Raw genomic sequence first — 56,105 nt, 5'->3', positions numbered from 1 at the left:
CAGCGGCACGATCTCGTTGAACTCGCGCAGCGTGCTCATCTGCTGCATGAACGGGAACAGCGAGTCTTTATCCGACACGCGATCGAGCTTGTTCGCGATCAGCAACGTCGGCACCTTCGCCGGAATCAGGTCGAGTACCTTCTGGTCGTCGGGGCCGAAGCGGCCTGCTTCGATGACGAACAGGATCGCATCGACCGAGGTCAGCGTCGACGTCACGGCGCGATTCAGCGAGCGGTTCAGCGCGCCGCTGTGCTTGGTCTGGAAACCGGGCGTGTCGACGAAGATGTACTGGGCGTCTTCGAGCGTGTTGATGCCGGTGATGCGATGGCGCGTGGTCTGCGCCTTGCGCGACGTGATGCTGACTTTCTGGCCGACCAGCGCGTTCATCAGCGTGGACTTGCCGACGTTCGGGCGGCCGACGATCGCGACCATGCCGCAACGAAAACCAGTGGGAGTGGGAGCGTTCATATTCGGACTACGGCAGGTTCAGGTCGGCGTGCGCGACGCGCACGCCGATGGCAATCAATGGCCCGCATCGGCGACGCGCGTTTGCACCGCGCCGGCGACGCCGGGTTCGTGTTCGGCAGGTGCGGCCGGGGCCGCCGAGACAACCGACGCGGGCGCGGCGGAAACGCTCGATGAGGTAGTGCCCGGCGCGGCTTCGCGGTTACGCTGACGCTCTGCGCTGCGCGCGTGTGACGGCGCGTCGGCTTTGAGGTCGGGGGTTTTGTCCGCTGTGTGTTTTTCGGCCGGCTTGTCGACAGGTTTCTCGCCTGAGTGCACCGAAACCTTGTCGGCTCTCTCCGCCTTTTCGGACTTCTCGGCGCGCTCCGGCTTGTCATGTCCGCTGTACTCCACATGCGCGGCACGGATGACAGCCAACGGCGCACCGGCGGCGCCCGGCGCTGCACGCTCGGCTGCAGGCCTTTCAACCGCTGACTTTTCCACGGCAGACTTGTCGGCGTGGGCTTCAACCGCAGCAGGCGCCCGCCCTTCACCGCGCGCGCTCTTGCGATCCGGTGTGCGTAAATCCAGTGCGGCCTGCACGCCGGTCACACCCGGCACGATGTCCTGCTCGGCGTTTTTCGCGGCGCGCGCGCTTTTCGAACGCTTCGGCTTCGCAACTACGGCAGGCGCCGCGGCCATTACTTCGTCGAGCGCTTTCTTTGCGGCCGCCTGCTCCGCCGCGCGACGGCTCGCGCCCGAGCCGGACACCTTGACGTCGAGCTTCGGCACCGTGCATTCGACTTCGAATTGCTGATTGTGCGCCGCACCATGGGTGGCGACGACCGTATAGGTAGGCAATGCAATCTTGTGGCCCTGCAGATACTCCTGCAGCAGCGTCTTAGCGTCCTTGCCGAGCGTACGCGGGTCGATATGATCGAGGATTGGCACGTAGAGGCGTTTGATGACCGTCTGCGCAGCGTCGAAGCCGCCGTCGAGAAATATCGCACCGAGCACCGCCTCGAGCGTATCCGCGAGGATGGACGGCCGGCGGAAGCCGCCGCTGCGCAATTCACCCTCGCCGAGGCGCAGGCCCTCCGAGATATTGAGTGCCTGAGCAATCTCGTAAAGGGACTGCTGTTTGACCAGATTGGCACGCACGCGCGACAGATCGCCTTCGTCGAGTTTGCCGAAACGTTGGAACAAAAGCGCAGCCACCGCGCAATTCAGAACGGAGTCGCCGAGAAATTCGAGCCGTTCGTTGTGCGTGGAGCTGTGACTGCGGTGTGTTAAAGCCTGGCGCAGCAATTCCGCATTGCGAAATTCATAGCGCAAACGGCTTTCCAACGGAGATAGAGGCATGGGCAGAGTATAACGCGGGCGCCTGACCCGGCGGAAAGGCGGGGCGCCAGAGGAAAAAGCGTGGCGAAGCGACGTTACCGCGAGTTCTTAAAGTAGCATGACAACACGCCGCGACCGAGATAACCGGTGCCGTTTATTCGCGCGGCGTGTGATCGCTCATGAAGTGATCACGAAGCGATCAATGCACACGACTCACTGGAAGGAGCCGATGCGTCGCAGATCGCTGAAGTTCATCCAGATGAAAAATGCGCGGCCGACGATATTGCGTTCAGGCGCAAAACCCCAGTACCGGCTATCCGCGCTGTTGTCTCGGTTATCGCCCATCATGAAGAAGTTGCCCGGCGGCACTTTGCAGATCACGCCACGTGCGTTGTATTGGCAGTTGTCGCGATAGGGGAAGTCTTCCGCACCAACGATGAACGGCGGCACCGCCGGATTATTCAGAATCGCGTTCTTGCGGCCGTCGATATCTTCCTGGAACTGCTTCGCGTAGCCGAGCCGCTCTTCGTCGAGATAATCGGGCAGCGGCGTTTCTGGCACCGGCTTGCCGTTGACGGTCAACTTCTTGTCCTGATACTCGACCACATCGCCCGGCAGGCCAATCACACGCTTGATGTAGTCGACCGATTCGTCTTTCGGATAACGGAACACCACCACGTCGCCGCGCTGGACCGGACGGCCCTGCGTGATCCTCGTATTGGTGATCGGCAAACGAAGACCGTATTCGAATTTATTGACGAGGATGAAGTCGCCCACCAGCAGCGTCGGCACCATGGAGCCGGATGGGATCTTGAACGGCTCGACCACGAACGAGCGCACGACGAACACCACCAGAATCACCGGAAAAAAACTCGCCGTATATTCGAGCCACCACGGCTGACGCAGCTTGTCGTCACGCAAACGCGCGCGGGTTTGCGCGGCGTTTTCATCGGCGAAACGCTCGCCGATGCGCGCCTGCTGACGATCGAATTCGGCGACTGCGGCTTCTGCCTCGCGGCGCCGTTTCGGCAGGAAAACCAGTTTGTCCGCGACCCATGCGACACCCGTCAAAACGACGAGCACAAAAAGAATCAGCGCGAAATTCATAGGGTTCCGTTATTCAACTTATTTGTCTTCGACACGCAGAATAGCGAGGAAAGCCTCTTGCGGGATTTCAACCGAGCCCACCTGCTTCATTCGCTTCTTGCCTGCCTTCTGCTTTTCAAGCAGCTTCTTCTTACGCGTGATATCACCGCCGTAGCATTTTGCCAGCACGTTCTTACGCAACGCTTTAATGTTTTCGCGCGCGATAATGTTCGAACCGATCGTGGCTTGAACCGCTACGTCGTACATCTGACGCGGAATCAGCTCGCGCATTTTCGCTGCCACTTCGCGGCCGCGATACTGGCTTTGCGAGCGATGGACGATCACCGACAGCGCATCGACCTTGTCGCCGTTGATCAGCATGTCGACCTTCACGACGTCCGACGCGCGGTATTCCTTGAACTCGTAATCCATCGACGCGTAACCCCGCGAAATCGACTTCAGACGATCGAAGAAATCGAGCACGACTTCGCCCATCGGGATTTCGTACGTCAGCTGGACCTGACGACCGTGATACTGCATGTTGATCTGGTTGCCGCGCTTCTGCGTACACAACGTGATCACCGCGCCGACGTAGTCTTGCGGCATGTAGAGGTTCACGGTGACGATCGGCTCGCGCACTTCCTCGATCTTCGATGGCTCCGGCATCTTGGCCGGATTCTCGACCATCAGGGTTGTGCCGTCGCGCTGCAGAACTTCGTAGACCACGGTCGGCGCCGTCGTGATCAGGTCCATGTCGAACTCACGCTCGAGACGTTCCTGCACGATTTCCATGTGCAACAGACCGAGGAAGCCGCAGCGGAACCCGAAACCGAGCGCTTGCGACACTTCCGGCTCGTACTGCAGCGACGCGTCGTTCAGCTTCAGCTTTTCGAGCGAGTCGCGCAGCGCGTCGTACTGGTTCGCTTCGACCGGATAGAGACCCGCGAACACCTGCGGCTTCACCTCCTTGAAGCCCGGCAGCGGCTCGGCCGCCGGCTGGTTCACCAGCGTAACCGTGTCGCCGACCTTCGCCGCCGCGAGTTCCTTGATGCCGGCGATGATGAAGCCCACCTGCCCCGCCGACAGCGATTCGAGATTCTTCGACTTCGGCGTGAACACGCCGATATGTTCCACCGGATACTGCGCGCCGGTTGCCATCAGGCGGATCTTGTCCTTCGGGCGCAGCGTGCCGTTGACGATGCGCGCGAGCATCACGACACCGACGTAGTTGTCGAACCACGAGTCGATGATGAGCGCCTGCAGCGGCGCTTCCGGATCGCCCTTCGGCGGCGGTACTTTCGCGATCAGCGCTTCGAGCACGTCTTCGACGCCGAGGCCGGTCTTCGCGCTGCAATGTGTGGCGTCGGTCGCATCGATGCCGATCACGTCCTCGATCTCGGCGATCGCGTTTTCGGGGTTCGCCGCCGGCAGATCGATCTTGTTCAACACCGGCACCACTTCGACGCCGAGTTCGATGGCCGTGTAGCAGTTGGCGACTGTTTGCGCCTCCACGCCCTGGCTCGCGTCGACGACGAGCAGCGCACCTTCGCACGCGGACAGCGAGCGGCTGACTTCGTACGAGAAGTCGACGTGCCCGGGGGTGTCGATCATGTTCAGGTTGTAGACTCGGCCGTCGCGCGCGCGATACGACAACGCGGCGGTTTGCGCCTTGATGGTAATGCCGCGCTCGCGCTCGAGATCCATCGAGTCGAGCACCTGAGCTTCCATCTCGCGGTCGGACAGACCACCACAAATCTGGATGATGCGATCGGCGAGCGTCGACTTGCCATGGTCGATGTGCGCAATGATCGAGAAGTTACGAATATGATCCATTCAGTGCCGATCAAGCGAAAAGGCGCGCCCGGACAATAGCGGAGCACGCCTTGTAAGTAGGTGAAAAACCTATCTATTTTAGCCGAAAAGCCCCTCGGCCGGCGCATCTTGCATAGCGCGGGCCTCAAGACGGCGTAGAAGATGCGAGAAATTTACCCTGCGCATCGCGGCGAGTCGCGACAATCCGCGCATGGATCGCGCGAATCGCCATGCCGCGCGGATGTAAATCAGGACGCCGCGGCCACACGCGACGCATGCGCCGCCAATGCTGCGCGCACTCGCGCTTCGTCGAGATGGTAGTGGCACAACTCGACGCCATCGCATACCAGCACCGGCACCCACTCGTTGTAACGCGCTTCGAGCAACGGATCGCTGTCGACGTCGATCACCGCCAGTTGCGCACCGAACTCGGCCAGCAACGGCTCGAGCGCGGCGCGCATGTCCTCGCACAGATGGCACCACGCGCGCCCATAGAGCGTGAGCGATGCTGTCTTTGTCATTTCTGCGCGCTGCGCGGACGGATCGGCACAAACTGCGTGTTGTCGCCGCGACGCACCAGCAACGCGACCATCTTCTGCGAATCGAGGTGTGAGGTCAGTTCGTCGAACTGTTTCGCGCTCGTCACATCCATGTCGCCAACCCGCAGGATGATGTCGCCCTTTTGGAGCCCGACACGGGCTGCCGGACCGTCGACCGCGTCGATCTGCACGCCATTCTGAATCTTCAGCGCTTTCTGCTGATCGGCGGGAATGTCGCTGACCGCGATGCCAAGCGCGTTGGTCGCGCGCTGCTTCGGCGCCTGTGGCTTCTTCTGATCCGCTTTCGCGACCTTGTCCGACTGCATTTCCGAGATCGTGATCGGCAGTTCGCGCGTCTGACCCTTGCGCCAGATCGAGATCGACGTCTTCGTGCCCGGCTTCGTATCGCCGACCATGCGCGGCAGGTCCGTGGCGGTGTCGACCGAATGACCGTTGAACTTCAGGATGATGTCGCCCGGCTGCACGCCGGCCTTGTCGGCCGGGCCGCCCGGCTCGACGCTGCTGACGAGCGCGCCCTGCGCCTTCGGCAAGCCGAGCGAATCGGCGACGTCTTTCGTCACTTCACCGATCGCCACCGCGATGCGGCCGCGCACCACCTTGCCCGAACTCTTCAGCTGATCGGCCACCCGCATCGCTTCGTCGATCGGAATCGCGAACGAAATGCCCATGAAACCGCCGGTGCGGCTGTAAATCTGCGAATTGATGCCGATCACTTCGCCTTGCATGTTGATTAGCGGGCCGCCCGAGTTGCCCGGATTGACGGCTACGTCGGTCTGGATGAACGGCAGGTAGTCGCCGGTGTCGCGTCCCTTCGCGCTGACGATACCGGCCGTCACCGTGTTTTCGAGACCGAACGGCGACCCGATCGCGACGACCCATTCGCCGACGCGCACCTTGTTTGAATCGCCGATCGTGATGGTCGGCAGATTCGACGCGTTGATCTTCACGACCGCGACGTCGGTACGGTCGTCGACCCCGATCAGCTTCGCCTTGAATTCGCGCTTGTCGGTCAGCGTCACGTAGATCGTATCCGCGTCGTCGACGACGTGAGCGTTGGTCATCACGTAGCCGTCCGCCGACAGGATGAAGCCCGAGCCCACCCCGCTGTTCTGTTCGGGGTCGGTGTTGTCCTGTGAATCCGGGCTGCCGCCGCTGCCGCCCCCTCCACCGCCACCGCCGTTATCACCACCGCGCGGTGATTGCGGTGACTGCGGCAACGGAATCCCGAAGAAGCGCCGGAAGAACTCCGACATATCGCCGTCGTCCATACCCGGCGGCAGGCCGCCGCGGGAACTACCGTTCGACACGCGCGTTGTCGTGCGAATATTGACGACCGCCGGGCCTACCTTGTCGACGAGGTCAGTGAAGTCGGGCAGATTGGCAGCGGGAGCCGCTGATGCCATATGCGGCACAAGCGGCAAACACGCCGCCACCACTACGGCCGCGAGGAATTTGCGCACCGAGAAAGTCGTCATATCGTAGCAAGCCGAGGGATTTCAGGATTCGGAAGGGTTACTTCGGAGCTTTGTATTCTATGGCAGACGCGAATTGCTGCAATGTGGTTTGGGGCACCTCACCGAGCAGGGTAATCCAGAAGTCACCCTGACGCTTGACCAGGACGTGCGTCGCGCCGCTATCGCCCGTGCCCTCTTTGCGCGTGTTGTTCTCGACCGGCTCGACGAAAACCGAAATCGCCGCGAGGCCGTCGGAAAACACGGCCTGGTCGACCGGGATCGGCGGCTGCCCCGCCTCGCGCGACGCCATCGGACGGCGCAACTGACGGATGATATGAAAACCCCGCACCGACGGATTGATTAGCCAACCCTGCGCGGCCATGTCGACCGGCTCGACTGGCGGACGCACGACCGTCCAGCCCGTGAGATTGCGAATGCCGTTGACGATGCCCGCTTTGTCGACCGGCACGCCGATGCGGACCTGCGAAAACGACAGTTGCTCGAGCACCTGGCCGCTCGGGTCGAGCGTCTGCGCGCGCAGCAGCAGACCGGTCTTGTTGTCGGCCCAAAGCTTGTACGCGAACCGGTACGCGTCTTTCGGATCCAGTTCCATCACCAGACTGTCGACGCCCGCGACGCGGTCATCACCCAGCATCTTCGGCTCGTAGACGGACAGTACCTGCTCGCCGTTCACGGACAGCAGCGCGGGGAATGAATCCTTGTTCTGCCGCTTTTCGAAGACCACGATACGCCGTTCCGGCAGGAACGTGTACATGTCGTCGTTGTGGCGCAGCATTTTGCGCGGCTTGCCGTCGAGGCTTTCGAGCTGCTCGAACTCGCCGTCCGTATGCGTGGAGTAATGCGCAATGTGCGACGTCTGCACGAAATTGCCGCGCTGATAGACGAAGGCGCCCTCGTAGTTCTGCTGTTGGGCGGCCTGATGGATGCGGTCGAGCAGTTCGGCGGCCGTGCGACGGGCGACGACCGGATCGTCTTGAGCGAAGACCCGCGGTGTAGCGGACAACAACACGGCTGCACAGAACAGAAATGCTGGCAACCGCCCCCAGATAGTCGTTTTATTGAACCGCGGAGTCTGCATCAAACTATTGGCCCTGCGTGGAGACTGAGGCAGCGCGAATCACCGGCATCGAGCCTGCCAGCGCCGGTTGCTGCGCGAATTGCTGATGAGCTTCGAGGTATTGATCGAGGCTCGCGTCGCGAATGATGTTGGAGTCTTGCGCGGGCACCGAGGCCATGGCGACACGCTGCACCGGGTCGGCGTGCGATTGTAGCGAAGCGAGCTGGGCACCCGGACCACCCGGCGCGCCCTGCAGCTGCGGCACGACGATCCAGGTCAAGGTAGCGGCCGCGGCAGCGACGGCAAAAGCCGGCACGACTCGCCGGCGCAGCCCGAGCAGGCGGCGCGTGACCGACGCGGACGCGGCGGCTGGCGCCAGCACATGCGGCTCGCTTTCGAGGCGCGCGGCAAAACCGCTGAGAAAGGCGCTGCTCCGTGCGGGGCTGACTGCCAGATCGTCGGAACGTAGCGCGTCGCCGATCAGGTGGTAGCTCGACCAGGCGGCGCGATCATCGCCGTCCAGTTCCGCAAGAAACTTGTCCAGATTCAGATGCTCTTCGCCAAACAATTCACCGTCGACGAAAGCGGACAGACGCTCGCCGCGCGAGCCCGCTTGCGATTGCATCGAGACCGACCCCATGATGCTCCCCATCTTCCAAATACCCCGTAGTGACACCACTAATCCAGATATTGCGCCGCTGCCCCGCCAAGCCTGCCGGACGTTCAAAAACCTCTACCAGCGCTTGCCTTCGGGTGTGTCAAGCAACGGTCGCAATTTTGCCGCAATGGCTTCGCGAGCGCGGAAAATTCGTGATCTGACTGTGCCAATCGGGCAACCCATCATCTCAGCGATTTCCTCGTAGCTCAAACCCTCAATTTCTCGAAGAGTAATGGCGGTGCGCAATTCTTCCGGTAAAACCGCCATCGCAGCATTGACCGTCTCGGCGATCTGCTTGCTCATCAACATCGACTCAGGCGTGTTGATATCCCTTAGTTGGTCAGCGTCGGAGAAAGTTTCAGCTTCTTCAGCATCCGCTTCGGTCGAGGTCGGCGCGCGCCGGCCTTGGGTGGCAAGGTAGTTCTTCGCGGTATTGACCGCAATCCGGTACAACCACGTATAAAACGCCGACTCGCCGCGAAACTGCGGCAACGCGCGATACGCCTTGATAAATGCGTCCTGTGCGACGTCTTCGACTTCGGCGGGGTCCCGCACGAGACGCGAGATCAGCCGGAGAATCTTGCGGTGGTATTTGGAGACCAGAAGCTCGAACGCGGCCTTGTCGCCCTTCTGGACGCGTTCGACCAGCACCTGATCAATTTCTTTTTCGCTCACCTGATAAATCCGTTAACTATAGGGCGCATGGCGGGGGACCATTGTAGCGTCCCCCTCGTGAGGGCACGTTACTACGGTAACAGCGGTTACAGTCGTTACAGTCAGGCGCCGGCCGCACGCCGGCCCAGCACGGAAAGTTCGCGGAAAACATTGGGCGGCAGCGCGTCGGCGGCGAGCAGCAGGGAGCGCGTACGGCCCAGCGGCGCACGCATGAGGCCACGCCTTCGACCACTCTCGGGCGCGAGCGCGAGCACCAACAAACGGCTGCTCCACTGCGCGCAACCGACGACGCGACCTCGCGCGAGCAATTCACCTGCGCGGTTCCAGGCGGAAATCTCACCCATCGCGATATGCAGCGCGGTTGGCTGCGCCGCGTCATGCCTAGCCGCGCACAGTGCAAGGACCGCTGCGACGGCGAGCGTCAACGCAGCGGCCTGCCACGCGCCCAAGCGCGGCGCGAGGCAGGTATAAACGGCTAACGTCGCAATCAGCACGAACGCCCCCGCCGCGGCACGCATTGCGACAGAGCGACGCAACGCAATCCGCTGCGTCGTCCTGCTCAACGTTGCCGGTGCGGGGGAAAGCGCCGGCGAAGCCGGCGTCGCGAACTGATGCGTCACCCGTGATCAGGCGCGCTTGAACACCAGCGTGCCGTTCGTACCGCCGAACCCAAACGAGTTCTTCAGCGCGACGTCGATCTTCATGTCCCGCGCGGTGTTTGCGCAGTAATCGAGATCGCAGGCCGGGTCCTGGTTGAAGATGTTGATGGTCGGAGGCGAGACCTGGTGATGCACGGCGAGCACCGTGAACACCGACTCCAGACCGCCGGCGCCGCCCAGCAGGTGGCCCGTCATCGACTTGGTCGAATTGACGACCATGTCCTTCGAGTGGTCGCCGAACGCCCGCTTGATGCCGGTCGTTTCCGCCAGATCGCCGAGCGGCGTGGACGTGCCGTGCGCGTTCAGGTAGTTCACCTGATCGCCGTTGATGCCCGCGTTCTTCAGCGCTGCGAGCATGCAGCGGCGTGCGCCGTCGCCGTCTTCGAGCGGCGCGGTCATGTGGTACGCATCGCCGCTCATGCCGTAGCCGCCGATTTCCGCGTAGATCTTCGCGCCACGCGCCTTCGCGTGCTCGTATTCTTCGAGCACCATCACGCCCGCGCCTTCGCCGAGCACGAAGCCGTCGCGGTCCTTGTCCCACGGACGGCTAGCGGTTGCCGGATCGTCATTGCGTTGCGACAGCGCGCGCGCCGCCGCAAAGCCGCCGATACCGAGCGGGGACACGGTCGATTCCGCGCCGCCGGCAATCATCACGTCGGCGTCGCCGTATTCGATCAGGCGCGAAGCCTCGCCGATGCAGTGCAGACCGGTCGTGCACGCGGTGACGATCGACAGATTCGGACCCTTGATGCCGAACTTGATCGACAGGTGGCCGGAGATCATGTTGATGATCGAAGCCGGCACGAAGAACGGCGAAATGCGGCGCGGGCCGCGATTGAGCAATTCGGTTTGGGTGATTTCGATCATCGGCAGACCGCCGATGCCCGAACCGACCACCACGCCAATGCGCTCCGAATTCTCGTCGGTGACTTCGAGCCCGCTGTCCTGCATGGCCTGGATGCCCGCGGCCACGCCGTAGTGGATGAACGTATCCATGTGGCGCGCTTCCTTACCGGGGATGTAGTCCTCGATATTGAAGCCCTTCACCTCGCCGGCGAAACGAGTCGAGAAGTTCGACGCATCGAACTTCGTGATATTGGCAATCCCAGACTTGCCGGCGACCAGATTGGCCCAGCCATCGGCAACATTATTGCCAACAGGCGAAATCAGCCCCAGGCCTGTAACAACAACACGACGGCGGCTCACGGTAACCCCTTTTTCATAGATGACAAAAGCAAAAGCCACAGCGCCCACAGGAATCGCCCTGTGTGCCCTGTGGCTGTTTAAGTCGGCAATCGCGCGGAAAGTTGCGCTGTCAACATCGCTGGCTCCTGCGTGGCAAGCGGCGTGGCGTATGGCGTGTCAATGGACACACCCCATAGCGCCGACCCTGCTGGCGCCGGCAAGCGGCACGGCAGGGCGTCATGCGCGACCCGTGCAGAAACGCAGGCGCGAATGACCTTAGGCCTTGACGTTCGCGCGAGCGTAGTCGATCGCTTGCTGAACGGTGGTGATCTTCTCGGCTTCTTCATCCGGAATTTCCATGCCGAATTCGTCTTCGAGGGCCATCACGAGCTCAACGGTGTCGAGCGAGTCGGCGCCCAGATCGTTCACGAACGACGCTTCGTTCTTGATTTCCGCTTCCGCAACGCCCAGTTGTTCCGCGACGATCTTCTTGACGCGCTGTTCGATATTGTCCATTACCCCTCCAAGGGAAAAGAAGTTCAAAAATACAGGTGCGCGCATTTTATCAGGTTTGACCCGGCAAAAAAGCGGCGCTTCGGGTTCCTGTCAACGCATGCGCCTCGTGCTTCTGCGAACGCATCAAGGCGCGGATAGTAACCGAATTTGGTTACTGCATGTACATGCCGCCGTTCACGTGCAGCGTCGTGCCGGTGATGTAGCCCGCTTGCGGCGACGCGAGGAAAGCGACCGCGTGCGCGATGTCTTCCGGGCTGCCGAGACGGCCGAGCGGAATCTGCGTTTTCAGCACGGTCTGCTGCTCTTCGGGCAGCGCCTTGGTCATGTCGGTATCGATGAAGCCAGGCGCCACGCAATTGACCGTGATGCCACGGCTGCCGATCTCGCGCGCGAGCGCGCGCGTCATGCCCGCGACGCCCGCCTTCGCGGCCGCGTAGTTGATCTGGCCAGGGTTGCCGGCCGAGCCGACCACCGACGTGATATTGATGATCCGACCGCCCTTCGCTTTCATCATCGGGCGCAGCACCGCACGCGACAGACGGAACACCGACTTCAGGTTGGTGTCGACCACCGCGTCCCAGTCGTCGTCCTTCATGCGCATCGCCAGTTGATCCTGCGTGATGCCGGCGTTGTTCACCAGCACGTTCAGCGCGCCGAATTCCTTGACCGTGCCGTCGATAAGCGCTTCGGCCGCGGCCGCGTCGTTGACGTCGAGCACCGCGCCGCGGCCGCTCACCCCGGCCGCCTTGAACGCCTCGGTGATCGCCGTCGCGCCGCTTTCGCTGGTCGCGGTGCCGATGACCGTCGCGCCCTGACGCGCGAGTTCCATCGCGATCGCACGGCCGATGCCGCGCGATGCGCCCGTTACGATTGCGATCTGCTTGTCGAGAGTCTTTTCCATCTGTCAGTCCGGATGCCCTTCAAATAGGGCTCATTGATTCTTGTTGATTCGTCTGTCGAGGGAGGCCGCGCCAGCGCGGCACGGCTCTGCCGATACCCGCTCGCGAAAGCGCTCAGCCTGCCGTCACGAGCTTCAGCGTTTCTTCGAGCGATGCCGGATCGAACACCGATGCGCCGCCGAGATTGCCGTCGATGCGCCTGGTCAAACCCGCAAGGACCTTGCCCGGGCCGCATTCGATCACGTGCGTGACGCCCTGCGCGGCCATTGCCTGCACGCATTCGACCCAGCGCACCGCACCAGCCGCCTGGCGCACCAGCGCGTCCTTGATTTTGGCCGGCTCGTTGACCACGGCGACGTCGACGTTGTTGATGACGGGAATCGACGGCACCTGCACGTCGATGCTCGCGAGGTATTCGCGCAATTGATCCGACGCCGGCTTGAGCAGCGACGAGTGGAACGGCGCCGACACCGGCAGCGGCAGCGCGCGCTTCGCACCTTTGGCCTTCGCGAATTCGCAGGCTTTCTCGACCGCGGCCTTGTGGCCCGCGATCACGACTTGCGCCGGCGCATTGAAATTGACCGCTTCGACGACGCCCGCGACCGACGCTTCCGCGCAGACCGCGCGCACCGTGTCGTCGTCGAGGCCGAGAATCGCGGCCATGCCGCCTTCGCCCACCGGCACCGCGGTTTGCATCGCCTGCGCGCGGAAACGCACGAGCGGCACCGCGTCGCGGAAAGCTAGCGCGCCGGCCGCGACGAGCGCCGTGTATTCGCCGAGGCTATGGCCGGCGACGATCGCCGGCGCCGGGCCGCCCGCCTGCTGCCACGCGCGATAGGTAGCGTAGGCCGCGGTCAGCATGACCGGCTGGGTGTTGGTGGTGAGATTGAGATCTTCGGCGGGGCCTTCGGCGATCAGCTTGCCGAGGTCCTGGTTGAGTGCGTCGGAGGCTTCCTGAACCGTCTCACGCACGACTGCGCGACCGGCGAATGCATTGAGCATGCCGACCGCCTGCGAGCCCTGCCCAGGAAAAACGAACGCGAATTTCATATCGTCCCCAAAATCTGTTTAATCGGATGTGGCTGCCGGCCGCGGCTGCCCGATGGCGCGCGGTATTACTCCGGCCGCGCAGGCGCCCCCAGCTACGCCCTGCGATGCGTCGTCGCGCTCAGTAGCGAATGACCGACGCGCCCCACGTGAAGCCGCCGCCGACGCCCTCGATCAGCACGTTCTGGCCGCGCTTGATGCGGCCGTCGCGCACCGCGACGTCGAGTGCAAGCGGAATGGACGCCGCCGACGTATTGCCGTGCTCGCCCACCGTGACGACCATGCGCTCCTGCGGCAGGCCGAGCTTGCGGCAGGTGCTTTGCATGATGCGGATATTGGCCTGATGCGGAATCAGCCAGTCGATCTGCTCGGGCTTCAGATCGGCTTTTTCCAATGCTTCGATGGCGACTTTCTCCAGCACGTTGACGGCAAGCTTGAACACCGCCTGACCGTCCATGTGCAGGAACGCGCTGCCAGCGACCACGCCGCCGTTCACGTTGCCCGGCGTGCATAAAATGTTCGAATGGCTGCCGTCCGCGTGCAGCGCGCTCGAGAGCACGCCCGGTTCGTCGGAGGCTTGCAGGATCACCGCGCCGGCGCCGTCGCCGAACAGCACGCAGGTGGTGCGGTCGTTGAAATCGAGGATGCGCGAGAATGTTTCCGCGCCGACCACGAGAGCCGTGCGATGCTGACCGGTGCGAATCAGACTGTCCACTGTCGCGACCGCGTAAGCGAAGCCTGAGCAGACCGCCTGCACGTCGAACGCGGCGCCCTGATTCTTGATGCCGAGCTTGTTCTGCAGCAGGCAGGCGGTGCTCGGGAACACAAAGTCCGGCGTGGAAGTGGCGACGACGATCAGATCGATGGACTGGGGATCGATGTCCGCCGCTTCGATCGCGCGCTGCGAGGCGATCAACGCGAGGTCGCTGGTCGTGACGTCGGGATCGGCGAAGTGGCGGGCATGGATGCCCGTGCGCGCGACGATCCATTCGTCGCTCGTTTCGACACCTTGCCTGCCGAGACGCTCAGCCAGATCCTGATTGGTGACGCGGTTGGACGGCAGATAGCTGCCGGTGCCCAGCACGCGGGAGTAGATTGTGGATTGAGCCATTATGCCTTCGAGGATTGCGCAGCGTAGGGCTCGGCCGGCTGGCCTGCGATCGGGCTTGCGTGACCCGCACCGCTTGCGTCGCGCGCCGCCTGTTCGAGAGAACCTGCGTTCTCTTCCATCGCTCGCGCAAGGCGCTCCAGCACGCCGTTTTTGACGGCATCATACCCGCGTTTGATAGCCCACTCAAACGCGTAGGCATCGGCGGAACCGTGGCTTTTGATCACGAGACCGCGCAAGCCGAGCAGCGCGGCGCCATTGTATTGCCGATGGTCGACGCGTTTCTTGAAGCGCATCAATACCGGCAGCGCGAGCACCGCCATCACCTTGGTCAGCCACGAACGGCCAAACTCTTCCTTGATGATGTTGGACAGCATCTGCGCGAGACCTTCCGACGTCTTCAGCGCGACATTGCCGACAAAGCCATCGCAGACGATTACGTCGACGGTGCCCTTGTAGATGTCGTCGCCTTCGACATTGCCATGAAAGTTCAGTGTACTCGCACGCAGCAGTTCGCCGGCGCGCTTGATGATGTCGTTGCCCTTGATGACTTCTTCGCCGATGTTGAGCAGGCCGATGGTGGGCCGCTCTTTGCCTTCGAGCGCGGACACGAGCGCGTGCCCCATCTCGGCGAACTGCAGCAGGTGCTGCGGCTCGCAGTCGACGTTGGCGCCCAGGTCGAGCATCATCGTATAGCCGGTGGGATTGGGCAGGGCGAACGCGATGGCCGGGCGTTCGATACCCGACAGCGTTTTCAGCACATAACGCGAGACCGCCATCAGTGCGCCGGTGTTGCCGGCGGAAATACAGGCTTGCGCCTCGCCTTCCTTGACGCGGTTCAGCGCCACGCGCATCGACGAATCTTTTTTCTTGCGCAGCGCGACCTCGACCGGATCGTCCATCGCGACGACCTCGGTAGCAGGCACGACGGTCAGCGCCGGCAGATCCTGAGCCTTGAGCTTCTTCAGCTGCGCACGAATCGCACTTTCAATGCCGACGAGCAGCAACTGCGCATCGGGATGCGAACGAACGAAGTTGACGGCAGCGGGAACGGTCACGGACGGGCCGTGGTCGCCTCCCATGCAATCTATCGTGAGCTTTACTGTCATGGAGTGCGACGAATTTCAGACACAAAAAAGCGGCAGTTGAATGCCGCCTTTTTGCCGAACCGGGAAAATGTCAAGCGAGCCGATCGCTACGCGAAACGCCACAGGGCGCATCGCAGTCAACGATTAGTCGTTCTTCGTCTTGACGACTTTCTTGCCGCGATAGTAGCCGTTCGGGCTGATGTGGTGACGCAGATGCACTTCGCCCGTGCTCGGCTCAACGGCCAGCGGCGCTGCCGTCAGGAAATCGTGCGAACGGTGCATGCCGCGCTTCGACGGCGACTTCTTGTTTTGTTGAACTGCCATGACTAAAACTCCAAAAAATTTTCCGAATTCTAACACAGCCCGATACGGACTTAACCACTGGCCGAATGGCCAATGCGCCAGCATCGCGCCCCCTGCAACTATTCAGTGCTTCTTGCCGCCCGGTTCGTCGCGTTTCAGACTCTCGAGCGCCGCGAACGGATTGCGCCGCTCGCTGGATTGATCCGGCTCGCCGATATCGCCAGCTTCGTGCTGCGCGGCTTCGTCACCCTCCCCTTCGCTGCCGTCCGCACCCGAGACAAGGCTCTCGTGCACTTCAGGACAGACCTCGTGTTTCGGCACGAGCGGCAAGGAAAGCAGCAACTCTTCTTCGATCAAGTCGATGAGATCGAACTGGCGCGAGCCCACGATCACCTCGACTTCATCCTCGTCGAGCGGAAACTCTTCGGCTTCCGCCTCCGTACTGACGATCCGGTAAGTTGCATCGACGTTGAACGCCTGCGAATACGGCGTCAAGCACCGCTGGCATTCGAGCCACGCGGCACCATGAATCGCCAGCCGCAGATAAGGCTGGGGACCTTCGGTGCCGTCGTCCTGCAATTCCGGTTGCGTCGTCCCTTCGGCCTGCCATGTGAACGCGGTGTCGCGATCTGGCGCTTCCGCCGGGACTTCGTTTAACATGCGCGGCAGTTGCGAGACGCGCACGACACCCGCAGCCTGACGCCCACTTCGCGCAAATTCGAACAGATCGAGTTCATGCGGGTCGGACGGACCTGCAGGTTTGCCAGGATGTTGAGTCATGTGCGCTCCTGCGTCGGCAAGCAAGTTGCCGGGGTGATTCGCGAAGGACGATCAGATCCGCCGCGAAGATAATCCGGTGTGCGAGGCAGCCAGTGGCCATTGCGTTCAACCTGCCGAGCTTTCTTCGACCTTCCGGCTGCCGAAAGCCGCTGAACGCGCCGAGACCCTTCAGGCGCAAGCATACCGTGAAAAGCCCAAAATCATATCCGTTTTGTCTTTTCGAGTCAAACACTTAAGCCCGTACGCACACGAGCCTCGCGCGACCCCGTACGACCCGCCTCTTCCGTTGCCCGCAAACCATGTCTGATTCCTCCAAATGCCCGCCACGCCTGATTCTGGCATCGAGTTCGCAGTATCGCCGCGAGTTGCTCGAACGCCTGCGCGTGCCGTTCGACATCGTCGTGCCCGCGATCGACGAAACCCCACTCGCCGGTGAAACACCCGATACCACCGCGCTGCGCCTCGCCGAAGCCAAAGCGCGCGCGGTCGCCAAATGCCTCGCCGCCGCCGAACGCGCGCTCGTGATCGGCTCCGACCAGGTCGCCACCTATGACGGCCTGCAGATCGGCAAACCCGGCACGCACGACAGGGCGCTCGCGCAGTTGCAGGCGATGCGTGGTCGCGAGGTGCTGTTCCATAGCGCACTGTGTCTGTTCGACAGCGCGACGGACAGCGCGCAGACCGTCGATGTGATCACCCGCGTGCGCTTTCGCAACCTGCCGGACGCGGCCCTCGACGCGTATCTGCGCGCCGAAACGCCGTACGACGTGGCCGGCAGCGCCAAATCCGAAGGACTCGGCATCGCGCTGCTGGAGGCGATCCATTCCGACGACCCGACCGCGCTCGTCGGCCTGCCGCTCATCGCGTTGTCGCACATGCTGCTCGCGGCCGACTATCCGCTTCTGGGGGCATGATGACCGGTACGCTCTATCTGATTCCGAACACACTCGGCGAAGGCGACGCAAGCGCACTCGAGCTGGTGCTGCCCGCGCCCGTGCGCGCCCGTGCGGCGTCGCTGCACTATTACATTGGCGAAAACGCGAAAACCACGCGCGCGTTCCTGAAAAAAGTCGGCACCGAACGGCCCATTCAGGAGATCGAGATTCGCGAACTGAACGTCAATACGCCGGGCGGGGAAATTGACAAGCTGCTCGCGCCGCTGCTCTCGGGGACCGACGCAGGCCTCGTCTCCGAGGCTGGCTGCCCGGCAGTCGCGGACCCGGGCGCACTACTCGTGCGACGCGCGCACGAGCGCGGCGTGAAAGTCGTGCCGCTGGTCGGACCGAGTTCGATTCTGCTCGCGCTTATGGCGTCGGGGCTGAACGGCCAGACTTTCGCGTTTCACGGCTACCTGCCCGTCGACGCCGCCGAGCGCGCCAAACGTCTGCGCGATCTCGAGCAACAGTCGCGCAAGAGCAAGCAAACGCAGATCTTCATCGAAACGCCGTACCGGAATCGCGCATTGCTCGATACGTTGCTCGCGACCTGCGCGCCGTCGACGCTCGTTTGTGTGGCGGTCGATCTGACGCTGCCGAGCGAAGTCATCGCAAGCCGGAGCGTTGCGGACTGGAAAAAGAAGTCTGAGATCGACCTGCATAAGCGGCCGGCGATTTTTCTGATTCTGGCGGCCTGAGCGCGAGTACCGGGCAGACAGCGAACACCACGCCGCCCCGAAACGTGCCCGCAAAGACAAAGCCCTCGCAATCGGCCAAAGCCGACCGCGCGGGCTTCTTTTATTACTGCGCGTTCAATGCAGATTCATTTTTGCGCCGAGCGCCATCGCCCGAACCGCGCCGGCGCCGACCGCAGCGCCGAATTTGCGCGCAACGCGGTCCGTAATGCTCTCTTTTACCGTGTAATCGACGATATCCGGCGCTTTGAAGATCTCTCGCGCGACGTAATCCGCATCCCCAAAACCGTCCGCGAGGCCCAATTCGACGCTCTTCTGCCCCGTCCAGAACAGACCCGAGAACATGTCCGGTGTCTCATGCAGACGCTTGCCGCGCCCCTGACGCACCGCATCGATGAACTGCGAGTGGATCTGATCGAGCATAACCTGCGCATGTTCGTCCATCTTCGGCGTTTCAGGCGAGAACGGATCGAAAAACCCCTTGTTCTCACCCGAGGTGTGCAGCCGGCGCTGAATCCCCAGCTTGTCCATCAGACCGGTGAAACCGAAGCTGTCCATCAGGACGCCGATCGAACCGACGATGCTCGCCTTGTCTACATAGATCTTCTCTGCCGCGGCGGCCGCGTAGTAGCCCCCTGATGCGCACATATCGCCAACTACGACATACAGCGGAACAGAGGGATATTTCCCGCGCAATCGCCGAACTTCGCTATTGATAATGCCCGCTTGGACCGGACTGCCGCCCGGGCTGTTGCAATAGAGAATCACGCCGGCGGTATTGGAATCTTCGAATGCGGAGTCGAGGGCAGTATTGACATCTTGTGCGTTCGCGTTCGTATCCGTCGAGATCTCGCCGTCAAGCGACACCATCGCCGTATGTCGGCCAGTCGTGGCGACCCGCTCGCCCGAAAAACTCAGCACGCCCCACACTACTAGTGCAAGCACTCCGAGGAACAGGAAACGGAAAAAAATCCGCCAGCGCCGCGCGGCGCGTTGCTCATTGATCGCAGCGAGCGCGATGCGCTCGAGCGCGGCACGCTCCCAGCCGGGCTGGTCGGCAGGGGCACCGGAGCGGCCTCCCGAGGAGGGGTCCCTTCCGGGGGTCAAATTGTCGGACATGCGGACAGTGGAAAGATTGGAGAGGAAATCAGCGCGTGACCGGCAGCAATTCGCCGTCAGGCAACCAGAATACCGCACGACCCTCAGGCGTATCGCGTTCCTCGACCTGCACGGCGCGCAATCTGCCCCCGCGACACGGCCCACCGACGCATTTGCCGGTGTCCGGCGCGTAAATCGCGCCATGTGTCGCGCACATCAAGTATAAGCCGGACGATTCGAAGAACTGCCCTTCCTGCCAGTCGAGTTCCATCGGCACGTGAGCGCAGCGGTTCAGATAGCCGTACGCGCAGCCATCATAGCGGACGAAAAACACCACGGCATCCTGCCCGCAGAGCCGCGCGTCGCGCCGGACGCCTTCCCCACCGTCGACCAGATCCTCGGCCGCGCAAATGCGCACCGCCTGCGCAGCCGCGGCCGTCGTGGCATTCACGCCGTCGGCGCTCATGCGTTCTCCCGCAGCCAGCTGGACAAATCGCTGATGCTCGACGCAACGAACTTAGGCGACATCGCATTCAGCGAATTCGCCGGATGCGCGCCGTAAGTCACGCCGATGCCCGCCACGCCGGCGTTGAGCGCCATCTGCAAGTCGTGCGTCGTATCGCCGATCATGACCGTGCGCGCCGTATCCTGCCCCAGTTCGCGCGTAAGCTCGTGCAGCATTGCCGGATGCGGCTTCGAGAAGGTTTCGTCAGCGCAGCGCGTGCCGTCGAACAGGCTGGTCAGACGTGCCTGATCGAGCGCGCGATTGAGCCCGACGCGGCTCTTGCCCGTCGCGACCGCGAGCAGATAGCCGACGTCGCGCAACTCCTGAAGCATTTCGCGCACGCCGGGGAACAGCTCGGTGGTCTGGTCCTTTACCAGAAAATGAAAGCGATAACGCTCGGAAAGCCGCGAATAGTCGGCAGGATCGAGCGTCGGCGCGGCGATCTGCAGTGCGTCGCGCAGGCCCAGGCCGATTACATAGCTCGCGGCTTCGTCGGCGGGAACCGGCAGGCCGAGATCGCGACACGCCGCCTGGATGCTGCGCGTGATATGCGCGGTCGAATCCATCAGCGTGCCATCCCAGTCGAACACGATCAGGTCAAATTGCTCTCTAGCCATGCAAGGTCGTCTCCGGGTTGGACCCAGTGCGTAGTTCGTTGAGTTGTTCTATAAAGCCGCGGCAGTCGGCCGGCAGCGGCGCCTCGAGTTGCAACGGCGCGCCGGTGGCCGGATGCGTGAGCTTGAGCCGGTAAGCGTGCAGAAACATACGCTTGATCCCGGGCTTCGCGTTCGCGCGCGCAAGAGCCTTGTTAAGCGCGAAATCACCGTATTTGGCGTCGCCGACGATCGGTAGCGCCAGATGCTGCAAATGCACGCGAATCTGGTGCGTGCGCCCAGTTTTCAGTTCCGCCTCCAACAGCGCGTATTCGGGCCAGAGGTCGACCAGATTGAAAATCGTGTGCGAAGCGAGGCCATCGGCCTGCACGCGCACGCGGCGCTCGCCGTCGGCGGTCAGGAATTTGTGCAGCGGCTCCTTCACCGCGCGACGGCGCCCCCAGTCGCTTGCCCATTCGCCGTGCACGCACGCGTAATAGCGCTTGTCCATCCGGTTGTCGCGAATCTGCTCGTGCAGATTGACGAGCGCCGCGCGCTTCTTCGCGAGCATCAGGATGCCCGAAGTCTCGCGATCCAGCCGGTGCACGAGTTCGAGGAATTTCGCCTGGGGCCGCGCCGCGCGCATCTGCTCGATCACGCCGAACGCGACTCCGCTGCCGCCGTGGACCGCGACGCCGGCTGGCTTGTCGATCACCAGCAAATGCTCGTCTTCGAACAGAATGTGAAAGCCCGCCGCGGGCACGGGCACGTGGGCCGCGGCCTGATCCGGCTGGGCGACGCGGATCGGCGGTACGCGCACGAGATCGCCCAGTTCGAGCCGGTATTGCGCATCGATCCGGCCCTTGTTCACGCGCACTTCGCCGCTGCGCAGAATGCGGTAAATATGGCTTTTCGGCACGCCCTTGCAGACGCGCAGCAGGAAATTATCGATGCGCTGACCAGCTGATCGGTCGTCGATTTCGATCAGCGAAACCTGGTCGCCCGAAATCGAGCCTTCGACCGCGCCTGCAACCGATCTCTGGGATGTTTTGCCTAACTCTTTCATTCTGAATATAATTTGCCCAGCAGTCCGCGACGGCCGGCGCGGTGTCCGCACAGCGTCCGGAATGCGGGTGGATTGCGCGAGCGCAAGCGATAAACCGTTATTTTACTTGCGCCGGGGTCTGGTTGCTCACCCTGAAAATGAGATGCAACAAGTTGCACGCACGAAGTCAGCACCCGGCAGGGACGGCGCCCGCAGGCGCGTTCGGTCAAGGTCGGCTTCGACGGTAACGGAATTTTGGTAAAAAAGAATTTAGCTTCCAGCTTCGTGATCCGGGTGGTATGACGCCCTGCTGGACGAAGCTGCAAGTCGCGAAAATACGGCGTGCGCCCGAGGCGTCTTGTAGAAAGTACAAGACATGGCGACGTCAAAAGAAAGGCGAGACACCCCCAGCAGGAAAAGACGCGCCGCCTGCGCGAACTTCCCGTTGCGGCATGACCGCGGACTTCGGCCCTTCGCTCGCGCGCCCAGTTGGCGCGCCCGCTTCACAGGACGAAGACTTATGAAGGTCTGCTGGCTAAACGCGGCGTGTCAGGCCATGATTTGAAGCCGTGTTCGCATGTGCCCTGCGGCACCGTGCCCATCTTTCCATCGGGCCGGGCCCTCTCAGGCAATTCTCCCGCCATCTTTCCCGCTCCAGCGTGCTTGTGAAAACACAATAAGACGCGGCACGCCTGCCCTTTACGCTCTCGCGACTGACAACCGCGCAGCTGGGCCGGCGAGGCCGCTCTGGAGCCGTTCAATGAAACGAATGTTGTTCAATGCGACGCAGCAGGAAGAACTGCGCGTCGCCATCGTCGATGGGCAAAAACTCATCGACATTGACATCGAAACCGCCGGGCGCGAACAGCGCAAAGGCAATATTTACAAGGGCATCATCACGCGCATCGAGCCGTCGCTCGAGGCCTGCTTCGTCAACTACGGCGAAGACCGCCACGGCTTCCTGCCGTTCAAGGAAGTCGCCCGGCAGTACTTCCGCGATGGCGTCGACATGCGTTCTGCACGCATCCAGGACGCGCTGAAGGAAGGTCAGGAACTGATCGTCCAGGTCGAAAAAGAAGAACGCGGCAACAAGGGCGCGGCCCTGACCACGTTCATCTCGCTCGCCGGCCGCTATCTGGTCCTGATGCCGAATAACCCGCGTGGCGGCGGCGTGTCGCGCCGGATCGAAGGCGACGACCGTCAGGAACTGCGCGAAACCATGGCGCAGCTGCAACTGCCGGAAGGCATGAGCATCATCGCGCGCACGGCGGGCATCGGCCGCAGCGCCGAAGAGCTGCAATGGGACCTGAACTACCTGATGCAGCTATGGCGCGCGATCGAAGCCGCGTCGCAAAGCGGCACGGCCGGCCAGCCGATGCTGATCTATCTCGAATCGAGCCTCGTGATCCGCGCGATTCGCGACTACTTCCAGCCCGATATCGGCGAAATCCTGATCGACACGACCGAAATCCATGACCAGGCACGCGCCTTCATGGACATCGTGATGCCGGATAATGTCAGCAAGGTGAAGCGGTATCACGACGACGTGCCGCTGTTCTCGCGTTTCCAGATCGAGCACCAGATCGAAACCGCGTACTCGCGCACCGTGCCGCTGCCGTCGGGCGGCGCGATCGTGATCGACCACACCGAAGCGCTCGTCGCGATCGACGTGAACTCGGCGCGCGCCACCAAGGGCGCCGACATCGAGGAAACCGCCGCGCGCACGAACCTCGAAGCCGCCGACGAAGTCGCCCGCCAGCTGCGTCTGCGCGACCTGGGCGGGCTGATCGTGATCGACTTCATCGACATGGAATCGGCCAAGAGCCAGCGCGAAGTCGAGCAGCGTCTTAAAGACGCGCTGAAGCACGACCGCGCCCGCGTCCAGATGGGCAAGATTTCGCGCTTCGGCCTGATGGAGCTGTCGCGCCAGCGTCTGCGTCCGGCGCTGTCGGAAGGCAGTCACGTCACGTGTCCGCGTTGTAACGGCACGGGTCACATCCGCGATACCGAATCGTCCGCGCTGCAGGTGCTGCGGATCATTCAGGAAGAAGCGATGAAGGAAAACACCGCGGCGATCCACTGCCAGGTGCCGGTCGAAGTGACCGCCTTCCTGTTGAACGAGAAGCGCGCCGAAATCAACAAGATCGAGTCGCGTTTCAAGGTCAACGTCGTGCTGATCCCCAACAAGCACCTCGATACGCCGCACTACAAGCTCGAGCGTCTGCGTCACGACGACGCGCGCCTCGACGATCCGCGCGCATCGTGGAAGATGGCCGAAGAAGCAGCCCGCGAGCTCGAATCGGAAACCGGCTACAGCAAGCGCACCGAGGAAGTGAAGCCGAAGCAGGAAGCGGCGGTCAAGGGCATCACGCCCGAGAAGCCGGCTCCGAGCGCGCCGGTCCGCCCGGCGGCTACCCCCGCTCCGGTCGCGGTGACGCCGGCCAGCGGCGGCTTCATCGGCTGGCTGAAGAATCTGTTCGGCATGCAGCCGGCCGCTCCGGCACCTGCCGCACCGGCCACGACCGACAAGCAGGCCCGTCCGCAACGCGGCGAACGCGCCGAGCGCGGTGAGCGCACCGGCGAGCGCGGCGGCGATCGCAACCGCAATCGCCGTGGCGGCGCAGGCGGCCGCGACGCGGCAGCGCGTGGCGAAGGCGTCACCGGCGGCCGTCAGCCGCAAGCTCAGCAGCCGTCGCAGCGTCGCGAGGAACGCGAAGGCCGCGAGGCACGCGAGGGCCGTGAGCCGCGCGCGCCGCGTGAGCAACGCGAACCGCGTGAGGCTCGTGAAGGCCGCGAACCGCGCGAGGCTCGCGAGCCGCGTGAAGCACGCGAACGCGACACCCGCGGCGCCGAGCGCGCGGAAGCAGTCGAAGGCACGGCACGCGCCGAACGTCAGGAACGCGGTGAGCGCCGCGAGCGTGGCGAACGCGCTGAACGCGTCGAGCGTGGCGAGCGTCGCAAGCCGCAGGCGGAAGCCGCCGCGGCACTCACGCAAACCGACACGCAAGCCGCCGACGAACTCGCCCGCAACCGCGCCGCAGCCGGTGAAAACGGCGTGCCGGTCGATCAGGAAGCGGTCGCACGGGACGGTGAAGAGCGTCGTCGTCGCCGTCGCGGCCGTCGTGGTGGTCGTCGCGAGCGTGAAGAGGACGTGAATGGCAACCTCGCGGCGGACGTCGCGGAAGCGGAAGGTGACAACGTTGCCGCCAGCGACGAAGCGCCGGTGCGTATCGAGCAGCCTGTCGAGCACACGCGTACGGTCAGCGAAGCGAAGGACGTGACCCCGGTCGAAGTGGTGGTCGCCGCTGTCGCAACGCAAAGCGCCGTCGTGACCGAACTGCATGCGGCAGCCGAAACGCCGGCTCTCGCCGCGGAAAATGCCGCGAAGACCGAAAAGGTCGTGCCAGTCGAGCAAGCTCCGGTGGCGGCGCAACCGGCTATCGAAACGCCGGTGCAAGCAGAGCAAGCCGCGCCGGCCGCGAGCGAACCGGTCGCGCCGGTTGCTCCGGTCGAACCTGCCGCGCATGCCGAATCGCCGGCAGTCGAGCCGGCGCTGGAAGTGCAGCCGACCGTCCCGACCGAACCGCAAGCCGCCCAGGCTGCGCTCGACACCGCGGCTCCGGCCACGATCGTCGAGGCACCGGCAGCCGTGCCGGCACCGCAGGCCGAGATCGTCGAGCCGCAACCGGTCGTCGCGCCGGAACCGGCCGTGTCCGAACCGGCGCCTGTCGCCGCGGCCGCGCAGCCGGCTCCCGTGCGCAGCGCAGCGCCCGCCGCCGCATCGGCCGATGCATTGCAGCCGATCCTCGAGCAAGCTGGCCTGATCTGGGTGAACACCGACGCCGACAAACTGCGTGCCGCGCAGGAAGCGGCGGCGCAGACGGTCAAGCCGCCGCGTGTGGTCCGTGAGCGCAAGGCGCTGCCGCCGGTCGACAACACGCCGATGCAACAGGTCGAAACGATCAAGCATCCGCAGTAAGCCGCGTCGTTGTACTAGAAAAAGCCCGCCCTTCCCGGCGGGCTTTTTTTTGGGGGGTGACCCATCCTGGCCGCGAGCCGCGTCACGTCGCTCCCCGTAAACCCCCACCACGTGCGCCGGCCGCCTGCCACCACGGGCATTTCCGATAGAATTAATCATCCGCCGTCCGATAAAGCCTCTGACGAAGCACTTCATGTCACGACGCATCATCCCTGTTGCCGATTTCAGCGCGGCGCCGGTCATCACCGGCCCAGAGCAGACGCCTAGCGGCGCGCTGCACGATGCGCTCGCGCGTCCGCTGCACGATCTGCGCATCTCGGTGACGGACCGCTGCAACTTCCGTTGCGTCTACTGCATGCCGCGCGCGGTGTTCGACAAGGACTATGCGTTCCTGCCGCACAGCGCGCTGTTGAGCTTCGAGGAGATCGAGCGGCTCGCGCAGCTGTTCGTCGCGCATGGCGTCGAGAAGATTCGCCTGACGGGCGGCGAGCCGCTGCTGCGCAAGAACCTCGAATTCCTGATCGACCGGCTCGCCCGCTTGACCACCCCCGCCGGCCGTCCGCTCGATCTCACGCTGACCACCAACGGCTCGCTGCTGGCGCGCAAGGCGCGCAGCCTGAAGGACGCCGGCCTCTCGCGCGTCACCGTCAGCCTCGACGCGCTCGACGACGCACTGTTTCGCCGCATGAACGACGCCGACTTCGCGGTCGCCGACGTGCTCGACGGCATCGCCGCCGCTCAGGCGGTCGGGCTCGCGCCGATCAAAGTGAACATGGTCGTCAAACGCGGTACCAACGACGGCGAAATCGTCCCGATGGCGCGTCATTTCAGAGGCACGGGCACGGTGCTGCGCTTCATCGAGTACATGGACGTCGGCACCTCGAACGGCTGGAACATGACCGAAGTGCTGCCTTCCGCCGACGTCGTCACGCGCATCGCCGAGCATTTCCCGCTCCTTCCGCTCGAAGCGCACAGCGCCGCCGAAACCGCGCAACGCTGGGGCTATGTCGACGGCGGCGGCGAGATCGGCGTCATTTCGAGCGTGACCCGCGCGTTCTGCGGCAATTGCACGCGCGCGCGTTTGTCGACCGAGGGCAAGCTGTACCTGTGCCTGTTCGCATCGAGCGGGCATGACCTGCGCGCGCTGTTGCGCGGCGGCGCGAGCGATGCCGAGATCGCCACCGCCATCGCCGAAATCTGGCAGGGCCGCAGTGACCGCTACTCGCTGCTGCGCGGCAGTCAGCCGGCCGATTCGAGCGAGGCGGCCGGGCATCGCGTCGAAATGTCCTACATCGGCGGCTGAGCGGCCGGCGCATGTCCATCCCCCGCGAACAGATCACCGGCCTCGTGCTTGCGGGCGGCCGCGGCACGCGCATGGGCGGCGTCGACAAGGGGCTGCAACCGCTGCACGGCGAAGCGCTCGCCGCTCACGTGCTCCGACGTCTCGTGCCGCAGACCGGCCCGCTGATGATCAGCGCGAACCGCCATCCCGACATCTATGCCGCGCTCGGCGCGCCGTATCGCGCGACGGTCGTCGCTGATACGCTCTCCGACTTTCCCGGCCCGCTCGCCGGCATGCTCGCCGGACTGCGTGCCGCCGGCACGGCCTACCTGCTGAGCGTGCCCTGCGATTCGCCATGGCTGCCGGCCGACCTCGCCGCGCGCCTCGCTGATGCGCTCGACGCAAACCACGCCGATATCGTGACCGTCACCACCATCGACATCCGTGGCGAGACGATGCTGCACCCGGTGTTCGCGCTGATGCGCACCGCCGTCGCGGACGACCTGGCCGCGTTTCTGGCCGCCGGGGAACGCAAGGTCCGCGCGTGGTACGCGCGCCACAAGACGGTCGAAGTCGTCTTTGCCGACGAGCGCGCGTTCTACAATGCCAACTCGTTACAAGAACTCGCCGACCTCGAACGGAATCGAGGCCCCGGCTGACATCCGCTCCGGCCGCACGGCAATAGCCGCGCCCGTCTCCGGTCGCGACGCCCAGCCATTCATGACCACGCTCAACGACTTTTCACGCTGCGTCGCGCAGTACGATCCTCATGCGCTACCCGTCCCGGCCGCTCAGGCGATCGTCCGGCAGTGGGCGACGCCCGTGGCGGCCGTCGAGCGCGTGGCATTGCGCGACGCGCTCGAGCGCGTGCTCGCCGCCGACATCGTGTCGCCGATCGACGTGCCCGCGCACGACAACTCCGCGATGGACGGCTACGCGTTCAATCACGCGGCGCTCGCGGCCGGTACGCGAGGCGGCGCGGACAGCGTCGAGCTGACGGTCGCCGGCAAGGCGCTCGCGGGCCATCCGTTCACGGGCCGCGTCGCGGCGAACCAGTGCGTGCGCGTGATGACGGGCGCCTGCATGCCCTCCGGCTGCGACACCGTCGTGCCGCAAGAGCGGGTCGAGCGCGATAGCGCGGATTCCCCTTCGATCCGCTTCGCGGCCAGCGCGCTCTCGGCGGGCGCGAACCGCCGTCGCGCCGGCGAAGATCTCGCGCGTGGCCACGTCGCGCTGCATGCCGGGCGCATCGTGCGCGCGTCGGACCTCGGTCTGCTCGCGTCGCTTGGCATCGGCGAAGTCAGCGTGCGGCGGCGTCTGCGGGTTGCGTTCTTTTCGACCGGCGACGAACTGCGCTCGCTCGGCGAACCGCTCGACGCCGGCTCGGTCTACGACAGCAACCGCTACACGCTGTTTGCGATGCTGCGGCGTCTGAACGTCGACGCCCTCGATCTCGGCGTCGTGCGTGACGAGCCGGCCGCGCTCGAAGCCGCGCTGCACAGCGCCGCGGCCAATGCCGACGTGGTGCTGACTTCGGGCGGCGTGTCGGTCGGCGAAGCGGACTTCACGAAGCAACTGCTGCAGACTTTCGGCGACGTCGCCTTCTGGAGTCTCGCGATGCGCCCCGGCCGGCCGCTCGCGTTCGGCCGCCTGTGGTCCGGTGCACAGCCGGGGCTCGGCAAACCTGCGCTATTCTTCGGCCTGCCCGGCAATCCGGTCGCCGTGATGGTGACGTTCTATCAGATCGTGCGCGAAGCGCTGCTGCTGATGGCCGGCGCGACGCCGCGGCCGTTGCCGGTGATTCACGCGGCGAGCCGCGTGGCGATGGACAAGCGCGCGGGCCGCACCGAATTCCAGCGCGGCATCGCCGAACAGGACGCGCACGGACACTGGCACGTGAGCCCGACCGGTTCGCAAAGCTCCGGCGTGCTGAGCTCGATGAGCGAAGCGAACTGCTTCATCGTGCTTGGCCACGACGAGGGCGAAATCGACGTCGGCGATCGCGTGTCGATCATGCTGTTCGACGGTCTCATCTGACGTTCCAGGCGACGCATCGATCGCACGACATCGGCACTACATCAGTACCTGATCCGCACTCCACCCACTACCACTACTAAGACACACTGGGGTTTGACTTACATGAAAAAACAGATCTCGTTCATCGCACCAGGACAGACGGCCAAAGCGCTGATCCTCGTGTATCTGACATTCTCGGTGCCGATCGTGCTGCTCGGCGTGGTGGTCGCGTTCGTGCGCTATGGCTCGGTGGAACTGAGCACCGTGTTCAGCGCGCTGCTGTTGAACGCGATCCTCGGCTTCGTCCTGTTGTGGATCGCGTGCCACGCGTACAACTGGGTCGCGTCGCGCTTCGGTGGTATCGAAATCCATCTGGCCGACGCACCGGAAGAAGCGTGACGGGCGATGCGCAGGAGCGGCTAGCTGAAAGAGCCTGAATTCCAGCGCCTCGCCCCTCATTGCTCATCGGGTTCCACACCCGACAGCGCATCGCCGAGCAGCCCACTCGCCTCCTCGCCCGGCAACGCTTCGACGTCGCGCAGCTTGCGGTTCATCATGCGCGTGCGCGTTTCGGCGGCCTCGATCGAACGTGTGACGGTTTCGAGCTGCGCCTTGGTCCTCGCGAGCACGTCGCCGAATTTGCCGAACTCCGTTTTCACCGCGCCGAGCACCTGCCACACCTCGCTCGAACGTTTTTCGATCGCGAGCGTGCGGAAACCCATCTGCAGACTATTGAGCAACGCGGTCAGCGTGGTGGGCCCCGCAATCGTCACGCGATAGTCGCGCTGCAGCAGATCCGTGAGCCCCGGCCGGCGCAACACTTCCGCGTACAGGCCTTCGGTCGGCAAAAACAGCAGCGCGAAGTCGGTCGTATGCGGCGGCGCCACGTACTTCTCCGCGATGGTGCGCGCCTCCGCGCGAATCCGCACTTCAAGCGCGCGCGATGCTTCCTCGACCGCGACCGGATCGGCGCGCTCCTGCGCCTCGATCAGCCGCTCGTAGTCCTCGCGCGGGAATTTGGCGTCGATCGGCAGCCATACCGGCGTATTCGCGCCGCCCGGTTCCGGGCGCCCCGGCAGCCGAATCGCGAACTCCACGCGATCGGCGCTCTTCGGCACCGTCGCGACGTTCTTCGCGTATTGATCGGCGGTCAGCAGTTGTTCGAGCAAGGCTTCGAGCTGCACTTCGCCCCACGTGCCGCGTGTCTTCACGTTGGTCAGCACGCGCTTCAGATCGCCGACGCCCGCCGCCAGCGTCTGCATTTCGCCGAGCCCGCGATGCACCTGTTCGAGCCGGTCGGACACGAGCTTGAACGATTCGCCGAGCCGCTGTTCGAGCGTCGCGTGCAGTTTTTCGTCGACGGTGCGGCGCATCTCCTCGAGCCGCGTCGCGTTGTTCGCCTCGATGTCCCTCAGACGTTGCTCGATCGTCGCGCGCACTTCGGCGAAGCGCCGGTCGTTCGCCTCGGTCAGTTGCCCGAGCTGCAGGCTCAGCGTGTCGCCGAACTGCTTGAGCGAGCGGCCCTGCTCGTCGCGCGCCTGCTGCGCCTGCGCCTGCAGGCTGTGACGCACGGCGTCCAGCTGCTGCGCAAAGCCGTCGATCTTGCCGCCCTGCACCGTCGTCATGCTGCCGAACTGCGCGGCGAGGGTTTGTTGAAACTGCGCGAAGCCGCCGCTTTGCTCGGTGCGCGATACACGGGCGGTCTCGGCGATGTCGTTGCGCAGTTGCCGCTCGAGCCGCTCGGCGGTATGCACCTGAGCATCGACGACGGCATCGACGCGTTCGTTGAGCATCGCGAACTGCTCGTGCTGCTCCGTGCGGTCATGACCGCGCACCAGTAAGGCCAATGCGATCACGAGGGCGACCGCCAGCACCGCGACGGCCGCCACCAGAATCATCGTCATGAACGCGCCTTGCCGATCACGTCGGGGTTGATCGGATTCGGCGGCTGACCGGCGCGCGGTCCTACGCCGAGCCCGGCGATCAGATTGTCCGCGGCGAGGTTCGCCATCGCACGGCGCGTGGTTTCGGTCGCGCTCGCGATGTGCGGCGTCAGCACCACGTTCGGCACGCTGAGCAGCGCCGGATTCAGATTCGGTTCGCCCTCGAACACGTCGAGACCGGCCGCCGCGATGCGCCTGTCACGCAGCGCGTCGGCCAATGCGGCATCGTCGACGATGCCGCCGCGCGCGATGTTCGTCAGCGTCGCGCTCGGCTTCATCAGCGCGAGTTCGGCCGCGCCGATCGTGTGGTGGTTGTTTTTGGTGTACGGCAGCACCAGCACGACGTGGTCGGCGCGCCGCAGCAGATCCTCTTTCGACACGTATTCCGCGTTCAGCTCGGCCTCGATTTGCGGCGCGACGCGCGAGCGGTTGTGATATATGACTCGCATGTTGAAGCCCTGCGCGCGCCGCGCGAGCGCCTGGCCGATGCGGCCCATGCCGATCACGCCCAGCGTCGAGCCGTACAGGTCGCTGCCGAGAAAGCCGTCGTAGCTCCACTTCTGCCAGAGCCCCGCGCGCAGCCAGTGCTCCGACTCGGCGATGCGGCGCGCGGCAGCCATCATCAGCGCCCAGCCGAAGTCGGCGGTCGATTCGTTCAGCACGTCTGGCGTGTTGGTGCCGAGCACGTTCGCCGCGTTGAACGCGGCCATGTCGAAGTTGTTGTAGCCGACTGCCATGTTCGACACGACGCGCAAACGCGGCGCCGCGGCGAGCACGGCCGCATCGATCATCTCGCCGGCCGTCAGCGCGCCGTCCTTGTCGGCGAGACGGCGCTTCAGCTCCTCGGCGGGCAACACGTCGCCCTCGTTCCAGTCGACGTCGAAGTATTGTTTGAGCCGGTCGATCACATCGGGAAAGATCGAACGGGCAACGAGGATTTTCTGCATTGCAAGTCTCCGTATCGCACGTCGAGGGAGTGCCTCGGCGTTGCAGAGTCAGCGTCGAAAAAAGAGCCAGCCGGTCAGCGCGAACAACGGCAGCAACATCGCGCCGGACCAGCCCATATATGCGAAAAAGCTCGGCATGCGCACGCCGCGCGATTGCGCCATCGCCTTCACCATGAAGTTCGGCGCGTTGCCAATATAGGTATTGGCACCCATGAACACGGCACCGGCCGAAATCGCCGCGAGCGTGGTTGCTCCGGTGGTCATCAACGTCTGCGCGTCGCCGCCGGCCAAATTGAAGAACACGAGATAGGTCGGCGCGTTGTCGAGAAACGAAGATAGCAGGCCGGTCGCCCAGAAGTACATGATGTCGCGCGGCTCGCCCGACGGATCGTTGACCAGATGGACGATGCCCGCGAACGCGCCGGCTTCCCCCGCGCGCAGGATCATGATGACCGGCACGATCGTCACGAAGATGCCGGCGAACAGTTTGGCGACTTCCTCGATCGGCGCCCAGTTGAAGTCATTGCCGGCACGGGCGGCGCGCGGAGTCCACGCGAGCGACAGCAGCGTGACGACGATCAGCGCGGCGTCGCGCACGATGTTTTGCAACGCGACGTGGGCACCCAGTACGTCGAATGTGATTTGCGGGCGCCACAGTCCGCTCATCAGCACGAGCGCGATCGCCGCGGCGAGCAGCACGAAATTGATCTTGCCGTCGATGCCGAGCGGCGCGCCGTCGGGCGTCGGATCGAGGAAGGCGGAACGCGCCTCCTCGCGCTGGTGAAAATAGTACGAGTCGAGTGCATAGAAAGCGGCGAGCAGCATGCCGCTCACGAACAGCATCGGAGCCGCGAGATGCGTGGTGGTCCAGAAAAAATTCACGCCTTCGAGAAAGCCGAGGAAGAGCGGCGGATCGCCGAGCGGCGACAGCGCGCCCCCAATGTTCGCGACGAGGAAGATAAAGAACACCACCACGTGGGTCACATGGCGGCGATTGTCGTTGGCGCGCAGCAGCGGGCGGATCAGCAGCATTGCCGCGCCGGTCGTCCCCATCACGCTCGCGAGCAACGTGCCGAGCGCGAGAATCGCGGTGTTCAGGCGCGGCGTGCCGTGCAGATTGCCGCGCACGCAGATGCCGCCCGCGACGGTGTAGAGCGCGGTCAGCAGAATGATGAACGGGATGTACTCGTCGAGCATGGCATGCGCGAGCGCGCCTAGCGCGGCGCTCGTGCCGAAGCTCACGCCGAACGGCACGATGAACGCGAGCGCCCACGCCGCGGCGATCTTGCCAAAATGGTGATGCCAGAAGGCTGGCGCGATCAGCGGAAAGATCGCGATCGACAGCAGCACACCCGCGAAGGGCAAGCCCCACAGCGCTGACAAGCGCGCACCGTCGAGCGTCGCAGCCTGCACGGACGGCGCACACAGCGCGAGCATGGAGGCAACGGCGAGCCACAGGCCCGCGCGACCAGACAGCGAACTCATGCCGATACAGGACGCGCGACGGTTTGCCAACGCACGAACGACGGATACCGCGTGTGTCGCATATGCGACAGCAAGCCGCCGTGCGACGCGTTCAAGCATCCTGCACGACGATCGCATGCACGCGGTAAGGGCCGTGCGCGCCCAACACGATGGTCTGCTCGATATCGCCGGTGCGCGACGGCCCCGATATGAAATTGAGCGCGCGCGGCAGTTCACCGCGCTCCTTGCGAATCAGACCGAACGCCTCCTCATGACCCGCGACGATGCGCGACGCCGGCACGATCGCGATATGCGTCTCCGGAAGCAGCCCGGCCGACGCATACGTCTCGGGTCCGGACAGCAACACGAGTGTGCCTGTCTCCGCGGTCGCGCAGAAGCAGCCGGTGAGACCGACCGCGTCGTGGTCTTGAGGTTTGCGAAATTCGACGGCGAGGCCGGCTTCGGCCCACGGCAGATCGCGCAGCGTTTGCCATGCGATGGCCTGCAACGGCAAGCCCTGTTGGGTCAGATAGCGATGCGCGGCGGCGGGCACATCGGCGAGGGTTTGAACGGTGTCGACGGTGGTCGCCATCTTCTGCGCTTCTTCAATGAACTGCGCGCGCAGATCGGCGGGGATGTCCGGACGCGGCCCGGCCGGATGACGCGCGAGATAGTCCGCCGCGGCTTCGCGCTCGGCGGCGCTCGGCTCGGGCTCGCGCCCTTGCGCGGCGCGGATGCGCGCCAGGATGTTGCGGCGGGCAATCGATGTGTCCATGGGCGAAATCCTCGTGTCGACAGCCGTGCGATATGGCGAGGATTATACCGGTGGCATTCCATGCAAACACCCTGGCCGAACGGCATATTGCCGGGCGCCGGGAGTGCGGCGACACTGTTCGCCGCACCACCCCGAACGCGAGCAGATCATGAACAGGCGACGAACCGAACGGCAGGCCGCGAAGCGCGCTATTTGGCCGCCTCTTCTTCCGGCTGCGCGATGCCGAACACCTGGCGCAGATACGCGAGATACGCCTTGTCCTCGCACATGTTCTTGCCCGGCGAATCGGACAATTTCGCGACCGGCTGACCGTTGCAGCGGACCATCTTGATCACGATTTGCAGTGGGTTGTAGCCGAGGTCGTTGGTCAGATTGGTGCCCACCCCGAACGCGAGCTTGCAGCGGCCGCGGAAGCGCTCGTAGAGCTGCAGCACCTTCGGGATGTCGAGTGCGTCGGAGAACACGAGGACCTTGGTGCGCGGGTCGCAGCGATTCGCCTCGTAGTGCTTGAGCAGGCGCTCGCCCCAGTCGAACGGATCGCCGGAATCGTGGCGAGCGCCGTCGAACAGCTTGCAGAAGTACATGTCGAAGTCGCGCAGGAACGCCTGCATGCCGTACACGTCGGAGAGCGCAATCCCGAGGTCGCCGCGATATTCCTTCGCCCACATCTCGAAGCCGAAGATCTGCGAGTCGCGCAGCCGCGGACCGAGCGCCTGGCAGGCCTGCAGGTACTCGTGCGCCATCGTGCCGAGCGGCGTCAGGCTGTGCTTCATCGCGTAGAAGACGTTGCTCGTGCCGGCGAACTGCTCGCCGAGGCCGTCCTTCAGCGTGAGGATCACCTCCTCGTGCCATTGCTTCGAGAAGCGGCGGCGCGTGCCGTAATCGGCGATCTTGCAGTCGGCGTATTCGGGACGCGCGCCGAGCAGTTGGATCTTGTCGAGCAGACGGCCGCGGCCTACGTGATAGTCGGGCGTTTGCTGCGTGTTGCGGAAATAGACTTCGTTGACGATCGCGAGCACCGGGATTTCGAAGAGGATCGTATGCAGCCACGGCCCCTTGATGTCGATGTCGATTTCGCCATTGCCCTTCGGCGACGGCGTGATCGAAATGTACTTCTCGTTCAGATGGAACAGCGCGAGGAACTCGATGAAGTCGCCCTTGATGAAGCGCATGCGGCGCAGGTAGTCGAGTTCATCGTCGGTGAAACGCAGTTCGCAGAGCTTGCGCACTTCGTCGCGAATCTCGCCGATGTAGGGCACCAGATCGACGTTCGGCGTGCGGCAGCGGAAGCGGTACTCCACGTTCGCGGCGGGGAAGTGATGCAACACCACCTGCATCATCGTGAACTTGTACAGATCGGTATCGAGCAGCGAAGTAATAATCATGATGGTACGAACTGGACCGCTGAAAAAACGAAACGGGCTCACGGCCCCGTTGCAACGGGCGCGCTGAACCGAGCGGCGCGCCAACCTGACGCATGTTACCCGAATGCGTCCGCATCCATCGTGCCACCGGCCTGCGCCGGCTGTCCGCGGCCATTTGCGGCACCTCATAAACTAATCACAAAAACATATAAGACGCACAGGCCGATGTTTCATCTGCCTGTTGACGTTAAGTTACAATAACTCTTTTGGCGTCCGCGCCTTCCCTGATTCCGCATGCAGGAGCTGCCTGAATGACTCACGTTGTGACCGAAAGCTGCATCAAGTGCCGCTATACCGACTGCGTCGATGTATGCCCGGTGGACTGCTTTCGCGAAGGTCCCAACTTCCTCGCGATCGACCCCGATGAATGCATCGACTGCGCCGTGTGCGTAGCCGAGTGCCCGGTGAACGCCATCTATGCCGAAGAAGACGTGCCGGGCGACCAGCAGGACTTCATCGCGCTGAACGCCGACCTGGCGAAAGCGTGGCCCAGCATCACGAAGACCAAGGCACCGCTGCCGGAAGCCGAGGAATTCAAGGACGTGAAGGAAAAGCTCGCGTTGCTCGCGCGCTGAGCAGGGCACGCCTGTCGCGTGCCCTGCCCGTTCAGAATTAATATGAAGATGAACGCAGAGGTATTGACAGGCGTTTAAGCCGCCTCTACAATTTCGCTTCTCTGCTGTTGTTGTTCTGTTCCTCGATAGCTCAGTCGGTAGAGCGCCGGACTGTTAATCCGTAGGTCCCTGGTTCGAGCCCAGGTCGAGGAGCCAAGAATTTCAAAAGCCCGTTAACCAAGACGGGTTTTTTTATGTAGATCAAGTTGTACTGCTGTTCCTCGATAGCTCAGTCGGTAGAGCGCCGGACTGTTAATCCGTAGGTCCCTGGTTCGAGCCCAGGTCGAGGAGCCAAAAAATTGAAAGGCCCGCATCCGTGCGGGCCTTTTTGTTTTTGCGCCCCGATCGCCCGCCTCACGCGCGCGGCACGTTATACGATGGCGGCTTCACGGCGCACGTTTCACCCCTCTGGCGCCGGCTCACTCCAGACACTCAACCGGCACGTTCATGAAATCCACCTCGCTACACATCGCGCTCACGGCGATCGGCGCCCTGCTGCTTTCTTCGGCGCACGGCGAAGAAATCGCCAGCGTCAATACGAATTTTCACGTTACAGGCTCCGACCGCGTGGTCGTCGAAGCCTATGACGATCCCGTCGTGCAAGGCGTCACCTGCTACGTGTCGCGGGCGCGGACCGGCGGCGTCAAAGGTACGCTCGGCATCGCCGAAGATCCGACCGAGGCGTCGATCGCATGTCGCCAGGTCGGGGAGCTGCATTTCACCGGCCCCATCAAGCAGAAGGACGACGTGTTCTCGGTCAGCATGTCGCTGATCTTCAAGTCGCTGCACGTGGTGCGGGTGGTCGACACGAAGCGCAACGCGCTGGTCTATCTGACCTACAGCGACCGTGTGGTCAGCGGCAGCGCGAAAAACAGCGTGAGCGCCGTGCCGATGCCGACCGGCACGACGATTCCGCTCAAGTAACGCAAGTACCGTCAATTGACGGCGCGAGCGGCACGCGGCGCGCCTGCGCGCCTGCGCGCCCGCCGCCGTCCCCGCCCACGACGCGTTAAACTGACCGGTCCAGTTGGACTTTCGTCATGACCGCCACCTCTCGTTTCCGCGATTCCGCCCGCTACTGGCGCACGCCGCTACTGCCCGGCGCGGATCTGCTCACCGCCGAATACCACGACCACGAGTTCGCGCCGCATTGGCACGACGCCTACACGATCCCGGTGATCGTCGCGGGTGCGGAGTGCTATCGGTATCGCGGCGAGAACCATGTCGCCGAAGCGGGCAGCGTGCCGATCATCAATCCGGGCGAGTTGCATACGGGGTCGAAGGCGGTCGAGGCGGGCTGGCGGTATCGCGTGATGTATGCGCCGGTCGAGTTCCTCCGCGCGCTTGCCGACGAGGTTGCCGGCAAGCCGCAGGCGTTGCCGTGGTTTGCGCCCGGCGTGATCCGCGATCCCGATCTCGCGATGCGGCTCGCGCACGCCCACCGTCTGCTCGAAGCCGGCGACGACGCGCTCGCCGCCGAAGCCGCGATGCTCGACGCACTGTCAACCTTGCTGGTCCGCTATGCGCAGACGCGCCCCGCCTCCGCGCGCGTCGCGACCGACGACACCCGCGTCGCACTGATGCAGGAGCGGCTGACCGGTGACCTCGTCGAACCGGTGACGCTCGCCGAGGTCGCCAAGGCCGCGGGTCTGTCGCCGTTCCACGCGGCGCGGCTATTCACGCAGTCGACCGGCCTACCGCCTCATGCGTGGCGCAATCAGGTGCGCCTGCAGCGCGCGCTCGCGCCGTTGCGCGCCGGCGTCCCGGTGACCGACGTCGCCGCCGCAAGTGGCTTCACCGATCAGAGCCATTTCACGCGGCATTTCCGGCGCATGTTCGGCGTGCCGCCGGGCCAATGGCAAGGAACGCAGCGCGGCCCGTAACGCGCGATGCGGCACCGCCGTCGCGTGCGCCGCACGCAGTGAGCATCGCGCCGCAATTCGCCTGTCTGCGCCAGCCCTTCATCAGCCATCCCCCGCTACGCCGTAGCCCCCGCCAGCAACCCGCCGCAAGAACGTACAAGTCCGAATGCCCGTCAGTCGCTATGCTTCCGAAAATCAAGGAGGCTCAGATTGACCGATTCCACCCAAGGCCAGCCCACCCGCGGCAGTCATCTCAAAGAATGCGCCGCCGGCGCGCGCGACATCATCCCGATGATGGTCGGTGCCGCGCCGTTCGGCGTCATTTTCGGCACGCTCGTGACGTCCGGCCCGCTGCATCTGTGGCACGGCCAGTTGATGTCGCTCGTCGTCTTCGCGGGTTCCGCACAGTTCATCGCGCTCGGGCTGATCGCCGGACATGCGAGCTTCGCCGTAATCTGGGCGACCACGCTCGTCGTCAATCTGCGTCACGTGCTGTATAGCGCCACGCTCGCGCCGCACGTCGCGCATCTGCCGAAGCGCTGGCGCTGGGCGCTCGGCGCGCTGCTCACCGACGAAGTCTTCGCGGTCGCGTGGGAGCACTACCGGCATCGCGAGCCGGGTACCGTCGGTCCGTACTACTTCTTCGGCGCCGGCGTCGCGATGTATCTGAACTGGCAGCTGTGGACCGTCGCCGGCCTGCTGTTCGGCGCGGCCTTCCCGGGCCTGCAGTCGCTCGGCCTCGACTTCGCGATGGTCGCGACGTTCATCGCGATCGTCGTGCCGCAACTGGTCGCGCTGCGCTATATCGCGGCGGCCGTCACCGCCGGCACGCTGGCGTTTTTCTGGCAAGCGTGGCCGTATAAGCTCGGCCTGCTCGGCGCGGTGTTCGCGGGAGTCGCGGTCGGCGTGCTGCTGTCGAAGTCGCGTCTGAACCTGCGTGGCGCGCGCCGTCCGGTGGAGGCCACGCGATGAACTACGTCGTTCTGATCGTCGGCATGGCCGCGATTACGTGGTTGATCCGCGCGGCCGTATTCGTGCTCGGCGAGCGCCTCGTGTTCCCGCCGCTGATGCGCACGGCGCTCAGCTTCGTGCCGGTCACCGTGCTGACCGCGATCATCGTCCCGATGGCCGTGTCGCCGCACGGCAACAACGCCGAGTTGACCTGGCGCAATCCGCAGTTGGTCGGCGCGCTCGCCGCGATCGTCGTGAGTGCCGTGACGCGCAGGCCGCTGCTGACGATCGCAGTCGGTCTCGTGGTGTTCTTCGTGTGGCAGTGCGTGGTGCTGAAGTAAGCGCGCCCTTTCTCCACGCTCATCGACTCGTCAGCGGTCCGTCGACGCATCGCGGACCGCGCCCCTCTCTCCCGGGCGGCAGCGAGGCGCGCAAGCGCCCGAAGCACCCCTTCAAAGCCCGCAACCGTCGCCGGGCTGCCCTCAAGTTTCCCGCCACCCCGCCGATATGCAGTCGAGGTCCGCTCATCGGGAGTCGTCCCGTTGGTTACGCGGCAACAGCTTGAAATCGAGCGCGTCGGCAGCCGGCGTCGCGTCGCCTCGGTCCGGGAGTGACCGGGCGATCGTGCGACGGCGCGCCGCGCGCGGCCGCATTAAACGGGATAACACATGGGTCAAATCACCCTGAAACTGAAGGACGAGACCGTCGCTTCGCTGCGCAAAGACTTCGAGGCCTTTTTGCGGGTCTCGCTGAAGCTCGATCCGCAGTTCGCGACGCCGTCGTTCGAAGATTTCTTGCGCGCGAAGCTGCTCGACAACATGGTGCCGCTCACCGAGCACGCGGTGCAGCGGATGCTACAAGGCGGCCAGTACGCGTGGGCCAAACGCACGCTCGACAAGGAGTTTCCCGACGTCGTGTCGATCCTGATGCGCCAGGCGAGCGAGTTCGGCTTCGGTTTCGCGGCGCGCTCGGAATGGACGCCCGAGGAGCTCACCAAGCAATGCCGCGACTGGGCTGCCGCGATCGTCAAGGAAGCGGAAGGCGACGCGACGCTGGTCGATCCGCTCGCCTCGCAGATCAAGAGCACGGTGCAGGACATCCAGGCGCTCGAGGAAGTGATGCAGACGCCGGCATGGCGGCTGGTCGAATCGCTGCGCCAGCGCGTCTACGAGGCGAAGATCGCGTGCGAGACGAGCGTCGGCAGCACCGCGCGCGAGAAGCTCGGCGAACTGCGTGGGCTGTTGCGGCTCGGCATTTCGCACGGCACGTTCCAGAAGCAGGAAGCGCAGCAGATCATGGAGTATCTGCGGCTTTTGAAGCCGGAGATTTTCGTCGAGGAGCCGTACGACGTGTTCTCGCGGCTCGCGGCATGGCTGCGCAATTTCTTCGTGCCGCCGCCTCCGGTCGCGCAGCAACAGCAGCGGCAGCCGCGTTGAGCTTCGACTGACCCGAGCGGCGCCAGCCGCTCAGTCCCACATCTTCCTGAGCTTCGCCGCGATCTCGATCCTGGCCTGCGCGGCCGCGGCGAGCCCGGCCGCGCTCGGCGCGCTAGCCGCCGGCACGCGCGGCCATGCGTACGCGTCGAACAGCGGCAGCATCGGCGTGGCGATGAAGCGCGTGCGAGACGCCCACACATGGCGGTCGCCCAGATGGGTCTGGTTGTGCACGTAAAAGCGCTGCGGCACGACGATATGCAGGTCTTCCTTCGCGCGCGTCATCGCCACGTAGAGCAGGCGCCGCTCCTCGTCGATTTCCTCGTCGCTGCCGGTGCCCAGATCGGACGGAATGCAGCCGTCGACGCCATTCAGCACGAACACGTTGCGCCACTCCTGGCCCTTCGCCGAATGGATCGTCGACAGGATCAGGTAATCCTCGTCGATCAGCGGCACGCCGGATTCGTCGCTGGTGGCGTCGGGCGGATCGAGCGTCAACTCGGTCAGGAAGCGCTCTCGCGACGGATAGGTACCCGCAATGCTTTCCATCTGCAGCAGGTCCGCGTGACGGATCGCGGCGTCCTCGTGATTGCGCTCCAGATGCGGTTCGTACCAGCGCCGCACCATCTCGAACTCGGCGGGCCACGGCGTTTGCCGGCCATACACGCTCGACATCAGCTTGACGAACGGATGCCAGTCTGCCTGCGCCCTTGCGGGCGCCGCAAACGCGGCGAGCACACCGCCCGCGGTCGCGACCGGATCGCCGCCGTCCGCGCGCGCGACGATGTCGTCGAGCACCTTCGCCGCGGTGGCCGGACCGACGCCCGGCAGCAGTTGCACGACGCGAAAGCCGGCGACACGGTCGCGCGGATTCTCGGCCCAGCGCAGCACCGCGAGCACGTCCTTGACATGCACCGAGTCGAGAAATTTGAGCCCGCCGAATTTGACGAACGGGATGTTGCGGCGCGTGAGCTCGATCTCGAGCGCGGCGCTGTGATGCGCGGCGCGGAACAGCACCGCCTGCGACTTCAGCTTGACGCCCTGCTCGCGCGCTTCGAGCACCTGCTCGACGACGTAGCGAGCTTGCGCGGCGTCGTCGGCGACTGTGACGAGGCGCGGGCGCTGCGCCGACGCCTTGTCGGTCCACAGATTCTTCGTGTAGCGCTCGCTCGCGAGTTCGATCACCGCGTTCGACGCGGCGAGAATCGGCTCGGTGGAGCGATAGTTGCGCTCGAGCGTGACCTGCTTCGCGGGCGGCTCGAACTGCGTGGGGAAATCGAGGATATTGCGCACGGTCGCGCCGCGAAACGAATAGATCGACTGCGCGTCGTCGCCGACCACGGTCAGGCCGCGGCCGTCCGGCTTCAGCGCGAGCAGGATCGACGCCTGCAGGCGGTTGGTGTCCTGGTATTCGTCGACCAGCACATGGTCGAAGCGCGCCGACAGATCGGCCGCGATGCTGGGCTCGGCGGCCATGTGCGACCAGTAGAGCAGCAGATCGTCGTAGTCGAGCACGCTCTGCTTCTGCTTGGCGTCGACGTACGCGGCGAACATTCTGCGCAGATCGTCCTCCCACTCGCGACACCACGGAAACGCGCTGTCCAATACCTGCCCGAGCGATGCACCGGTGTTGACGACGCGCGAGTAGATCGCGAAGCAGGTGCCCTTCGCCGGAAAGCGCCGCTCCTTCGCGGACAGTCCGAGCTCGTGACGCACGAGGTTCATCAGGTCGGCGGAGTCTTCGCGGTCGTTGATCGTGAACGCGGGCGCGAGGCCGATCAGATCCGCGTATTCGCGCAACAGCCGCGCGCCGACGCTGTGAAACGTGCCCGCCCACGTCAGCCCTTGCGCGAGCGCGGCGCGTGCACCGACGGTGGTGGCCGCGGCGCCGGTGATGCGTGTCACGCGGCGGGTCATTTCGAGCGCCGCGCGCCGCGAGAAGGTCAACAGCAGGATGCGCTGCGGATCGGCGCCCTTCACCACCAGATTAGCGACGCGATGCGCGAGCGTGTTGGTCTTGCCGGAGCCCGCGCCCGCGATCACGAGCAGCGCGCCGGGCAGCGCGTCAGGCGTGTCGGTCCCGTATTCGACGGCTTCGCGTTGAGCGTCGTTGAGCTTGGCGAGCCAGGCGGCGGTATCGAACGACGGAGCGGATTCGGCGACGGTGGACACTGAGCGGTTTTTGCGGATTGGATGGATTTTCAGGATGCGACGCATACTGTATATCCATACAACCCAATGCGACAAGCGCCCCTTTTTTGGGCGCCTGCCTGGCGGTCTACACTGCGCGCTACTACTGCTTCTTCGCGTCCTTCACGTTGGCCTCAGCGGCGGCCTTGTCGGCATCGGCCTGCGCGTCGGTTTTGGTCTTGTTCGCTTTCGCCTGAGCGACCGCGGCTTTCTTGTCGGCCTTCGCCTGCTCTTTCGCGGCCTTCTTGTCCGCGTGGGTGGCGGGCGCCGAAGCCGGGTCCGCGGTCTGCGCGAGCACGGCCGATGACAGGCAAGCCGCGATCAGCGCGGCGTAAATGCGGTTTCGGCTGGAACGGTCGATGTTCATCTGGATTCTCCCTTAGGCACAGCTTGCAAAGTGACAGACGCCCGCGGCGCGCGAGCCTCGCCGACCCACGCGCCGCGGCATCCAGCAGGGCTTAATGCTTGACGTCCGCGCCGTCGGTCTGCGCGGCAGCCTGCCCTTCCATCTCCATCTTCATTTCGTTGTTGGCGCTCTGTTTGTCCGCCTTCTGGTTCAGCTTCGCGCCGCGCACCTGCTCCTTGTACTGGTCCTTCGCGGCCTTCTGCTCAGCCTTCAGTTCCGCTTTCGAGGACTTCTTCGCCGCGCGATACTCGGCGTTCGCCTTCGCGTCGGCGTCGCGCTTCTGTACGAACGGGTCGGTCGAGCCCGAAGCCGTCAGACGGCCCGGCGGCGGCGCGGCGACGCCTTGCGCGGCGGGCGCGCCCGGGACTTGCTGCATGCCTTGCGCCGACGGCGGGGCCTGCATGCCTTGGGCGCCAGCCGCGGACGGCGGCGCCATCTCGGCGGCCCCTTGGCTCTGGATCTGCGCCTGACCGCCGATGCCTGTTGCCGGCTGCGCGGTCTGCGCGACGGCGGACGTCGCGGCAAAAACGGTGAGGGCGGTACCGATCAGGAGCGTACGAATCTGGGTCATGGCTATCCTCTCTAGACTTAGTTGTGACACGGGCGGACTCTCTGGCGTCGTGATGACGGAATGGCCCACGCGCCCCGCCCGGTCTATGCGTCGCTGGATGGGTGGCCGGGGAGCGATCCCGGAATACCAGCGGGCTTTGCTGCTGAGGTGGACTTTAGGAGTGAAATCCGTCTGGTGCGACCAGCGTTACGGAACGTTTCACTTTCCGACAACTGAATAACATCTACTTTCATTTGCTTGCGCAATGGCTCGCTGGATGCATTCGAAAAGGCGAGACGGCCTCGAGCCGACGCGCCGCCGTGCACTTGCTTTATGATGCGAACCCCCAACGCGACCCGTGCCCAAGGTGCAAACGCCATGCCCAATCTCAATTTCACGCTGACCGGCGAGTACGTCGAACTCCACAATCTGCTGAAGATCACGGGCCTCGCGGATAGCGGCGGTTCCGCGAAGATGATGGTCGCGGACGGCGCCGTGATGGTCGATGGCCGGGTCGAGACCCGCAAGACCTGCAAGATCCGCGCGGGCCAGGTCGTGTTGCTCGGCGACACGCGGATCGCGGTCCACGAAGGCTGACGCCACTCCGGAAATTCGCAGGACGCCGCGCACCGGAACTGTGCGTTGTCCATCGACATCGCCCGGGCGAGGCAATAAGCTGTCGGTTTCGACAGGTAAACGACGGACCGCGCCACGGGCGAGGAGTCGGCTGACCGGCTCGCCGCCGCGCCGCGGAATTTCTCCGCCCGCTGCCCCGCCGCTCCATCGCCCGTCGGAGCGCGGCGCGATGCAATGCGGCGCCGCTTGCGCCCGCCTCTCCCTGTCGCCACTGCGGTCGCCGCCGCAGTGGCCAACTTTCGCCGCCAGGCATTCGATGACTCAACCCAGCTTCGCCCACGCGGCCAGCCGGCCGCCGACCCTATCCCGCCACGCGGCCGACACCGCGCGGCTCGCCGCGCCGCTCGCGATCGCGCAACTGTCGCAGATGGCGATGAGCGTGACCGACACGATCCTGCTCGGCTCGCTCGGCCCCGACGCGCTCGCCGCCGGCGGCCTCGGCGCGAACCTCTTTTTCGCGGTCGTCACGCTGCTGCAGGGCGTGCTGACCTCGGTCAGCGTCAGCGTCGCGCACGCGCGCGGCGCGCAGAACGACGGCCGCGTGCCGCATATCTACTGGACCGGTTTCTTGCTGTCGGTGCTGCTGGCGGTGCCGGCGTTCATTCTGTTGTCGTTCGCGTCGCACATCCTGCTCGCGTTCGGCGAGCCGAGCCTGCTCGCGCACAACGTCGGCCACTACGCCGCGGTGCTGCGCTGGGGTGCACCCGCGAGCCTGATCGGCGTCGGCCTGATGCGCTCGTTCCTGCCGGCGATCGGCGCGGCGCGGCGGCTGCTGTGGGTGTCGATCGTGAGCGTCGGCGTGAACGGCTTTCTGAACTACGGGCTGATTCACGGCGCGTATGGGCTGCCGCGGCTCGGCTTTCTCGGCTCGGCGGCCGCGACCACGATCACCGTGTGGCTGACCGCGCTCGTGCTGATGGCGCTGCTGCATCTGCGGCCGCGCTTCCGGCATTTCGTCGTCGCGACGCGGCCGAAGCTGCCTTTGATGGGCGAATTGTTCGGCATCGGCTGGCCGGTCGCGATCACCTACGGCGTCGAGTCGACCCTGTTCCTTGCCACCGGCCTGATGGTCGGCCTGCTCGGCGAATCGCAACTGGCCGCGCATCAGATCGCGCTGAACGTCGCGTCGGTCGCGTTCATGGTGCCGCTGTCGATCGGCCAGGCGGCCAATGTGCGAGTCGGCTACTGGGCCGGCGCCGGTCAGCCGCTCGCCGCGCGCCACGCGGGCTTCGTCGCGCTCGCGCTCGGCGTCGGCTTCATGTCCATGTCGGGTCTCGTGCTGATCACCGCGCCGCATTGGATCGTCGGCCTGTATCTGCATCTCGACGATCCGGCCAACGCGCCGACCATCGCGCTCGCCAGTTCGCTGCTCGGCGTGGCGGCGATCTTCCAGATCGTCGACGGGATGCAGGCGGTAGGCTCCGGCTGTCTGCGCGGCCTGAAAGACACCCGCATCCCGATGATCGCCGCCGCGTTCGGCTACTGGGTGATCGGCTTTCCGACCGGCTATCTGCTCGCGTTTCACGCCGGCCTCGGCGCGCGCGGCTTGTGGTGGGGGCTGGCGGCAGGCCTCGCGAGCGTCGCGCTGCTGATGACACTGCGTTTTCACAAGCTGAGCGGCCGGCAACCGCCGACAGTGGCGTCAATCACGCCGCCCGCGCACTCGGTCTGAGCGGCGCAGCGCGCAAGGCTCACTCCTGAAGCACTCACTGTAAAAGGTAAAATGCCCGCCGCTGCACGCGAGCGCTAACCCGCGCTCACGCGCCAGGAACCGCACGACGGCGCGCCTCACCAAGGCAAAAGCCGGACTGGCGCCGCCGGAGCACCCACCATTGCCCGCGACGCGTGCGGCTTCGATTGGCCGCCTGTGTTTGCCGCGCTTTCGCCACGGCGCTTGCCGTAGCCGCTTCACCCGCTTCGGCGCGACGAACGCCGCAACGCCAGCCGACATCCGGCCGCGCCGCGGCCCCCGCTTTCTCGCGATACAACATAACCAAGGACCACCCGCCATGCTTGCCCGCGTCACCCGCCTGTTCCCGCTCTGGGCCGTGCTCGTCTCGGTCGCCGCGTACTTCTCGCCGGCCTCGTTTTCCGGCGTCGCGCCGCACGTCACCACGCTCCTCACGATCATCATGCTGGCGATGGGCGTCACGCTGTCGGCCGGCGATTTCCTGCGCGTGTTCACGCGCCCCGCGCCCGTGATCGCCGGCATCGTGCTGCACTACCTCGTGATGCCGCTCGCCGCATGGGTCATCGCGAAGGCGCTGCGCATGCCGCCCGACCTGACCGCCGGCATGGTGCTGGTCGGCAGCGTCGCGAGCGGCACCGCGTCGAATGTGATGATTTATCTCGCGCGCGGCGACGTCGCGTTGTCGGTGACGATCAGCGCGCTGTCGACGCTCGTCGGCGTATTCGCGACGCCGCTGCTCACGCGCCTTTACGTCGACGCGTCGATCGCCGTCGATGTGCACGGCATGCTGATGAGCATCCTGCAGATCGTCGCGCTGCCGATCGTCGTCGGTCTCGTCGTCAATCATCTGTTCGGTAAGCTGGTGCGCAAGATCGAACCGATCCTGCCGCTCGTCTCGATGGTCGCGATCGTGCTGATCATCGGCGCGGTGGTGGGCGGCACGCAGAAGAGCATCGCGTCGGTGGGCTTCCTCGTGATGGTCGGCGTCGTGCTGCACAACGGCATCGGCCTGCTCGGCGGCTATTGGGGCGGCCGTCTGCTCGGGTTCGACGAAGCCGTCTGCCGGACGCTCGCGATCGAAGTCGGCATGCAGAACTCCGGCCTCGCCGCGACGCTCGGCAAGCTCTACTTCACGCCGATCGCCGCGCTGCCAGGCGCGCTGTTCTCGGTCTGGCACAACCTGTCGGGTTCGCTGCTCGCGGGCGTGTGGGCGGGCCGACCGGCGAAAGGCTCGACGCATCTCGATGGCGAGCGCGCGCTGCACGTCGAGCGCGCCTGATACCGCCCCCGCGCGCCGCGGTTTGCAGCACGTGATCGATCACCGAACCGCGGCGCCCTCGCGACCAACGCGCGGCACTCCGCTGCGTTTGCCGACGTACGCGGAACCCGCCCCAATTCCCTTAGAATGGTTTTCTCGACAGCGGGCACAGGCCTTCGCTGTCGCCACGCGAAAAGCTTGCAACAAGGGGAAAACAGCGTGCAGGGCCAATTCGAACAACATCGGCGGGCCGCGCGCCGCCGCTCGATAGTCAGCACAACGAGCCAAATCTTCCTGCTCTGTTGCGCGGCGGCATTTTTGACCGCCTGCGCGACGAAGCCGCCCGCCACCGCGTTCGACCGCCAGGTGACGCACGCGCTGCCGGCCACCGCCGATACGCCGCTGCGCGAAGCGCTCGCGCCGCTCGAGGCGAAGCATCCGGAGCAGTCGGGTTTCCGTGTGCTGGCGAACGGCACCGACGCGCTGCAAATGCGCATCGCGCTTGCGCGCGCGGCGACCAAAACCCTCGACATGCAGTACTACATTGCCAACGAGGACACCACCGGCAAGCTGCTGCTCGGCGCCGCGTTATATGCGGCCGATCACGGCGTGCGGGTGCGCATGCTGGTCGATGACCTGAACTTCAAGGACATCGACCGCATCATGGCGGGCCTGGACACGCACGAGAACATCGAGATCCGCGTATTCAACCCGTTCGGCAGCGCGCAGGAAGGCTTGTTCGAGCGCACCACGAACCTGTTCACGCAGATCGGCCACTTCACGCGCCGCATGCACAACAAGGCGATGATCGCGGACAACCAGTTGGCGATCGTCGGCGGTCGCAACCTGGGCGACGAGTACTTCAGCGCGAGCGAAACGCTGCAGTTCCGCGACCTCGACGTGCTCGCGGCGGGCCCGATCGTCGCCGACGTCTCCGCGAGTTTCGACGACTACTGGAACAGCGAGCTCGCCTATCCGCTGCGTGCGCTGAACAAGCAGAAGTTCGACCAGAAGGAACTCGACCAGACGCGCGACGACCTGCGCCATCACTGGCGCACCAATGCCGATCCGTACAACGCGAAACCGCTGAACGCGACGCCGCTTGCCGCGCAGATCACGAGCGAGCAGCTCGGCCTCACGTGGGCGGACGCGGAATTCCGGGTGGACCTGCCGGAGAAGATCGAGCATCCGTCGCCGGACTACGTGAGCCCGCCGCTCGCGCGGCTGCGCGAACTGATGCGCGACGCGCAGCACGATTTCCTGATCGTGTCGCCCTACTTCGTGCCGCACGCCGCGGGGGTGCAGGCGGCCAGCGAGCTCACGCATCGCGGCATCCGTATCGCGGTGCTGACCAACTCGCTCGCGGCCACCGACGCGGTCGCCGTGCAGGCCGGCTACAGTCCGTTTCGCGTGCCGCTGCTGAAGGCCGGTGTCGAGCTGTACGAATTCAGGCCGCGCCAGGAAACGCCGAACGTCGGGCTGGTCGGCTCGCGTTCGCGCGCGAGCCTGCATGCGAAAGCCTACGTGATCGACCACAAGATTCTCGTGATCGGCTCGATGAACCTCGATCCGCGCTCGGCCAATCTGAACACCGAGCTGGCGCTCGTGATCCACAGCCCCGAACTGGCGAATCAGGTCGCGAGAATCTTCGAGCGCGGGACCCAGCCGGAGCAGAGCTACCACGTAACGCTCGCGGACTCGGCCCAGCTCGCCTATCTGCGCTCGATCGGCGCGCCGCTGTCGCCGCTCGTCTGGACCGACGTCGAGAACGGCGAGACACGCACGTACATTTTCGATCCGCAGGCCGGTTTTTACCGGAATGTGCTAACCGGTCTATTCTCGTTATTGCCTGTCAACTCGGAACTTTGAGAAGCGGAGTCAACCATGACTGAAGACGTACGGATGGAGCGGGACACCTTCGGCGAAATCGCGGTGCCGAACGCTCGCCTGTGGGGCGCGCAGACGCAGCGCTCGCTGCAGAACTTCAAGATCTCGACGGAAAAGCAGTCGCCCGAACTGATCACCGCGCTCGCGGTGATCAAGCGCGCGGCCGCCGAAGTCAATCTCGGCCTCGGGGTGCTCGACGAGCAGAAGGCGCGCGCGATCATGCAGGCGGCCGACGAGATCATCGACGGCAAGCATCCGGGCGAATTTCCGCTCGCGGTCTGGCAGACCGGCTCGGGCACGCAGACCAACATGAACCTCAACGAGGTGATCGCGAACCGCGCGAGCGAACTGCTCGGCGGCGAGCGCGGCGAAGCGCGCAAGGTGCATCCGAACGATGACGTGAATCGCGGGCAGTCGTCGAACGACGTGTTTCCTACTGCGATGCACGTGGCCGCCGCGGACGCGATCGTCAAGCATCTGCTGCCCGCGCTGAAAACGTTGCGCGATACGCTCGACGGCAAGGCGAAAGCGTTTACCGATATCGTCAAGATCGGCCGCACGCACCTGCAGGATGCGACGCCGCTCACGCTCGGCCAGGAATTCTCCGGCTATGTCGCGCAGCTCGAGCATGGCATCCGGCACGTCGAGTCGGCGCTGCCGCACCTGTACGAGCTCGCACAGGGCGGCACCGCGGTCGGCACGGGACTGAACGCGCATCCGAAGTTCGCCGACAGCGTCGCCGCCGCGATCGGCAAGCTGACCGGTTTGCCGTTCGTGTCGGCGCCGAACAAGTTCGAGGTAATGGCCGCGGCCGACGCGCTCATCTTCGCGCACGGCGCGCTCAAAACGGTAGCGGCGAGCCTGAACAAGATCGCCAACGACATCCGCTGGCTCGCGAGCGGCCCGCGCTGCGGTCTCGGCGAGCTGTCGATCCCGGAAAACGAGCCGGGCAGCTCGATCATGCCGGGCAAGGTCAATCCGACCCAGTCCGAAGCACTGACGATGCTGTGCGCGCAGGTGTTCGGCAATGACGTCGCGGTGAACATCGGCGGCGCGAGCGGCAACTTCGAGCTGAACGTGTTCCGGCCGATGATCGCGCACAACCTGCTGCAGTCGGTGCGCCTGCTCGCCGACGGCGCGCAGAGCTTCAATGACAACTGTGCGGTCGGCATCGAGCCGAATCACGAGCGCATCGATACCTTGCTGAACGAATCGCTGATGCTGGTGACGGCGCTCAATCCGCACATCGGCTACGACAAGGCCGCGCAGATCGCGAAAAAGGCACACAAGGAAGGCACGACGCTGAAGGCGTCGGCACTGGCGCTCGGCTATGTCACCGAGCAGCAGTTCGACGAGTGGGTGCGACCGAACGATATGGTCGGACGCACGGCATGATGATCCGCGAGGCGGCGTGAAGGAAGGCGCGCAAACGGGCGCGCCGCGCGCCGCCCCGCTGCGCTCAGATTTTCCCCTGCGCGACTTCTTCCGGCTTCAGCTCGACGATCGCGTCGAGCGCTTCCTTCACGTCCATCGCGTACCTGGCGAGGCGCTTCTGCTCCTCGGTCTCCGGCAAGAAGGCGGGGACCGGCACCGGATGGCCGTTCTCGTTGACGGCGACCATCACGACGAGACAGTCGGTGGTCTGCAGCAGTTCACCGCCCTTCGGGTCGCCCGCGTGCACCGACACGTGGATGTGCATGCTGGTACGGCCCGTGGCGACGACGCGCGCGCGCAGTTCGACCAGATTGCCGACGAGAATTGGCCGACGAAAACGGATATTGCCGACGCTGACCGTCACGCAATAGCGCCCCGACCATACCGCCGCGCATGCATAGGCGGTTTCGTCGATCCACTTCATCAGCGCGCCGCCGTGCACCTTGCCGCCGAAGTTGACCGAGGTCGGCTCGGCGAGAAAGCGGAAGGTGGTTTCCGAACGGTCCAGAGGTGCAGTGGGAACAGTGCTCATCTTGACTCCGGTCAATCGGATGCATTGAAAGGAGGCGATTATACGAGCGCAATATTGCGCGCGGCGCGGCGTCGCATGGAAGACGCGGCGCGCGGCACGCCGATGGGCCGGCGGTCGGCCTAGTTGTGAAAGGTGATCCCTTGGTCGATGGTGCCGTACATGCTGATGCTGCCGCTGCCGGCCGAGCCCGAGCCGGCTCCGCCCCCTGCGCAGGCGGTAAACAGCAGAACCGTCGCGGCGACGGCCAGAAGCGTTTTCATCACATCGAATTCCTGCAAGAACAGGCTTCGATTCTAGCCTGGCGGCACGAGACGGCGCGGGAACGCGGGCGAGCGTGACACGTCCGTCACATTGATTGTTCACGCAAAGCTGAAACATCGAATACCTGATGCGCGTAAAGTAGGAATCGTGGCGGCGCCCTTTGCCACCCCTTCAGGAGATTCGCGATGACCGCCCCCCTCTTAGACGACCAGAACCACTTCCCCGGTCTAAGCCGCATCGGCGCGCTACTCGCCGATCCCGGCCGCGCCGCGATGCTGTGGGCGCTGATGGACGGCAGCGCGCGCCCCGCGGGGGAACTGACGATGATCGCGGGGCTGTCGCCGTCGGCGGCGAGCGCCCATCTCGGACGGCTCACCGACGGCGGGCTGCTCTCGCTCGAAGTGCGCGGCCGGCATCGCTATTTCCGTATCGCGTCGGCGGACATTGCCGCATCGATCGAAGCACTCGCGAACGTCGCGCAAGTCAGCGCGCCGCAGCGCTCCGTGCCGCGTCCGGCACGCACCGTGCCGCTGGAAATGCGCTTTGCGCGCACCTGCTACGACCACATGGCCGGCGAGCTGTCGGTGCGGATGTTCGAGCGCATGCTCGAGCGCGGGTTGCTGACGCAAAACGGCGCCTCGCTCGAAGCGACCGCGCAGGGCGCCGCCCGCTTCGCCGACTGGGGCATCGACCTCGCCGCGCAGAAGACCCGGCGTCGGCGCTTCGCGTGCACCTGCCTCGACTGGAGCATGCGCCGGCCGCATCTGGGCGGCGCGCTCGGTGCGGCGTTGCTCGACGCGTGGTCGGCGCATGGCTGGGTCGAGCGGACGGAGCGGCCGCGCGTGCTGCGCGTCACGCCGGCCGGCCATCAGCAATTCGATGCGTTTCTGGCCGGATAGACCGCTGAACCGGCTTTGCCGCGGAGCCGCGGGACCCGCGCGAGACCCGCGCGAGACCTTTTGTTACAGGCGAGCGAATCCACCTTACAAATGTGCGGGCCTTGAAACATAGGCGGCAGGTACAGTGACTGAACGGACCCGGCCGATTGCCGCGTCCGCCGGAGATCAGTCATGACACACGCCAAGCAACCCGTGCTGCAAGCGGGGATTCATCGCCGGATCAGCGGCTATACGCTGATCGCGGCCGCGGTCGTCGCGCTCGCCGCGCAAACCGCTCTCGCGCAGGAAGCGCCACCTGCGCCACCAGCCGCGGTAGCCGTCGGGGCGGGCGGCGAAGCGTCCGGGGGTGATCCGCCTGGACGCATCGCGCGTCTGAACTACACGGCCGGGGCCGTGACCACCGAGCCCGCCGGCGCGACCGACTGGTCGTATGCGCAGATCAACCGGCCGCTGACGACCGGCGACCAGCTGTGGAACGACCAGAACGCCCGCTCCGAGCTGCACATCGGCTCGACCGCGGTGCGCCTCGGCCAGAACACGAGCCTCGACGTGCTCAACCTCGACGACTCGACCGCGCAGCTGAAAGTCGCGCAAGGCACGCTGTCGACACGCGTGCGCGAACTCGCGCCGGGGTCGTCGTATGAAATCGACACGCCGAATCTTGCGCTCGGCGTGAACGGTCCCGGCGACTACCGCGTCGACGTCGCGCCCGACGGCAGCGGCACGACCGTCACCGTGCGCAGCGGCAGCGCGATTGCGTACGGCGACGGCGGCCAGGTGCCGATTGCGGCGGGTCAGCAGATCCGCTTTGCCGGCACCAACCTGCAGCAACTCGCCGACAACCGCGCGCCCGCCGCCGACGAGCTCGACCAATGGGCCGCCAGCCGCGACGCCACCGAAGACCGCTCGCTGTCGGCGCGCTACGTGTCGCGCGACATCCCCGGCTACGAGGATCTCGATGCCAACGGCACATGGCGCGAGACGCCGCAGTACGGCGCAGTGTGGGTGCCGAACGCGACGCCGGCCGGCTGGGCGCCGTATCACGACGGCCACTGGGTCTGGCAGGCGCCGTGGGGCTGGACCTGGGTCGACGACCAGCCTTGGGGCTTCGCGCCGTACCACTACGGCCGCTGGGCCGACATCGACGGCGCGTGGGCCTGGGTGCCCGGTCCGCTCGAAGCGGACGTGGCGCCGGCCTATGCGCCGGCGCTGGTCGCGTTCGTCGGTAATGACGACGGCGGCGCCGACTGGGGCGTCAACCTGGCGGTCGGCGGCGTCATCGCGGCGGGGGTCGCGTGGTTTCCGCTCGGGCCGGGCGAGCCGTGGCATCCGCATTGGGGCGATCACGATCGCTGGAGCGCCGGCTATTACAACCGCGTGAACCGCGCGACGATCTACAACGACTACCACCGCAACGTGAACACGTACGTGAACTATCGCGTGCCGGGCTGTGTGACGGCCGTGCCGGCGACCGCGTTCGTGCACGGTCAGCCGGTCCGACGCTTCTCGCAGAAGGTCGACCCGGCGCAGTGGCGCAACGCGCGAATCAATCCGGGCGCACCGGGGATCGCGCCGGTGCGCGAAAGCTTCGGGTCGGATCTGCGGCGTGCGAACTATCGGCCACCGGCGAGCGTCGCCGGCCGGCCGGTCGTCGCGACCCGCAATCCCGTCATGCCCGCCGCTTTCCACGACGAACTCGCGCAGCGCTTCGCGCAAAGCGGCGGCCGGGTGCCCGGCGGTGGCCAGCCGGTCGTGCGCACCTCGGTACCCGCGCATATGACCGCTGCACCTGGCGCGCTGCCGATGGCGAACGTGCGGGTCGTGCAATCGCATGTGCCGGGACGTCCGCCGGGGATGGCGGCAGGTGCGCCAGGTACGCCTGGCGCAATGGGCGGCAACGCGCCGCATGGCGTCGAACAGGCCGGTCAGCGGCCCGGCGAAGCTGGCGCCGTGGTGCCGCGTGGCGAGGCGCCTGCGCAAGCGCGTGCGGGCATGCCGCCGCAGATGGTCGGCAACGGGCGTCAGCCGCAGCCCGGCGAGAGTGCGCTCGTGGGCAATCTGGGCCGTCCGTCGAACGGTGTGCCGCGGCCACCGCAAGCAGTCGGCGGTAATCCAGCCGACGCGGCAGCGCACGCAGGGCAGCACGGCGCGCCGCAGGAATGGGGCGCGGTCGGCAGGTCTCAGCCCGCATGGACGCAGCCGCATCCGCCGATGGCGCAGCAGGCGCCGCGCATGGAACAGCCCGGCCACCCGCAACAGCCGGGCTTCCCGCCGCAGTCCGGTGTGCCGCATCCGCCGGAAAACCCGGGCGCACAGCAACAGGCGCATGGGTCGAACTGGCATCCGCCTGCGATGCAACAGGCGCCGCGCGCCGTCCCGCCGCAGCAACCGCGTACCGAACCACAAATGCAGCAGGCGCAACAGCCGCATTTCGAACCGCATCCGCAGCCGATGCCGCAAGCCCCTCGGCCCGAGCCGCAGTTGCAGCAGGCGCAGCAGCCGCATTTCGAGCCGCGTCCGCAGCCGATGCCGCAAGCTCCTCGGCCCCAGCCGCAATTCCAGCAGGCGCAGCAGCCGCATTTCGAGCCGCGTCCACAGCCGATGCCGGTGCCGCAAGCCCGGCCAGAGCCGCGTCCGCAGATGCAGATGCAGCAGCCACGCCCCGAACCGCGGCCCCAGCCGGTGCAGCAGCCACGTCCGCAACCCCAGCCGCAACCGCAGCACGCCGAGCAGCACCAGGGCGGCGGCAATCGCGACGACCATCACAGGAGCTGAGCAGGACACCTGCCGTTCCGGCAACGAAAAAGCCCCGCGATACACGCCATCGCGGGGCTTTTCCATATCGGGGGGCGAACGCTATCGCGCCGCTTCCACGGACATCAGATCGCCATTGGCGCCGTCAGCGGCTCGTGATGCTGATAGCCGATCAGCGAGAAATCCGCCGGCTCGATTTTCTCGAGCCATTCCGGCTCGTACACCCCGGTCTTTGCGTAGTCGGGCACGCGATCGGAAATCGCGAGCCGCGGACTCTCGTACGGCTCGCGCTTGAGTTGCTGATGCAGCATATCCAATTGATTCTCGTAGATGTGCGCATCGCCGATGAAATAGCTGAACCAGCGCGGCGTATAGCCCGTCAGCCGTCCGACCAGGTGCAGCAGCGCCGCACCCTCGGTCAGATTGAACGGCGTGCCGAGCCCGACGTCGTTGCTGCGGATATACAGGCACAGCGAAATTTCGCGGCGCGTCACGTTCGGCAGGAACTGGTACAGCAGATGGCAAGCCGGCAGCGCGATCTGATCGAGCACGGCCGGATTCCAGGCATGGAACAGAATCCGTCGATCGGCGGGGTTCTGCATGATCGTGTCGAGACACTGGCGCAGTTGGTCGATCGCCTTGTAAAGCAGTACCTTCGAGCGGCCATCTTCGTCGAACTGCGTGATCACGCGAAAACCGCGCGCCTGCGCGTCGGCCAGCTGCGCACTGGCGCTGGCGTCGAGCGCCTTATAGGCCGGCCACTTGCGCCATTGCACGCCGTACACGTCACCGAGATCATCGGGGCCCTCGCGATACGGATTGGCGAGCCACTGCGCGTTCTGATTCGCGTTGCCGTCCCACACCTTGCAGCCGAGCTCACGGAAATCCGCGGCGCTGCGCGAAGCACGCAGGAACCCGACCAGCTCGCCGACCGCCGACTTGAACGCGAGCTTCTTCGTCGTGACCGCGGGGAAGCCTTGCTGCAGATCGAAGCGCAGCATCGCACCGGGCATGCTGATGGTGCGGATGCCGGTGCGGTTTTCCTGCCACGTGCCGGTATCGAGAATCGTGCGGACGAGGTCCAGGTATTGTTTCATGCGGTTTCCTTCGACGCGGCGCGAACCCGATCAGGCGCGCTCACGGAATTGAGCAAAGCCCGATTCTAACAAGCGCGACCGGACGACGCCGGGGCATGGCGCGCCGGATGGGAAATATCGAGGGGAATGTCAGGCGGGAAGGAAAACGACGCGGCACGCGATACACGAGCGGCTAAACCGTGCACGCAAAGTGCTTCGAGGCGACGCGCCAGACCTTCACAAGCCGCGTCGCCAGCCTCGCCGCTTACAGATGCTGC

Annotated in this window: 54 protein-coding genes and 2 tRNA genes (2 of these 56 cut by a window edge); 22 read left to right on the top strand and 34 right to left on the bottom strand. The window is 65.0% G+C overall.

Features of this window, described 5'->3' with window-relative positions; translation table 11 throughout:
- The 18 genes from era to G5S42_RS02885 all read right to left on the bottom strand — a co-directional run.
- Positions 1 to 468, bottom strand: partial view of a GTPase Era gene (gene era / locus G5S42_RS02970; protein ID WP_050783920.1) — the 5' portion only. It extends 432 nt beyond the left edge of the window; the window shows 468 of its 900 coding nt (coding positions 1-468); the start codon lies at positions 466 to 468; its stop codon lies beyond the left edge, outside the window.
- A gap of 54 nt (positions 469 to 522) precedes the next feature.
- On the bottom strand, positions 523 to 1,806 hold the full coding sequence (gene rnc / locus G5S42_RS02965; RefSeq protein ID WP_176105463.1) for a ribonuclease III: 1,284 nt from the start codon (positions 1,804 to 1,806) through the stop codon (positions 523 to 525).
- 192 nt (positions 1,807 to 1,998) lie between these two features.
- Positions 1,999 to 2,892, bottom strand: coding sequence for a signal peptidase I (gene lepB / locus G5S42_RS02960; RefSeq protein WP_013090047.1), 894 nt, complete (start codon positions 2,890 to 2,892; stop codon positions 1,999 to 2,001).
- 18 nt (positions 2,893 to 2,910) lie between these two features.
- Complete coding sequence (gene lepA, locus G5S42_RS02955; RefSeq protein ID WP_176105462.1) at positions 2,911 to 4,704, bottom strand: translation elongation factor 4; 1,794 nt, start codon at positions 4,702 to 4,704, stop codon at positions 2,911 to 2,913.
- A gap of 227 nt (positions 4,705 to 4,931) precedes the next feature.
- Entirely contained in the window at positions 4,932 to 5,204 is a 273-nt protein-coding gene (locus tag G5S42_RS02950; RefSeq protein ID WP_176105461.1) for a glutaredoxin family protein, read from the bottom strand.
- A complete protein-coding gene (locus tag G5S42_RS02945) occupies positions 5,201 to 6,718 on the bottom strand; it encodes a DegQ family serine endoprotease (protein WP_176105460.1) in 1,518 nt (505 codons plus the stop codon). The genes G5S42_RS02950 and G5S42_RS02945 overlap by 4 nt, the downstream gene beginning before the upstream one ends.
- A gap of 37 nt (positions 6,719 to 6,755) precedes the next feature.
- On the bottom strand, positions 6,756 to 7,796 hold the full coding sequence (locus tag G5S42_RS02940; protein WP_176105459.1) for a MucB/RseB family sigma factor regulatory protein: 1,041 nt from the start codon (positions 7,794 to 7,796) through the stop codon (positions 6,756 to 6,758).
- Between the two features lie 4 nt (positions 7,797 to 7,800).
- Entirely contained in the window at positions 7,801 to 8,415 is a 615-nt protein-coding gene (locus G5S42_RS02935; protein WP_176110282.1) for a sigma-E factor negative regulatory protein, read from the bottom strand.
- A gap of 93 nt (positions 8,416 to 8,508) precedes the next feature.
- Positions 8,509 to 9,108 (bottom strand): RNA polymerase sigma factor RpoE, encoded by a 600-nt coding sequence (rpoE, locus tag G5S42_RS02930; protein WP_006051939.1) that lies wholly within the window; start codon positions 9,106 to 9,108, stop codon positions 8,509 to 8,511.
- Between the two features lie 101 nt (positions 9,109 to 9,209).
- Positions 9,210 to 9,728 carry a hypothetical protein gene (locus tag G5S42_RS02925; protein ID WP_429484963.1) on the bottom strand — a complete coding sequence of 173 codons (519 nt, stop codon included), beginning with the start codon at positions 9,726 to 9,728 and terminating at the stop codon, positions 9,210 to 9,212.
- A gap of 6 nt (positions 9,729 to 9,734) precedes the next feature.
- Positions 9,735 to 10,973 (bottom strand): beta-ketoacyl-ACP synthase II, encoded by a 1,239-nt coding sequence (gene fabF, locus G5S42_RS02920; protein ID WP_176105457.1) that lies wholly within the window; start codon positions 10,971 to 10,973, stop codon positions 9,735 to 9,737.
- A gap of 255 nt (positions 10,974 to 11,228) precedes the next feature.
- Positions 11,229 to 11,468, bottom strand: a complete 240-nt coding sequence (acpP, locus tag G5S42_RS02915) for an acyl carrier protein (protein ID WP_004197638.1) — start codon at positions 11,466 to 11,468, stop codon at positions 11,229 to 11,231.
- A gap of 151 nt (positions 11,469 to 11,619) precedes the next feature.
- Positions 11,620 to 12,369 (bottom strand): 3-oxoacyl-ACP reductase FabG, encoded by a 750-nt coding sequence (fabG, locus tag G5S42_RS02910; protein WP_176105456.1) that lies wholly within the window; start codon positions 12,367 to 12,369, stop codon positions 11,620 to 11,622.
- A gap of 112 nt (positions 12,370 to 12,481) precedes the next feature.
- Positions 12,482 to 13,417 (bottom strand): ACP S-malonyltransferase, encoded by a 936-nt coding sequence (gene fabD, locus G5S42_RS02905; protein ID WP_176105455.1) that lies wholly within the window; start codon positions 13,415 to 13,417, stop codon positions 12,482 to 12,484.
- 118 nt (positions 13,418 to 13,535) lie between these two features.
- Positions 13,536 to 14,525, bottom strand: coding sequence for a beta-ketoacyl-ACP synthase III (locus G5S42_RS02900; RefSeq protein WP_176105454.1), 990 nt, complete (start codon positions 14,523 to 14,525; stop codon positions 13,536 to 13,538).
- Entirely contained in the window at positions 14,525 to 15,631 is a 1,107-nt protein-coding gene (plsX, locus tag G5S42_RS02895; protein WP_013090058.1) for a phosphate acyltransferase PlsX, read from the bottom strand. Before plsX ends, G5S42_RS02900 begins: the two co-directional genes overlap by 1 nt.
- Positions 15,632 to 15,754: 123 nt before the next feature.
- Positions 15,755 to 15,934, bottom strand: a complete 180-nt coding sequence (gene rpmF / locus G5S42_RS02890; protein WP_006401275.1) for a 50S ribosomal protein L32 — start codon at positions 15,932 to 15,934, stop codon at positions 15,755 to 15,757.
- Between the two features lie 102 nt (positions 15,935 to 16,036).
- Positions 16,037 to 16,693 (bottom strand): DUF177 domain-containing protein, encoded by a 657-nt coding sequence (locus G5S42_RS02885; protein ID WP_176105453.1) that lies wholly within the window; start codon positions 16,691 to 16,693, stop codon positions 16,037 to 16,039.
- Between the two features lie 299 nt (positions 16,694 to 16,992).
- Between G5S42_RS02885 and G5S42_RS02880 the strand changes: the two genes are divergently transcribed.
- Together G5S42_RS02880 and G5S42_RS02875 are read left to right on the top strand one after the other, a co-directional pair.
- Entirely contained in the window at positions 16,993 to 17,607 is a 615-nt protein-coding gene (locus G5S42_RS02880) for a Maf-like protein (RefSeq protein ID WP_176105452.1), read from the top strand.
- Positions 17,607 to 18,326 (top strand): SAM-dependent methyltransferase, encoded by a 720-nt coding sequence (locus tag G5S42_RS02875; protein WP_176105451.1) that lies wholly within the window; start codon positions 17,607 to 17,609, stop codon positions 18,324 to 18,326. The genes G5S42_RS02880 and G5S42_RS02875 overlap by 1 nt, the downstream gene beginning before the upstream one ends.
- A gap of 114 nt (positions 18,327 to 18,440) precedes the next feature.
- Here the strand turns inward: G5S42_RS02875 and G5S42_RS02870 are convergent, their stop codons facing one another.
- Genes G5S42_RS02870 through G5S42_RS02855 form a run of 4 tightly spaced genes read right to left on the bottom strand, consistent with a single transcriptional unit; the run spans position 18,441 to position 21,585 of the window.
- Entirely contained in the window at positions 18,441 to 19,442 is a 1,002-nt protein-coding gene (locus tag G5S42_RS02870) for a S49 family peptidase (RefSeq protein ID WP_176110281.1), read from the bottom strand.
- A gap of 28 nt (positions 19,443 to 19,470) precedes the next feature.
- Positions 19,471 to 19,887 (bottom strand): Rieske (2Fe-2S) protein, encoded by a 417-nt coding sequence (locus tag G5S42_RS02865; protein WP_176105450.1) that lies wholly within the window; start codon positions 19,885 to 19,887, stop codon positions 19,471 to 19,473.
- Entirely contained in the window at positions 19,884 to 20,543 is a 660-nt protein-coding gene (locus G5S42_RS02860; protein WP_176105449.1) for an HAD-IA family hydrolase, read from the bottom strand. The genes G5S42_RS02865 and G5S42_RS02860 overlap by 4 nt, the downstream gene beginning before the upstream one ends.
- Positions 20,536 to 21,585: an RluA family pseudouridine synthase gene (locus tag G5S42_RS02855; RefSeq protein WP_176105448.1), complete on the bottom strand. Its 1,050-nt coding sequence runs from the start codon at positions 21,583 to 21,585 to the stop codon at positions 20,536 to 20,538. Before G5S42_RS02855 ends, G5S42_RS02860 begins: the two co-directional genes overlap by 8 nt.
- A gap of 739 nt (positions 21,586 to 22,324) precedes the next feature.
- Here G5S42_RS02855 and G5S42_RS02850 point away from each other — a divergent pair.
- From G5S42_RS02850 to G5S42_RS02830, 5 genes are all read left to right on the top strand, one after another.
- Complete coding sequence (locus G5S42_RS02850) at positions 22,325 to 25,543, top strand: Rne/Rng family ribonuclease (protein WP_176105447.1); 3,219 nt, start codon at positions 22,325 to 22,327, stop codon at positions 25,541 to 25,543.
- Positions 25,544 to 25,736: 193 nt separating this feature from the next.
- Entirely contained in the window at positions 25,737 to 26,846 is a 1,110-nt protein-coding gene (moaA, locus tag G5S42_RS02845; RefSeq protein WP_176105446.1) for a GTP 3',8-cyclase MoaA, read from the top strand.
- 11 nt (positions 26,847 to 26,857) lie between these two features.
- Positions 26,858 to 27,484 carry a molybdenum cofactor guanylyltransferase MobA gene (gene mobA, locus G5S42_RS02840; protein WP_176105445.1) on the top strand — a complete coding sequence of 209 codons (627 nt, stop codon included), beginning with the start codon at positions 26,858 to 26,860 and terminating at the stop codon, positions 27,482 to 27,484.
- 61 nt (positions 27,485 to 27,545) lie between these two features.
- Positions 27,546 to 28,862 carry a molybdopterin molybdotransferase MoeA gene (gene moeA / locus G5S42_RS02835; protein WP_176105444.1) on the top strand — a complete coding sequence of 439 codons (1,317 nt, stop codon included), beginning with the start codon at positions 27,546 to 27,548 and terminating at the stop codon, positions 28,860 to 28,862.
- Between the two features lie 102 nt (positions 28,863 to 28,964).
- A complete protein-coding gene (locus tag G5S42_RS02830; RefSeq protein WP_008923126.1) occupies positions 28,965 to 29,240 on the top strand; it encodes a hypothetical protein in 276 nt (91 codons plus the stop codon).
- A gap of 56 nt (positions 29,241 to 29,296) precedes the next feature.
- On the opposite strand, the gene G5S42_RS02825 is transcribed toward G5S42_RS02830, so the two are convergent.
- The 5 genes from G5S42_RS02825 to pncB all read right to left on the bottom strand — a co-directional run bounded on the left by G5S42_RS02825 (position 29,297) and on the right by pncB (position 35,355).
- Positions 29,297 to 30,745: a DNA recombination protein RmuC gene (locus tag G5S42_RS02825; RefSeq protein ID WP_176105443.1), complete on the bottom strand. Its 1,449-nt coding sequence runs from the start codon at positions 30,743 to 30,745 to the stop codon at positions 29,297 to 29,299.
- Positions 30,742 to 31,731: a 2-hydroxyacid dehydrogenase gene (locus G5S42_RS02820; RefSeq protein ID WP_176105442.1), complete on the bottom strand. Its 990-nt coding sequence runs from the start codon at positions 31,729 to 31,731 to the stop codon at positions 30,742 to 30,744. Before G5S42_RS02820 ends, G5S42_RS02825 begins: the two co-directional genes overlap by 4 nt.
- Before the next feature lie 48 nt (positions 31,732 to 31,779).
- Positions 31,780 to 33,168 carry a sodium:proton antiporter gene (locus tag G5S42_RS02815; protein ID WP_246392108.1) on the bottom strand — a complete coding sequence of 463 codons (1,389 nt, stop codon included), beginning with the start codon at positions 33,166 to 33,168 and terminating at the stop codon, positions 31,780 to 31,782.
- 139 nt (positions 33,169 to 33,307) lie between these two features.
- Complete coding sequence (locus tag G5S42_RS02810; protein ID WP_176105440.1) at positions 33,308 to 33,970, bottom strand: LutC/YkgG family protein; 663 nt, start codon at positions 33,968 to 33,970, stop codon at positions 33,308 to 33,310.
- Between the two features lie 188 nt (positions 33,971 to 34,158).
- The gene (pncB, locus tag G5S42_RS02805; RefSeq protein ID WP_176105439.1) at positions 34,159 to 35,355 is read right to left on the bottom strand and encodes a nicotinate phosphoribosyltransferase; all 1,197 of its coding nucleotides are present in this window, start codon (positions 35,353 to 35,355) and stop codon (positions 34,159 to 34,161) included.
- 290 nt (positions 35,356 to 35,645) lie between these two features.
- Here pncB and fdxA point away from each other — a divergent pair, with 290 nt between their 5' ends.
- The 8 genes from fdxA to G5S42_RS02765 all read left to right on the top strand — a co-directional run bounded on the left by fdxA (position 35,646) and on the right by G5S42_RS02765 (position 40,257).
- Positions 35,646 to 35,969 carry a ferredoxin FdxA gene (gene fdxA, locus G5S42_RS02800; RefSeq protein ID WP_090801209.1) on the top strand — a complete coding sequence of 108 codons (324 nt, stop codon included), beginning with the start codon at positions 35,646 to 35,648 and terminating at the stop codon, positions 35,967 to 35,969.
- 119 nt (positions 35,970 to 36,088) lie between these two features.
- A tRNA-Asn gene (locus tag G5S42_RS02795) sits at positions 36,089 to 36,164 on the top strand.
- Between the two features lie 62 nt (positions 36,165 to 36,226).
- Positions 36,227 to 36,302, top strand: a tRNA-Asn gene (locus G5S42_RS02790).
- A gap of 153 nt (positions 36,303 to 36,455) precedes the next feature.
- Complete coding sequence (locus G5S42_RS02785) at positions 36,456 to 36,932, top strand: CreA family protein (RefSeq protein ID WP_176105438.1); 477 nt, start codon at positions 36,456 to 36,458, stop codon at positions 36,930 to 36,932.
- A gap of 116 nt (positions 36,933 to 37,048) precedes the next feature.
- Positions 37,049 to 37,891, top strand: a complete 843-nt coding sequence (locus G5S42_RS02780; RefSeq protein ID WP_176105437.1) for a helix-turn-helix transcriptional regulator — start codon at positions 37,049 to 37,051, stop codon at positions 37,889 to 37,891.
- A gap of 189 nt (positions 37,892 to 38,080) precedes the next feature.
- The gene (locus G5S42_RS02775; RefSeq protein WP_176105436.1) at positions 38,081 to 38,842 is read left to right on the top strand and encodes an AzlC family ABC transporter permease; all 762 of its coding nucleotides are present in this window, start codon (positions 38,081 to 38,083) and stop codon (positions 38,840 to 38,842) included.
- Positions 38,839 to 39,162: a branched-chain amino acid transport AzlD family protein gene (locus G5S42_RS02770; RefSeq protein ID WP_176105435.1), complete on the top strand. Its 324-nt coding sequence runs from the start codon at positions 38,839 to 38,841 to the stop codon at positions 39,160 to 39,162. The genes G5S42_RS02775 and G5S42_RS02770 overlap by 4 nt, the downstream gene beginning before the upstream one ends.
- Before the next feature lie 327 nt (positions 39,163 to 39,489).
- Positions 39,490 to 40,257: a DUF4088 family protein gene (locus tag G5S42_RS02765; RefSeq protein ID WP_176105434.1), complete on the top strand. Its 768-nt coding sequence runs from the start codon at positions 39,490 to 39,492 to the stop codon at positions 40,255 to 40,257.
- 30 nt (positions 40,258 to 40,287) lie between these two features.
- Here the strand turns inward: G5S42_RS02765 and G5S42_RS02760 are convergent, their stop codons facing one another.
- From G5S42_RS02760 to G5S42_RS02750, 3 genes are all read right to left on the bottom strand, one after another.
- A complete protein-coding gene (locus G5S42_RS02760; RefSeq protein ID WP_176110279.1) occupies positions 40,288 to 42,426 on the bottom strand; it encodes an ATP-dependent helicase in 2,139 nt (712 codons plus the stop codon).
- Positions 42,427 to 42,547: 121 nt separating this feature from the next.
- Complete coding sequence (locus tag G5S42_RS02755; protein ID WP_176105433.1) at positions 42,548 to 42,811, bottom strand: hypothetical protein; 264 nt, start codon at positions 42,809 to 42,811, stop codon at positions 42,548 to 42,550.
- Positions 42,812 to 42,902: 91 nt separating this feature from the next.
- Positions 42,903 to 43,421: a hypothetical protein gene (locus G5S42_RS02750; protein ID WP_176105432.1), complete on the bottom strand. Its 519-nt coding sequence runs from the start codon at positions 43,419 to 43,421 to the stop codon at positions 42,903 to 42,905.
- A 357-nt stretch (positions 43,422 to 43,778) separates the two neighbouring features.
- Between G5S42_RS02750 and G5S42_RS02745 the strand changes: the two genes are divergently transcribed.
- The 5 genes from G5S42_RS02745 (at position 43,779) to fumC (ending at position 50,266) form a co-directional block, all read left to right on the top strand.
- On the top strand, positions 43,779 to 43,997 hold the full coding sequence (locus G5S42_RS02745; RefSeq protein WP_013090085.1) for an RNA-binding S4 domain-containing protein: 219 nt from the start codon (positions 43,779 to 43,781) through the stop codon (positions 43,995 to 43,997).
- 295 nt (positions 43,998 to 44,292) lie between these two features.
- Entirely contained in the window at positions 44,293 to 45,708 is a 1,416-nt protein-coding gene (locus G5S42_RS02740; RefSeq protein ID WP_176105431.1) for an MATE family efflux transporter, read from the top strand.
- 337 nt (positions 45,709 to 46,045) lie between these two features.
- Positions 46,046 to 47,005, top strand: a complete 960-nt coding sequence (panS, locus tag G5S42_RS02735; protein WP_176105430.1) for a ketopantoate/pantoate/pantothenate transporter PanS — start codon at positions 46,046 to 46,048, stop codon at positions 47,003 to 47,005.
- A gap of 126 nt (positions 47,006 to 47,131) precedes the next feature.
- Entirely contained in the window at positions 47,132 to 48,853 is a 1,722-nt protein-coding gene (locus G5S42_RS02730) for a phospholipase D family protein (RefSeq protein ID WP_246391781.1), read from the top strand.
- A gap of 15 nt (positions 48,854 to 48,868) precedes the next feature.
- Positions 48,869 to 50,266 (top strand): class II fumarate hydratase, encoded by a 1,398-nt coding sequence (fumC, locus tag G5S42_RS02725; RefSeq protein WP_176105429.1) that lies wholly within the window; start codon positions 48,869 to 48,871, stop codon positions 50,264 to 50,266.
- A 64-nt stretch (positions 50,267 to 50,330) separates the two neighbouring features.
- On the opposite strand, the gene G5S42_RS02720 is transcribed toward fumC, so the two are convergent.
- Together G5S42_RS02720 and G5S42_RS02715 are read right to left on the bottom strand one after the other, a co-directional pair.
- On the bottom strand, positions 50,331 to 50,837 hold the full coding sequence (locus tag G5S42_RS02720; protein ID WP_176105428.1) for an acyl-CoA thioesterase: 507 nt from the start codon (positions 50,835 to 50,837) through the stop codon (positions 50,331 to 50,333).
- 119 nt (positions 50,838 to 50,956) lie between these two features.
- Positions 50,957 to 51,097, bottom strand: coding sequence for a hypothetical protein (locus tag G5S42_RS02715; protein WP_176105427.1), 141 nt, complete (start codon positions 51,095 to 51,097; stop codon positions 50,957 to 50,959).
- Between the two features lie 186 nt (positions 51,098 to 51,283).
- Here G5S42_RS02715 and G5S42_RS02710 point away from each other — a divergent pair, with 186 nt between their 5' ends.
- Positions 51,284 to 51,997 carry an ArsR/SmtB family transcription factor gene (locus G5S42_RS02710; protein WP_176105426.1) on the top strand — a complete coding sequence of 238 codons (714 nt, stop codon included), beginning with the start codon at positions 51,284 to 51,286 and terminating at the stop codon, positions 51,995 to 51,997.
- A 171-nt stretch (positions 51,998 to 52,168) separates the two neighbouring features.
- Complete coding sequence (locus G5S42_RS02705) at positions 52,169 to 54,772, top strand: DUF6600 domain-containing protein (protein WP_176105425.1); 2,604 nt, start codon at positions 52,169 to 52,171, stop codon at positions 54,770 to 54,772.
- Positions 54,773 to 54,876: 104 nt separating this feature from the next.
- Here the strand turns inward: G5S42_RS02705 and G5S42_RS02700 are convergent, their stop codons facing one another.
- Both G5S42_RS02700 and G5S42_RS02695 read right to left on the bottom strand, forming a co-directional pair.
- Positions 54,877 to 55,848, bottom strand: coding sequence for a thymidylate synthase (locus G5S42_RS02700; protein WP_176105424.1), 972 nt, complete (start codon positions 55,846 to 55,848; stop codon positions 54,877 to 54,879).
- A gap of 244 nt (positions 55,849 to 56,092) precedes the next feature.
- Positions 56,093 to 56,105, bottom strand: the end of a protein-coding gene (locus G5S42_RS02695) for a sigma-54 dependent transcriptional regulator (protein ID WP_176105423.1). Its footprint extends 1,382 nt past the window's final position; the window shows 13 of its 1,395 coding nt (coding positions 1,383-1,395); its start codon lies off the right edge, out of view; its stop codon occupies positions 56,093 to 56,095.

Source organism: Paraburkholderia youngii, from assembly GCF_013366925.1.
In the GTDB taxonomy this organism is placed as follows: domain Bacteria; phylum Pseudomonadota; class Gammaproteobacteria; order Burkholderiales; family Burkholderiaceae; genus Paraburkholderia; species Paraburkholderia youngii.
Note: the sequence above shows the minus strand (reverse complement) of the source record. Positions and strands in the feature narration are given on the sequence as shown.

Excerpts from the sequence above, each read along its gene's own strand:
- G5S42_RS02770 (WP_176105435.1), top strand. The coding sequence starts at position 38,839 with ATGAACTACGTCGTTCTGATCGTCGGCATGGCCGCGATTACGTGGTTG.
- acpP (WP_004197638.1), bottom strand. The coding sequence starts at position 11,468 with ATGGACAATATCGAACAGCGCGTCAAGAAGATCGTCGCGGAACAACTG.
- panS (WP_176105430.1), top strand. The coding sequence starts at position 46,046 with ATGCTTGCCCGCGTCACCCGCCTGTTCCCGCTCTGGGCCGTGCTCGTC.
- rnc (WP_176105463.1), bottom strand. The coding sequence starts at position 1,806 with ATGCCTCTATCTCCGTTGGAAAGCCGTTTGCGCTATGAATTTCGCAAT.
- G5S42_RS02810 (WP_176105440.1), bottom strand. The coding sequence starts at position 33,970 with ATGGACACATCGATTGCCCGCCGCAACATCCTGGCGCGCATCCGCGCC.
- G5S42_RS02865 (WP_176105450.1), bottom strand. The coding sequence starts at position 19,887 with ATGAGCGCCGACGGCGTGAATGCCACGACGGCCGCGGCTGCGCAGGCG.
- G5S42_RS02860 (WP_176105449.1), bottom strand. The coding sequence starts at position 20,543 with ATGGCTAGAGAGCAATTTGACCTGATCGTGTTCGACTGGGATGGCACG.
- lepB (WP_013090047.1), bottom strand. The coding sequence starts at position 2,892 with ATGAATTTCGCGCTGATTCTTTTTGTGCTCGTCGTTTTGACGGGTGTC.
- G5S42_RS02880 (WP_176105452.1), top strand. The coding sequence starts at position 16,993 with ATGTCTGATTCCTCCAAATGCCCGCCACGCCTGATTCTGGCATCGAGT.
- G5S42_RS02710 (WP_176105426.1), top strand. The coding sequence starts at position 51,284 with ATGACCGCCCCCCTCTTAGACGACCAGAACCACTTCCCCGGTCTAAGC.
- G5S42_RS02745 (WP_013090085.1), top strand. The coding sequence starts at position 43,779 with ATGCCCAATCTCAATTTCACGCTGACCGGCGAGTACGTCGAACTCCAC.
- plsX (WP_013090058.1), bottom strand. The coding sequence starts at position 15,631 with ATGACAGTAAAGCTCACGATAGATTGCATGGGAGGCGACCACGGCCCG.
- moeA (WP_176105444.1), top strand. The coding sequence starts at position 27,546 with ATGACCACGCTCAACGACTTTTCACGCTGCGTCGCGCAGTACGATCCT.
- fabD (WP_176105455.1), bottom strand. The coding sequence starts at position 13,417 with ATGAAATTCGCGTTCGTTTTTCCTGGGCAGGGCTCGCAGGCGGTCGGC.
- G5S42_RS02875 (WP_176105451.1), top strand. The coding sequence starts at position 17,607 with ATGACCGGTACGCTCTATCTGATTCCGAACACACTCGGCGAAGGCGAC.
- G5S42_RS02705 (WP_176105425.1), top strand. The coding sequence starts at position 52,169 with ATGACACACGCCAAGCAACCCGTGCTGCAAGCGGGGATTCATCGCCGG.
- rpmF (WP_006401275.1), bottom strand. The coding sequence starts at position 15,934 with ATGGCAGTTCAACAAAACAAGAAGTCGCCGTCGAAGCGCGGCATGCAC.
- G5S42_RS02820 (WP_176105442.1), bottom strand. The coding sequence starts at position 31,731 with ATGCAGAAAATCCTCGTTGCCCGTTCGATCTTTCCCGATGTGATCGAC.
- moaA (WP_176105446.1), top strand. The coding sequence starts at position 25,737 with ATGTCACGACGCATCATCCCTGTTGCCGATTTCAGCGCGGCGCCGGTC.
- G5S42_RS02830 (WP_008923126.1), top strand. The coding sequence starts at position 28,965 with ATGAAAAAACAGATCTCGTTCATCGCACCAGGACAGACGGCCAAAGCG.
- G5S42_RS02750 (WP_176105432.1), bottom strand. The coding sequence starts at position 43,421 with ATGACCCAGATTCGTACGCTCCTGATCGGTACCGCCCTCACCGTTTTT.
- G5S42_RS02740 (WP_176105431.1), top strand. The coding sequence starts at position 44,293 with ATGACTCAACCCAGCTTCGCCCACGCGGCCAGCCGGCCGCCGACCCTA.
- fdxA (WP_090801209.1), top strand. The coding sequence starts at position 35,646 with ATGACTCACGTTGTGACCGAAAGCTGCATCAAGTGCCGCTATACCGAC.
- G5S42_RS02785 (WP_176105438.1), top strand. The coding sequence starts at position 36,456 with ATGAAATCCACCTCGCTACACATCGCGCTCACGGCGATCGGCGCCCTG.
- G5S42_RS02885 (WP_176105453.1), bottom strand. The coding sequence starts at position 16,693 with ATGACTCAACATCCTGGCAAACCTGCAGGTCCGTCCGACCCGCATGAA.
- G5S42_RS02850 (WP_176105447.1), top strand. The coding sequence starts at position 22,325 with ATGAAACGAATGTTGTTCAATGCGACGCAGCAGGAAGAACTGCGCGTC.
- G5S42_RS02715 (WP_176105427.1), bottom strand. The coding sequence starts at position 51,097 with ATGAAAACGCTTCTGGCCGTCGCCGCGACGGTTCTGCTGTTTACCGCC.
- G5S42_RS02940 (WP_176105459.1), bottom strand. The coding sequence starts at position 7,796 with ATGCAGACTCCGCGGTTCAATAAAACGACTATCTGGGGGCGGTTGCCA.
- G5S42_RS02900 (WP_176105454.1), bottom strand. The coding sequence starts at position 14,525 with ATGGCTCAATCCACAATCTACTCCCGCGTGCTGGGCACCGGCAGCTAT.
- fabG (WP_176105456.1), bottom strand. The coding sequence starts at position 12,369 with ATGGAAAAGACTCTCGACAAGCAGATCGCAATCGTAACGGGCGCATCG.
- G5S42_RS02870 (WP_176110281.1), bottom strand. The coding sequence starts at position 19,442 with ATGTCCGACAATTTGACCCCCGGAAGGGACCCCTCCTCGGGAGGCCGC.
- G5S42_RS02730 (WP_246391781.1), top strand. The coding sequence starts at position 47,132 with ATGGTTTTCTCGACAGCGGGCACAGGCCTTCGCTGTCGCCACGCGAAA.
- pncB (WP_176105439.1), bottom strand. The coding sequence starts at position 35,355 with ATGATTATTACTTCGCTGCTCGATACCGATCTGTACAAGTTCACGATG.
- G5S42_RS02755 (WP_176105433.1), bottom strand. The coding sequence starts at position 42,811 with ATGAACATCGACCGTTCCAGCCGAAACCGCATTTACGCCGCGCTGATC.
- G5S42_RS02815 (WP_246392108.1), bottom strand. The coding sequence starts at position 33,168 with ATGCTCGCGCTGTGTGCGCCGTCCGTGCAGGCTGCGACGCTCGACGGT.
- G5S42_RS02720 (WP_176105428.1), bottom strand. The coding sequence starts at position 50,837 with ATGAGCACTGTTCCCACTGCACCTCTGGACCGTTCGGAAACCACCTTC.
- G5S42_RS02945 (WP_176105460.1), bottom strand. The coding sequence starts at position 6,718 with ATGACGACTTTCTCGGTGCGCAAATTCCTCGCGGCCGTAGTGGTGGCG.
- G5S42_RS02855 (WP_176105448.1), bottom strand. The coding sequence starts at position 21,585 with ATGAAAGAGTTAGGCAAAACATCCCAGAGATCGGTTGCAGGCGCGGTC.
- G5S42_RS02935 (WP_176110282.1), bottom strand. The coding sequence starts at position 8,415 with ATGGGGTCGGTCTCGATGCAATCGCAAGCGGGCTCGCGCGGCGAGCGT.
- G5S42_RS02780 (WP_176105437.1), top strand. The coding sequence starts at position 37,049 with ATGACCGCCACCTCTCGTTTCCGCGATTCCGCCCGCTACTGGCGCACG.
- G5S42_RS02765 (WP_176105434.1), top strand. The coding sequence starts at position 39,490 with ATGGGTCAAATCACCCTGAAACTGAAGGACGAGACCGTCGCTTCGCTG.
- fumC (WP_176105429.1), top strand. The coding sequence starts at position 48,869 with ATGACTGAAGACGTACGGATGGAGCGGGACACCTTCGGCGAAATCGCG.
- G5S42_RS02700 (WP_176105424.1), bottom strand. The coding sequence starts at position 55,848 with ATGAAACAATACCTGGACCTCGTCCGCACGATTCTCGATACCGGCACG.
- G5S42_RS02825 (WP_176105443.1), bottom strand. The coding sequence starts at position 30,745 with ATGACGATGATTCTGGTGGCGGCCGTCGCGGTGCTGGCGGTCGCCCTC.
- G5S42_RS02950 (WP_176105461.1), bottom strand. The coding sequence starts at position 5,204 with ATGACAAAGACAGCATCGCTCACGCTCTATGGGCGCGCGTGGTGCCAT.
- mobA (WP_176105445.1), top strand. The coding sequence starts at position 26,858 with ATGTCCATCCCCCGCGAACAGATCACCGGCCTCGTGCTTGCGGGCGGC.
- lepA (WP_176105462.1), bottom strand. The coding sequence starts at position 4,704 with ATGGATCATATTCGTAACTTCTCGATCATTGCGCACATCGACCATGGC.